The sequence below is a fragment of the Acidobacteriota bacterium genome (genome assembly GCA_038040445.1).
GTDB lineage: Bacteria > Acidobacteriota > Blastocatellia > UBA7656 > UBA7656 > Onstottus_A > Onstottus_A frigus.
The window spans coordinates 115,343-155,766 of record JBBPIG010000016.1 but is presented as its reverse complement, the minus strand read 5'-3'; the positions used below and the strand labels follow the sequence as shown (position 1 = coordinate 155,766).

Sequence of the window (40,424 nt, the reverse complement as noted above, 5' to 3'; positions counted from 1 at the left end):
GGATGACCCACTGCTAGTTGTTCCTGCCGTGCAGGCCGCAGTCAAGGCCTTGGATCGCGATCTTCCAATTTACGACATCAAAACTATGGATCGGCGGCTGGACGAGTCGACGGCGCAGCGACGGCTCATTCTTCTGGTGTTAGGAGTCTTCGCCATTATCGCCGTCGTTCTCGCGATGGGTGGAACTTACAGTGTGATGAGTTACTCCGCATCTCAACGCACCCGCGAGATGGGGATTCGAATGGCTCTTGGTGCCGGACGAAGTGATATTTTCAGATTGGTCATAAGAAGTGGCCTAATGCTGACAGCGATCGGAGTAGGGATTGGCGTGGCCTGTTCGATTGCGTTGACGCGCTTGATGTCTAGCTTGCTCTTCGATCTAGAACCGACGGACGCTGGAACGCTTTGCGTCACCGCGTTATCGCTGGCGACGGTTGCAGTGCTCGCATGTCTTCTGCCGACGTACAGGGCCACAAAGGTCGATCCGGTCGTTGCACTCAGATGCGAATAGCCGGTCCGTCGTTCAAGGCGCCGGCCCAGGACCTGAGGCCACAATCCTGGAGCCTTAGTGCGAGAGTAAAGCTATGGCGATCGAGTGTCCGCTCATCTCACACAAAGAACATTGGAGTCCTGGAAAGCCGAATTGCAAGCCACGGTGCCTGCAAGTGTTTGGTTAGGCGCGAGAACTCTTCCCGACAGGCTCGCCGTGCTCGAAACGTGGCGACAATGAAGGAGCTTTCGGAAGATCCGGTCACTAGAGGTTCAGGTCGGCAAAGATAGCAGCGTGATCGGAAGCAGCGTGGATCTCCTTCTTCATTTCGTCGTAATGTGGGAACAGCGTTCCGTTCTTGCCTCCCCAGACCCCTTTTCTCAAGATGCCGCCGGTCTCGACCCGCTGAAACAGCGCAGGCGAGAGCAGAATGTAATCGATCTTATTGGACGCGGGCTATTGGCGAAGGATATGGGATAGCGCTTGGATACGAAGACCTGATAGATCACGAGCCGCCGAGCCGAAGCCTTTGCTCTTGAGATCATTCACCAGGAGCAGGAGGATCATTCCTCTCAAGTCAGATCATACATCATGCCGTTGTTTAGGCAGCGCGGTTACATGCCCGCCACTTTTTAATCTCCAAATACTTCATTATCAACTGCCACTGAAGCGGTGAGAGCTGTATCGTCTCGGTCACGCGCGTCTCCATTCCCATTCGCGTGTCACGCAGCGGGTACGGGACCTGACGCTTCCAGTTTCTTCTTTCTCCGATCAACGGCAAGAGTAAGGCCTTCGAGAGTTCGCCACCAAGGAGCAGGAGGTCTCCCTTCTCTGCAAAGACGACTTTCGTCAACGGTGAAGTATTTGTCTAGCCGGATGATGGCAAAGCCAATGCTGCCCGTGATGTGCTGCCCGTTCGCCATCACGAATTCGACATCCTTCTTTTCTCGATTGATGCCGATCTTCTCAAGCGTAGTGGCGGGTACCCAAGTGTATTCGCTGCCGGTATCAACCAGTTACTTTGGTCAACACCGCGGATTTCTCGCGATCTGCCACATTCTCAATCTTGCATCTGACAAGAAACGTTCCCATATGCCATCGCCCAGCCGTGTTCGGTGGTTGCGTTACGCGACCTTACTCGCAGCAGCAAGCCGATGATTCAGCACCCTCCAGAACGTGGCCACTGCCTTTGCCTTTTGGTCGAAGAAGTCCTCGAAGAACCCAGGTCTATTCAGCGCCGGCGGATACGAATACTGCTCTCCATCGTCGCCGAATTCCGTGACCCAGTCGGCTGGTTCCCGTGCATCGACCAGTCAAAACAGATCAGGGGGATATGAGAAAGGACGGCCAGCGTTGTTTATGATCCGGAGTTCATCGGCTTCGATGCCAATCACATCATAGAGCTGGCCGAACGTTAGGTCTCGATATCGCGTATTTGGTTTCTTCAGCTTGACGATCATTGGCGACACAATCGCAGATGCTCGGTTCAACCCCGACAACTAACGCGCTCGAGGGATTCCGAGTCGACGCCTCATCTCGTCACTGGAAATACCGCCTTCTTTCCGCTGGCGTTTTCGGGATCGCTCAATGATTCTCATGAACTTAGGGTTTGTGGCTTAGTGAGACGGTCTCCAGGTCTGCGTTTTCAAGCGGCATCAAGGCGGCAACGGGCTTGCCGTCGATCGTTACGACGACGGCTTCTTCAGACTCAGCGGCATAGTCGGCGAGGCTCCTTTTCGCATCTTCGATTCTTATTACCTTCATAGTCCTCCCCGCCGATGTAAACGCGTCCCCGAGCCTTAATCCCGACCGCCGCTCCAGCTAGACCCCCAGCAGAATTAACTCGCCAACCCACGCCGGAAAGTACCAGTAAGCGTCGCCGTAGTTGTCCTATTCAAAGTCTCGTTCACACCTATCAAGAACCTACCGTCCGGTGACGGCGCCGGAAGCATGACCCCCAAACCCCCTAGCTTCTTCTGATAAGCAGTCGCATCTGTTCCTCGGACGCGAAGATGAAACAGGTTTGTGCCCGACGGAATACGCTCGATCGTGAAAGCATCGTTCTCGCCCAAAACACGAATCAACTCGTCGGAGCTGCGAATCGCCTGAGTGAAGCGTTCCGAAAAACCCGAGAGGTAGTGAAGCGCCACAGCCGCAAAGGGCCATGCGTGGCTCAGTCCTCCACCGAACATTCGGCGCGTGTGATACATTCCATCCATCAAGTCGCGAGGGCCCGCGAGAATCGCGCCCGATGCAGCGTTGAAATACTTGTACAGAGACACATACACAGTGTCGAACGGCTGCGTGTACTCGGCGACGTCTTTTCCCGCATATGCCGCCTCCAGGAACAAACGCGCACCGTCGAGATGAAGCCGGATGCCTTCACGCCGCGCAAGCGCTATGACTTTCTTCAGCTCCGCGGGATCGAAAACCGTCCCTTGCTTGCGGCGCACAGGTGATTCAATGGAGATGACCGAGACTCGCGATGCAACTCGCCCGGTTCGGGTCTGATCGAGGAGTTGCTGGACTTCATCAGCAGTGAAGCTCGCACGGCCTGGCGCCAACGGCATCAGCGTGATGTTGCTGAGCGTTTGTACGCAGTCGCCGCTGTCCTGATATAGATGGCTCTCGGCCTGAACGATGGCGCGGCTTGAGCCGCCGGCGAGCGCCCTTACGGCGAGGTGGTTCGCGAGCGTTCCTGTCGGCATGAACACCGCGCGCTCTTTGCCAAGGATGCGGGCGAACTGTTTCTCTAATTCGTCGACTACGCCGTCAAGGATATACGAGTCTGGAACAATACCCTTATTCTCGGCGAGGTGTGCGAGGAAGCGCGAATACTGCGTCGTAGTGAGACCGAGACCGTCCCCGCTCAAGCGTATGACCCGGTCATCAGGGTCCTGACCCGCGTCACCACGTACGCGCTGAGCAGCCCTGAATTCGAACCCGGGTGAAACGGCTCCGAGCGCGCCTGCTACGCCTCCGAGTTCGATGAATCGCCGCCGGTTCAATGTCGTCATAACAACAACTCGTAGTCCGTGGTCCGTGGTCCGTGGTCCGTAGTCCGTTGCCGAATTACGGCTGCCTGCGTTGTTCTCCTCGCTGGCGACCGAGATGTACCCGTTGACGTTAGTTCTTTCTACGTACCTGTCATGAAAGTACCGGCAAAGCCAAGGCAGCCTTTTGCTCATTCTGCCGAGCATGCGGCACGTAGCCTTCGGGTAAGTCGCCGTTGTCTTCTCGAAGGTACTGCAAGTAGTGCGGCTTCAGCCCAGCAATCAGCTCTTTGCGCGACTTCACTTTGATGGGCTTGCCGGTGTAGATCTTGCCCAGTCGTCCCATCATCTTCTCGGACATCGCGCTCGAGAACATCAACAGCGGCCATTTGAAGTTCGGGCCGTTCAGCTTTCTTAGCTTGTACATCCACAGTGCGATCGCGCCGACTCGCCAAGCCGTGGGAGCCCACCAACTGTACTGACCCGGCCGGAGGTTCATCTTCCAACACTTCATCATCAACTGCCACTGAAGCGGCGAGAGCTGTTGAGTCTCGGTCACACCCTTCTTCATTTCCATCCGCGTATCATGCAACGGCGTGAAGATCGACGGGATGAAGAATGCGAACAGGCCGCGGCGCTCCACTTCGTAGATCAGATCGAGCGTGGCCTTCGTGTCTTCGTCGGTCTCGCCGGGATTGCCAATGATCAAGGTCATCGCCGGGAACCAGTTGTTCGCGTTCAGGGTGGTCAAGCCTTGAATCACCACGCTCGACCAGTCGTCAATCGAGAACGGAACGCCCTTGCTCGGCATGATCATCTTCGCCATTCGCAGCGATGCGGTCTCCAGACCTATCAGCGGCACCAGAGCTTTCTTCTGCGGATGCGAGCTGAGATAAGGCAGGTGAATCGGGCTCTTCGGCAGCAAGATGTCCGAGAGCTTTTTGATCAGAAGCGGATCGACGACGGCCGGAGCCATCGTGCAGTGGCTGAGCACGTGCTGCTCGACTCCCGGCGTGTCCACGATATCAGAGTAGAGTGAAAGAAGCGCTTCGCGATTTGGGAAGTAGAACGGGGTGTCGGTGTGCACCTGACCCCAGATGAACATGTCCTCGGTGGCGAGCGAAATCTGCTTGTTGCCTTCGCGAATGTTGGCGCGCACGGCTTTCATGATTTGTTCTTTCGGAAGATCGATCTGAGGGTTCAAGTCCGGCAGGCAAAACTGGCAACGGCGGCCGCAGCCCGTGGTCATCTCGACGACGCCGAAGGTGGTTCGCTTGTCGGGAAAGAGAATGCTGTTGCGGTCTGTCGGGTGTTTGACTTCGATCTCGCGCGGCAGGTCTTCGCCGGCAATGGCTTTGCGAAACAGATCGAGGGTGTCGAGAGACTCGCTGCGCCCTTCAACAATGCAGTCGATTCCGAGCTCTTCATAGAGATCGGTCTGAATGATCTGCCAACCGCCCGAGCCGCCTACGATCACTTTGAAGCTGTTTCGATACGGATTGGTCTTGATCTTTTCGAACATCAACCGCGAGTAGTGAGAGTTGATAGGCATCTTCGACGTGCCGAAGATCGAAGTGTACACGCCGGCTGCGAACGTCACGCCCAATGGGTTGTGAGTCGAGACAGCAACAACGCGAGTCTTTGGCCCTACGAACTTATGAAGATCATCTGGATAGCAAGCGACGATGTCATCAGGGGAATACTCACGCAGGAGCGATGCCTCAAGCACCCGGCAGCCCGCGGGCATGTAGCGAGCCGAGCTGTCGTCGTTGTACTCGACGTTGCGCCAGTTGGGATACTTGCGATTCAGCACGCCTTCCATCCATATCGGCATGGAAGCCATACCCATCTGAATGAAGTAGCCCGCGTGATCGATCGTCTCGGTGAGCGGCGCGGTGAGAACTATCAGCTTGCCGCCGTCGGCGGGAGCATGATGTAGATCGCCGTTCGACTTTGCTTTTGATGGCTGAGTACCGTTCGTCTGCACTTGTGTGAACCCCATAGTCTAGTTTTGCCTGTCCTTTTCCGCGCCCAACCTGACTGAGCGACGGGTTGATATGAAGAGCAGCGTTGTGGCTGCTTGTACAACGGGCTTATTTTATACGAAGCTGGGAGTTCTTACTACTGCAAATTGGAGCTGACGTTTCGCACGCCAGTCACGCTCCATGTGCCGGCCATGTAGCGGCCTCTTATCGATAGCCAATGCACCGCAAACTCAACCTGGCCGCGTAGCGGTTTCCTAAGGGTGAGCTGCACAAAGCTGTGGAGCTGAACAGGCTCACCGTGTCGTCTATCGGTGGGAAGCCGCTAAGCGGCTTGCCTTGAGCTTACGGCTGTGTGGTATACAACTGGACGATAAGAAAGGGGAGTCAATGAAAGCCATTCGAGTTCACGAGTTCGGCGGGCCTGAGGTGATGCAGCTTGAAGACGTACCCGATTTGCTACCGGGTCCGGGACAAGTGGTCGTGCGAGTTCATGCCGTTGGCGTTAACCCGGTCGATGTGTACATAAGGTCCGGACAGCACGTCGTAAAGCCTTCCTTGCCTTACACTCCCGGAATGGATGCAGCAGGCGTGGTCGAGTCGATCGGCGAAGGTGTGACGTGCGTGGCAGCAAGCGACAGCGTCTACGTCGCGGGAACAGTCGGCGGAGCGTACGCGCAGCAGGCTCTGTGTCACGAAGCTCAGGTGCACCGTTTGCCGTCCCAAGTGACGTTCGAGCAGGGAGCAGCGGTCGGTGTTCCTTATGCTACGGCTTATCGCGGTCTTTTTCAGCGCGCCGGGGCCCGCGCGGGCGAGATTGTGTTGGTGCACGGTGCGACCGGAGGAGTCGGCATTGCCGCCGTTCAGTTGGCTCGCGCTGCAGGGCTCAGTGTTATTGCAACAGGCGGAAGCGAAAAAGGACGAGCCAATGTCTCGCAACAGGGTGCGCATCAAGTGCTCGATCATCACGCGCCGGATTATCTGAATCAGGTCCTCGCGTTGACTGGCGGGAATGGGGTGAATCTTATCCTGGAGATGTTGGCGAACGTGAACCTGGCTAGCGACCTCGGCGTTCTTGCGAGGCACGGCCGCGTTGTGGTGATTGGCAGTCGCGGACCGATCGAGATAGATCCTCGCGCGGCGATGACTCGCGACTTGAGCATCCTGGGAATGTCGCTCATCAACACGTCTGATCAAGATCGAGCGAGTATTCATGCAGCTCTTGTCGCCGGACTTGAGAACAGTACGTTGCGGCCGATTGTTGGGAAAGAGATGCCGCTTGCGGACGCGGCGCGCGCTCACGAACTTGTGCTACAGCCTGGAGCGTTTGGGAAGATAGTGTTGATTCCGTGAGAAGGTGAGACTTGGCAATAGAGACTTTTCTAAGACGACGCGTGGTGTGTGCGTGCGATGTGATACTCAAGCTTGGGGTCGGGAAGGGTGGCTTGCCCCCGCGTGGTAGATGCCAGTCTTGGGAAACAGCTGGGGCAAGCCACCCTTCCCGACCGCGAGCCTGAGTATGGTACTTCTCGCCTTGGGAAACAGCTGGGGCAAGCCACTTCCCGACCGCGAGCCTGAGCGGCGAGTATCTTGTTTCAGTCGACCCAATCAGCGATGAACACGTTGGTGTCGCCTTGCGTCTTGTCATTTCTGTTGGACGCAAACACAAGCTTCTTTCCATCCGGGCTGAACATCGGGAACCCATCAAACGTCGGGTTGAAGGTAATGCGTTCGAGACCGCTCCCGTCGACATTTATCCCGTAGAGATCGAAGTCGCGGCCTCTCGGATCGGCCATATTCGACGCGAAAATGATTCGCTTGCCGTTAGGAAAGAAGTACGGCGCAAAGTTGGCTTTGCCGTTGTTGGTCACCTGGCGTTTACCGCTGCCGTCAGCTTTCATCACCCAGATTTCAAGCGCCGTCGGACGAATCAAGTTGTCTTTTAGAAGAGCGAGGTAGTCGGCCTTTTCTTTTTCGGTCTTCGGATGATTAGCGCGAAAGACGATCCATTGACTGTCGTATGACCAGAACGGACCGCCGTCGTAACCGATCTCGCTGGTCAGGCGCTTCACGTTCTTTCCATCCAGGTCCATCGTGTAGATGTCCAGATCGCCGTCGCGCATCGAGGTGAACGCCACCTTCTTTCCGTTCGGAGAGATCACCGATTCAGCGTCGTAGCCGGGAGCCTTCGTAACCTGTTTAAGATCGGACCCGTCGGGCGCGGCGCTGAATACGTCGAAGCCTGGATAGATTGCCCACACATATCCTTTCGAGAAGTCCGGTTTCGGAGGACAGTCGGGGCTTGCGAGATGGGTTGATGAATAGGTGATCCGCTTGCCGTTCGTAAAGAAATAGGAGCAGGTGGTGCGGCCTTTACCGGTCGAGACCATTCGCACATCGGAGCCGTCGATGTTCATCGTGTAGATCTGATCGCAACCACGGCCGTCGCGAGTCGATTGGAAGATCAACTTCTTGCCGTCGGCTGAGAAATAAGCTTCTGCGTTCTCGCCGCCGAAGCTTAGCTGGCGAATGTTGCGCAGGTGCCTCTCGTCCGGCAGCCGAAGAGGATCATCCGCGGCAGTAGAAGCAAAGAAGCCGAACGACGAAAACATGGCGACCACCAGTATCAAAGCGATTAGAGCAATTCTCATCCTTCCTCCTGAGTCAGTATTCTGTCTTCTGCGCCCTGCCTTCATTTTCAACCGCGAACAGACGCGCCGCCAGCTTGATAGCTTCAACCATGCTGCCGTGATCGGCAAGCCCGCGGCCCGCGATGTCAAATGCGGTGCCGTGATCGACCGATGTTCGAATGATCGGCAGCCCGAGCGTCACGTTAACCGCGCGCCCGAATGCGAGGCATTTGACGGCGATCAATCCCTGATCGTGATAACACGCGGCTACGGCGTCAAACTCGCCACGCCACGCTCGCACGAACAGGGTATCGGCTGGCCACGGCCCCGACACGTCGATGTCGTACTTAGTCCGGCACTCTTCGATCGCCGGAGCGATTTCGCGAGCTTCTTCGACGCCGAACAACCCGTGCTCGCCGGCGTGAGGGTTGAGTCCCGCCACGGCTATCCGAGGCCGTGCGATTCCAAACCTTCGCAGCTCACGGTCAGCCAGTTCGATCGCGCTCTCGACTCGCTCTTTTGTGATTGATTTGATCGCATCCGCGAGGCTGCAGTGGATGGTCAACAGAAAGACTCTTAGATCACCGGCGAAGAAGCACATCAGCGACTGATCCGCTCCGCACAGCGCGGTGATCATCTCGGTGTGACCTGGGAATGGAGAACCGGCAAGCTTGATTGATTCTTTGTTGATCGGGGCGGTGGTCATCGCGTCGAGCTTGCCCGCGAGGCAGAGTCTTACGCAGGCTTCGATTGCCGCAATCGCGGCGCGTCCCGATGCCGCGGACAAAGCTCCCCACTGCGATGTCTCGTTTGGGTTGCCGGTATCGAAAACGACCGGCTGGTCGAAGGTGCAGGAAGCGAGCTGCTCCTCGGTAACGGTGTCGAACTCGGAAGCCAACCCAAGTTCATGCGCTTGCCGGCGAAGCTGATCGGCGTTGCCGATAACAACGGGCGAGCAAGCTGCGCGCACGTCCCCTTCTGCAACGGCCTTGAGAACTATCTCGGGGCCGATGCCGGCCGGGTCTCCAATGGTGATTCCGACACGCGGTTTGTTGGGACTGCCAGGTGCTCGCGTCACAGGGTCCATCGCTGCGAGGTGAGGATGAAGCGGGAACTGGGCGGCCGGTTTACTCCTCCGGCCCCTCGTCTATGTGCTCCCCAATATGGTCCTCGCTGTCGCCGTTGCCTTCGGCATCTTCAGTTTTGTACATGTATTTGATGTTATGTTTCAGCACGAGCAGGTTGGGCCCTTCGGTGCGATGCAGCTTAATACAGCCTCGGTCATACCACTCGATGCTTCCCCTAAGCTCTTCGCCATCCTGAAGCACAATTACCATTAGCGTCCTGTTGTCCATCTGCTTCTTGTAGTAGAAGCTCTCGGCGTGAGTCTGTTCGGGTGGCACGCGTTTGCGATTCGGGTCAGACTGGTTGTTGCGGCGATGCTGAGAATCGCGCTCCGAGCGCTCTCTCACTTCCGCAAGTGTCGGTCTTATTAATTTCCTGTTCACCACACATCCTCCAAAACGATGAGTTGAAGTTTCCAAACGGTTACCGAGCGCCGCACGGGCTCCTTGCTGTTTCGATCGGGTCCGAACCGCAGAGCCGAACGCGCTAGCTTCGTGTTAGCGTCGACGCTGATCCCCGGTAGTTTTCAGCTAGTAATGTCGTGGGTGGTTGTCCACCGTTCAGAATGGGTTCATAGTAGCTCATGCTCTCTTATTTGACAAGGCCAAACTGCGACAGTGACAGTCCAAAACTGCGGCAGTCCAGAACTCCGGCGGTTGGTTAAGGAAACGCCTCAAATCAAGTGATGGGCTAGAGTGAGAAGGACGCGCTCCCCTGCAGAAGAGCGCGTCCTACGAAGCGGCAGGTCTACTTCTTCTTTTTCAGGATGACAACCACATCTTCGCCAACGAGCGGCGAGCCGCCGCCGCACGAAGCTTTCAGATTGGCTGTAAGGTGCAGAACGAGAACTTGCTTGTCGCTCACCGACCCAAGAGCGGCGACAATTGCTTGCGTGTCGAACTTCAAGGTCAAGTCGAGGAAGCCGTCAGGCCCGTCGGTTGTGCAATCAAGCCTGTCAAGTCTTCCGCTAAACGGGGTAAAGGGTGTTGCCACATCCTCGAATGCGAGTTTCTTCGGCGCAACTCCTTCGAGTAGGATTGTTGACAGATCAATGCAGTTGACATCGAAGGAGCTTGTGCCCAGTATCGCCGCAGGCAATAAGCCTTGAGAACCGATGTTCAAGGGATTGGGACATGACGTTGGATGAATGTCCAGAGCTATTGTGATTGCGGTCGGTCTTCCTACCGCATCAATCTCCGCATCTCTGGAGCAGAACACTCCCTCACCAACACAATCATTGATAAACCCGACCGGCTCAGGTGTAATCTCCGTGCTCTTATTGCTATACACCGCAATATAGCGGAAGGTGCCTGCAAACGCCCATAAAGAGGCATTGTCGTCCGACTCGTCACCTAGGGGCGCGCCGGAGTCAACCCACCCCTCTTGATAGACTCTTGTGAGAGTGCCCAGAGTCCACCCGCTGGGGAACGGCGCATTCGGGTCATTGGACCCCCATACTGTGAATTCCAGAGACTCGTAGGGAACTGGGGTGTGATCGACGGCGGGGAATATTAACGCAGTATTTGACGGAGAGCCTAGATCCCAGATAACTGGAGTGGTGTCCAGAATCTGAACCCACCGGTGGTCTAAGGCGTTGGCCGCCGTGACGTCGAGCGTCGCGTCGACGATCTCGCCCAATGTGTTGGCGGGGGATGAGCCACTCGCAGCGGGCGGGCCTGAAACATACGCGCCCAAGGTATAAGGTGAGGGAACAGTTGTTGGAACACTAAGGGCGGCTATCTGAGCCAACGTGAGACTAAGTAATGGCGTGTGCGACGCGAGCGCCTTTCCATAGTGCTCAGACAAAGGGTTGAGCATTTGCGGTAAAGTGAGTGCCGCGCTCATAAACGCACCTAGAACCGCAATGCGAAGCATCGACTTTAGTTCGCGGCTTTGTTTTCTCTCAGAGCTTTTCATTCTTACCTACCTCCTACCCGAATAGGGCAAGTTCGGAACTTTGTGGTTAGAGCCTTATCTGTCGCGATCGTGTCCCGGGTTTAACCGGGTGGGCGGAACTCCGCGAACAGGGGCTAAGGCTCGTGCGGATTTGGGTTAGTTAGATCAACGAATGCCATGTCCTTAAGGAAGCATTCCAGTGCAGTCAAGAAGAAGAAGGGATGAATTCCCCATTGCTCGAATGCAAGTCCCATTGGGATTTTACGTCGTCTGCCTAAGTATCGAATTGCAAATTCTATTTCTGACCGCCATAGATTGCTAAAAAGAACCCTTCTTCAGATCCCTACTGGCCTCTCAGTGAAATTACTAGTACGATGTGAAACCACGCAAAACTCTTCAAAGAGGCATAATCCAGCCTACCACGGTGTATAGGCGCATTCAACCTCGACCTGCGTACTACCGTAGGTTGCTGCCAAGCCGTCAGCGTTTGGTATAGAATAAAGATGTTGTTTTGGCTGTCGAATGGTTAGTGGAGGAAAAGGCTATCAGTACCATCGAAGGGAATCTACAAGGACTCAAACACAATCAGATTCAGCGCCTTGAAAAACTTTACAACAGGCGCATCCCGCCGCGTCAGATTGTCTCGCAGGAATTTGCGCGCCAACTGTCGGAAGCATCGCACGAGATTCGCCGGCAGATCGGGGTGCTCGTTAACCGAAATGGCTACGTCGAGCACGTGATCGTCGGTAATGCCCGCGGAATCGTATTGCCGGATCTGAAGCGCACCCGCATGGGCGCCGACCGCTTTCGCGGATTACGCTGTGTTCACACCCATCTGGCAGGCGAGGGGCTGACGCAAGACGACTTGACCGACCTCGCGTTGCTCAGGCTCGACCTGATGGCCTCAATCGACGTGCGCAGTGATGGTATGCCCGGGCTGGTTCGCGCGGCGCACTTGTTGCCAGCCAACGGGCGCGACTCGCGAAGTGCGACCAACGAGGTTGACGATGCGCTTTCCGATGCAGGGCAGCCCGCGATGTGGGTCTTTCTGGAGCCTCAAGTGCCCAGCCAGCTCGACATCGACTTCATCGACTTGATCGAGTCGCTAGAGGAAGAACTGGCTCGCGCGCGTCACGTTCGCAATCCGCGCGATCAGAGAGACCGGGCCATTCTCGTGGGCGTGACCACCGGAAGCGCCGCGTCCGCGCAAGAGTCCCTCGACGAGCTTCGCGAGCTTGCGCGTTCCGCGAGCGTGGTCGTGCTTGACTCGATTATCCAGCGGCGGCAGAAGCTCGATCCTCGATCGCTGGTCGGCCGCGGCAAGCTCGACGAATTGATCATTCGCAGTCTTCAGCTCGGCGCCGATGTCATTATCTTCGATCAGAACCTGACGCCGGCGCAGGTTCGGGTCATCAACGAAGCGACCGACCTCAAGATCATCGATCGCACTCAGCTCATACTGGACATCTTCGCCCAGCGCGCGCAGAGCCGCGAAGGAAAGATTCAGGTCGAGCTTGCGCAGTTGAAATATATGCTCCCGCGCCTCACCGGTTCGGGAATTGAAATGTCGCGGCTGATGGGCGGTATCGGCGGGCGCGGCCCCGGCGAAACAAAACTCGAGGTGGACCGGCGCCGCGTGCGTGATCGAATACACCTTCTTGAAAAACAGATCGAGGACATTCGCACCAGCCGGCGAGTGCAGCGCACACGGCGAGTGCGGCGCGACTTGCCGATAATCTCGATCGTCGGCTACACGAATGCCGGGAAATCGACTCTGCTGAACTCGCTCACCTCGTCGGCGGTCGGCGCGGAGGACCGGATGTTTGCAACGCTGGACCCGACCAGCCGCCGCTTGCGCCTGCCGCGCGATCAAGAGGTCATCATCAACGACACGGTCGGGTTCATTCGCGATCTGCCGCCCGATTTGATAACGGCGTTTCGCGCGACACTCGAAGAGATGGAAGGCTCGGATGTGCTGATTCATCTGGTGGACGCAAGCAGTCCGCAGCTCGACAGTCACATTGCATCGGTCGAGAAGATTCTCAACGAGCTGAACCTGTCAGGAATCACGCGGTTGCTCGTCTTCAACAAGTCTGATTTATTGGGCGAGAGCGAGATATCAAACCTGCGAGAGGCGTTTTCCGCGGTTATGGTCTCGGCGTTGGATCGCAACACGCTCGTACCGATGGTCGAGAAAATCGGAGAATTGCTTGAAAGCGCGATAGCTGCTCGAAGGCCAGTTCGCGACAGCAGCCGTCACGGCGCAATTGCCATCACGTAGATTTGATCAACAGCCAGGAGGAACATAATGAGCGGTCTTTATGATAAGAGCACAGGCACTGAGCGCGAACAGTTTCGCGAGGAGTTCACGGCGCAGCAGACTCAGATTGAGTCCCAGCGCCGTTCGAAATCGAGATGGGGGATGGGAATCCTAGTGGGAGTGCTACTGCTATTTCTGATCGTCGGCGGGGGAGCGTGCGGCACTTACAACTCGCTGAACGGGAAACGCGAAGTCGTGAGGCAGAGATGGTCGAACGTCGATACCAATCTCGAGCGACGCGCGGATTTGATTCCCAACCTGGTGAACACGGTGAAGGGCTACACCAAACACGAAGACAAAGTCTTTAGCGAAATCGCTCAGGCGCGATCGCGACTGATCAATCCTCAGGCGACACCTGAAGAGAAAATCGCTGCGAACGCAGAAATGGGCAGCGCACTCAGCCGGTTGCTGGTCATCACCGAGAACTATCCTGACTTGAAGGCGAGCGAGCAGTACAAGAACCTTATGACCCAGCTCGAAGGCACGGAGAATCGCATCGGCGTTGCCCGGCAGGACTACAACCAGGTGGTGGCGGATTACAACACCACGCGGGGGAATTTTCCGGGCGTGATCTTTGCGAATTTGTTCGGCTTTCAACGGGAGCAAGAGTTCAAGGCTGAACCCGCAAAACGCGAGGTCCCCGAGGTGAAGTTTTGAGTGACCGAACCGCCCTTGTCGTGTTATCGTAGGCTAGTTCGACCACGTAAGAGTTCCTGGGTAGGGCTCATAGCCTTTAGATCATGAGTCGAGCAGCATTAACAGGAGCTACGTATGAGCAACGATGAGATGACCGCCAAGTCTACGATCGACACCCTTCTAGCGCGATTAGACGAGTGGGGCGCGCGCTTCACAAACGGATTGTCGGGGATCAGAGCAGGCCAGGACGAGTTGCGCAAGGGCCAGGAAGAACTCCGCGCTGATTTCAATGCCGGTCTTCGCCGCGTCGAACGCAAGATCGAGATTCTCAACGACAACTTGCTCACGATCAACGCGGACATCCGCGATTTGGAAGTGCGGCTTGAGAAACTCGAATCCGCGTCTCTAGTTAAGAGTTGAGTCACACGCTCTGCGGCGCGGTCGAGCAATAATCGAGACAATCAAACAGTCGATCACGCTCACCTCAGAGTCATTATGCCTGTGCGCGTCGAGAAGAACGGGCCGGTTACCACTGTCGTTCTGAGCCGGCCCCAAGTCCGCAACGCCGTCGATCGCGAAACCGCGCAAGCGCTCGCTGACGCTTTCCGCGATTTTGATCGAGACGCCGACGCCGATGTGGGAGTGCTCTACGGCGACAACGGAACCTTCTGCGCAGGCGCTGACCTGAAAGCGATCGCCGCGGGCAATCACAATCGGACGGAGCCGACAGGCGATGGTCCGATGGGGCCTTCCCGAATGCTTTTGAGCAAACCGGTGATCGCAGCGATATCGGGATTTGCTGTGGCCGGCGGGCTGGAGCTTGCGCTGTGGTGCGATTTGAGGGTGATGGAAGACGACGCGGTGCTCGGCGTGTTTTGCCGGCGCTGGGGAGTCCCGCTGATTGACGGCGGCACTGTGCGTTTACCGAGATTGATAGGGCTGAGCCGCGCACTTGATTTGATACTGACCGGCCGCCCGGTTAGCGCGGCCGAAGCGCTGAGCATCGGACTTGTTCATCGAGTTGTGCCGGGAGGGACATCGCGCCGGGCGGCTGAAGAGCTGGCTCGCGAGTTGGCCGAATTTCCGCAAGTCTGCATGCGAGGCGACAGGATGTCAGCCTACCAGCAAATCGGATTGAGCCTCGAAGAAGCGATGGCGAATGAATTCGATCACGGCGTTGCTGCATTGAAGGAAGAGACTTCTGCAGGCGCAAAACGGTTCGCGAGCGGGGCCGGACGTCACGGAGCCTTTGAGGAAAGTTCGTAGTCCCGCATTCATGCGGAAGTTTGTACTTGATCGGTCAGACGCCCACGATGACAAACTTCCGCATGAATGCGGGACTACGAACTTTTCAGAGAGCCTCATTCAACGAGCCTGTCCGGTAGCCTTCAAGATCGAGCGTGACGTACTTGAAGCCAACCGCCTTGAGCGCGGCCGACATCCGGCGCGCCATCTCAGGATCAAGCGCGCGCGTCATTTCTTCTTCCGCAACTTCTATTCGGGCAACGTCGCCGTGGTGTCGCACGCGCACTTGCCGAAAACCCAGTTGCTTCAAGGCCATTTCTGCTTTGTCTACCATTGAAAGCTTCTCGATTGTGACAATTTGACCGTAAGGCACTCGCGACGATAGGCACGCGGATGCGGGCTCGTTCCACGTCGGCAGTCCCGCTCGGCGCGACAACTCGCGGATCTCCGCCTTGGTCATGCCACATTCCAACAGCGGCGAACGTACTCCCAACTCTCGCGCGGCTTGCCTGCCCGGCCTGTAGTCCCCGACGTCATCGGCATTGGTACCATCGCATATCACTGAAACTCCACGGTCGCGCGCCATCTGATCCAGCTTCGTGTAGAGCTCCGACTTGCAGTAGTAGCATCGGTTCGAGGGATTGCTGATGTAGTTTGGGTCGTCGAACTCTGCGGTGAGAATGATCTCGTGACGAACTCCGAACCTCGCCGTGATCTGATTGGCGAGTTCCCGCTGGAAAGTAGGATACGATGCGCTGTCGCCGGTGACTGCCAGCGCGCGTTCGCCGAGTTCTTCACTGGCGACATAAGCCAGGTAAGCGCTATCGACTCCACCTGAAAACGCGACGATGACAGAGCCGAAGCTTTGCAGAAGTTCCTTCAGCTTCCGTTCCTTTGACGCGATGCCGACTGATTCGTGAGCTTCGCGTAGACCTGCTTGAGTGATCACGGGTCAATGGTACAGGCCGGAGATGGCCGGGGCAACCGGACTCCCTCAGGCGAAGAACCTGGGAGCGCAGGCATCCCTGCCTGCCTCTTTCTCCTGCAACGACATGCAGGCAGGGATGCCGGCGCTCCAGGTGGATCAGTTCGAAAAGGTCTTCCGTGGCTGATGCGCCGTTATGTATTCGTGAGCGAATGTCTTCAGCACGGGGCTCGTGAGACCGATCTTTGTCGCTTCATCGAGCGCCTTGTCCTCGGCCCAGCCCTGGTCGATGACTCTATAGATCATCCAAAACGCGCCGACTCGATTTGCGCTGCCGCAGTGGATCAACATCGGTTGGTTGTCTTTGTCTTTCACCGCCTTGATGAACTCCCCAACCTGTTCAGGCTTGGGCGCACTCGACACGATAGGTATGTTGACGTATCGCATCCCTGCTTTCTCGATCGCCTCTTGCTCGTGTTTTAGATCGATGCCTTCGGAAGCTGTGCGAAGGTTGAGCACCGAGCGATAGCCGTTAGCCGCGAGCTTAGCGAAAGCCCCATCGGTGGGTTGGCCGCCGGTGGCAATGCGTTCATCAACGCAGACTATATGCGGCACGTCGTCTTTTAGTGCCTGTTGAATCTTGTCGAGCTTCGATCTCTCCTGTTGAACCGTTGCCGCCGAAACCGCTCCGAGCGAACTCATAGCCACAATCACAAGTAAGAACCTCTTCATCTCGCACCCCCTTTTGTGTCTGAAAACATCGCGAGCCCCAGACAGCTATTGCCCACTACTGCCCTGAGCTCGCCGCACTCTGATATAATCTCGCGAGCGAGGCCATTCCATCAATGCCGTTACACAAGACCGAGGCCTTTGTGCTGCGAACGTACGCGCTCAAGGAAGCAGATAAGATCTGTGTGTTCTTGACGAAGGACCAGGGCAAGGTTCGGGGCGTGGCGCACGGCGCGAGAAAAATCAGAAGCCGCTTCGGCTCTTCGCTCGAACCGCTCACCGAAGTGGCGTTGACTTACTTTCAAAAAGAGGGATTTGAGCTAGTCAGCGTTTCCACGTGTGACATCCTGCGTTCTCATTTCGAGAGGGGCGCGCGCGATGTCGAGACCGCGAGTGCATTCTCGTATCTGGCTGAACTGCTCACTGAGTTTCTGCCGGAGCATGAGCCTAACGAGCGGCTTTACAGATTGGTCCTCGCAACGCTCGAGGCAATAGAGAAAGAAGAACGCGATCTTTCGCAGATACTGAGGTACTTTGAGTCGTGGCTGCTCCGGCTTGTGGGGTTCTTCCCGGACACTTCGCATTGCGCTGTCTGCGACGAAACGATCTCAGCGGATGAGTCTGTCTTTCTGACGGGAGAGGGAGCGCCCCGCTGCCTGGCTTGCAGTGGAGCCAGGGGCTTTTCGGTCGACGTGCATCTGCGAAGCACGATCCTCGAGATGTTTCGCAGTCATCCCACCGCGTTCGCCCGCAAACAAATAAGACCCGAACACTTGATCAAGATCGGCGAGATCAACTATCAGATCATCCGTCACGCTCTCGAGCGCGACCTCAAGTCAAGATCTTTGCTGAAACAAACCAGCACGGCTTAAGAAGTGGACTCTAGTCTCTTCGCCGCGCTTACCTCGATCGACATGTACCGAAGCCCACAGACGAAAGTCGATGGCCGCTTTAGGTCCGCGCTACCTACTGTCCGCCGACGAACTCCTTGACAATGTTGAACAGCGCGGTCATAGCGATGTGATTGTAAAACCGGCTGACGGTGTGCATGCGCCCGGTGCGTTCCCTGCGTTCCCACAAAGTCGCCGTGCCTGACGCAGCCGCGGCGCCCAACAGGAACGACGCGTTGAACTGGTGACACGCGCAGTGATCGCCTTGCGTAATGAACACGCGAGTGACTGCGTATCCCATCTTCGCACCCGCGCCCGTTTTTCCCGACCGGTGATAGCGCGGATCTTGTCTGAATATCGAGGCGAAGAGAGCTTTCTCGAAGAAGGATGCCGTGGTGCCGAAAGCGTAGCTGCGCGCTGCACGGGTCATCGAATCGGCGAGGTAGTTCTCAACCGTGTCTTTCTTGAAGTCGTCATTATCCTGCAACTCTTTCCACATTCCATTGAATACGGCTGAACCGTAGGTGCCCACCGACAGGAATCGGGAGCGGAACCAGGATTCGAATTTCTCTCCGGCTGTCATCGGCGCGGTGCTGACAACGCCCGACTGGGCCTGCGGCGGCGCTGGCAATGGCAATGGTCTGGCCGCGGCATCGACGGATGCAGCCAGTCGCGCGACGCGGCGAGGTCTGGTCGTGGGTTCGGGGGCTGGCTCGACCGGTGCGTTCCCCACGCCTTCGAACGCGACATACAACACACTTTGCGTCTTTGCTTCGGCGGCAACTGGAGTCCCTCCACTTCGGCTTTCTGTGGCGCCAGCCGTGGAAGATGCTTCTCGATTCGTACCCTTCTCCGAATCAAATGGACGGTCAGCCGCAGCCGCCTTGGGCGCGGTCAGCGAAAAGATACTGGCTATCAGAAGCGCGACAATGGATGACCGCGCGGTAGAACGCTGAATCAGGCTTAACATGTTGCACCTCTGCAAATTGGTTTTGCGCATCTTGGCGCAGATACTAGCACAATGCGCAATCTGGAATCGAGAGGAAACTGAGCCGCGCGGGCGACCCGCTCAATCGCATCGTCATATGGGACTTCGAAATATGGGACTTCGAAGAGATTTCTCCTATCTCGGAGCGAGCTTTCTTTCTCAACCAGGCTCTTCAGGCTCTGTGCGAGGCTCAGGCCACGGTCGGAGACACGCAGGCGGCAAAGCGCTCAGCCAGAGGCCTCACCCAATGGCATGAGCAGTTGCATGCGATTGTCGGCATCGCAGTCGTGCGCGCAAAGGCGGGAGACACTTAGTCCGCGCGAGAGTGCTTTGATGCAGCGCTGGAAATAGTTCCACCCGACTTGGCTAATCGGTTGCGGAGAATTTCAGCCAGGATGAGTGGCTCGCTTGGGCGAAGGCTCATAGGCGATCAATTAGGAGACGCGGGGCCGATTCTCGAGCCTGGCAGCAGTGAGGAATTTGCTGGCACAATCATCACGCTACGGAGATCGGCCGAGTAATCGAAGCTAGCGTCCCTGAAGAAGAGATCATTCATTACCGTCAGAGAACCTGCGAGAGCGCCGACGATTGAAGAACAGGATACCACCGCCACTTTTGAGCGATGCCCACGGACACCTTGCACACTGTGGTCGCGAACGCGAATTGAGCCTTGCTGAGATGGAGTATGATGACGGCGGATCAGGCCTCTCATTCGATCGAGAACAGGAGCAATCACCTTGGACATCTATCCCGGCACTATTCACCTCGGCGCTTACCTGACGATTGAGCAGCAGAAATCTCTGGTGCAGAGATGCATCGAGATAGGGAACCAACCGGCTGGCTTCTACACTCCCGCTGTTCGGGGCGGAGCTTACATGTCAATCAAGATGGTCTGTCTCGGGAGGCACTGGAACGCGAAGACCTACAAGTACGAAGGGGTTCGGTCCGATCATGACGGGCTTCCGGTTCAGGAGCTTCCCGAAGACCTGAAGGATCTTGCGCTGAGAGCGGCGGCTGAAGCGGGAATGACGATCGAGCCGGACATTTGTCTCATCAATTGCTATCGGGAGCATGGACGCCTCGGGCTTCATCAGGACAAGGACGAGCGGCCCGAAACGATCGAGACGGGTATTCCCGTTGTTTCTCTTTCCCTCGGCGATTCTGCGCAGTTCATGATCGGCGGAACAAAGCGCAAAGATCCAGTGAAGACGATCATCCTCGAGTCCGGCGACGCGCTTGTGATGGGCGGTCCGAGCAGGCTGCGGTATCACGGAGTCTCCGGCATACTTGCCGGCACTGCGCCGGAGACTCTCGGCATTCAAGGCAGATTCAATCTCAACTTTCGGCAATATTGATCGAAGGAAACGGACTGAATTGACGAGTGCCTGAAATCCGGAATGACTGGCGCTCCTGTGTTGAATCCGATCAGTGTCTAAGCCTCGGGCTACTCACTGGGCCGTTCCCGGTTGAGTTGCCGGGTCGTTTTCTGATATGAGACTCTCCGAATTCTACAGCGCTGTTATTACAACACGATGGCCCTTAGAGCATTGAAATTCGTCGCCGGACCTGGCGGTGTGGATCCGGTTCGCAGCGAGCTGAGTGACGAACTGATCCGCTCATTCCCCGAGTTCAGATTGCAGTCCCCGCCCACGGCTTACGTCGTGTTGAACGGCGAGCTGCCGGGGCTCCTCAGATTTGAAGACCTGGTAATCGATCGCGGACGAAAGCATGAAGCCAAACCGCTCGCGAAGCTATTGCTTGGGCACATCAAGATTCCGTTCATCAACGGAAGCTATTAGTCATCTGGTCAACTCGTAAGGAGCGTACGGACGCTTCTCGAGAATGCATTCAATAAGGACGATCACAACATTTACATCATTGGAACGAGTGAGAAGATTCTGGACGAACTATGGGGCAAGGCGGGATCGAGCCAACCGAGCGAACGAACGAGTCTAAAAACCGGCGCGGGCAAACCCACTTCTAAACCCAGGTTCGACGGAATGCTCTCGAGCCAACTGCTCTTGCAGCTTCTTCCTCGCCGCGAGATACCCGATGATTTCGTGCGGACCTTCGTGGGCGCATCCGCGGAAGTCCAGTTGGTCCGCCAACTGGTGATGCGCGCGGCCGCCAACGATGATCCGGTGCTGGTGCTCGGCGATACCGGCACCGGAAAAGAAGTCATCGCTCGCTCGATCCATAAGTACAGCGCTCGCGCCTCAGAAAAGTTCGTGCCAGTCAACTGCGGAGCGATTCCTGGCGAGCTACTCGAATCGGAGCTTTTCGGCCACAAGCGATACACATTTACCGACGCCAAGTTTGATAAGAAAGGCCTGTGGGAGATAACCGGCAACGGGACGCTTTTCCTTGACGAAGTCGGCGACCTTGCTTTGGTCCATCAAGTGAAGATTCTTCGCGCGCTTGAAGAGAACAGGATCAGACCGATCGGCGAAGCTAAGGAGATAGAGGTCAGCGCGCGAATCATCGCGGCGACAAATCGAGACTTGTTCTCGATGGTCAAAGCGGGGCAGTTTCGCGAAGACTTGTATTATCGCCTTCGAGCGTTCCTCCTTCGAGCGCCGGCGCTTTGCGATCATCCCGAAGACATCCCGATCCTGGCTCGATCCTTCTGGAAGAAGATCGCTCGTGATGAACGCGCCGTGTTGCCAGATGACATACTCGCTGAGTTGCGCTCGCGCGCGTGGCCCGGGAACGCCCGGGAGCTGAAGGCAGTATTGATGAGCTTGCACGCGTTGTTTGGAAACGAAGGACTGGACGCGGCCCGATTGCGAGCGGTATTCCAGATTCAAGGCCAGGCGTCTCAGGAGTCTCCAGACGCGGTCGCACAAAAGGAGATCATCACGCATCGGGTCGACTGCCTTCGTCATCTGCGCCGGCTCGACGAAGTTCTACGGGCGTGCACCGTCTCAGTGAGTCCGCTGGTCGCAGGCAACCTGACGGACTCTGCGAATGCGGTCCCTGTGCGGGCATCGCTTCGGGTGCGGCTTGGAGAGCTGGAGGTGCTGTGTTTGAACCCATTGCTGTTCCACAGCAAGGTTACGTTCGATGTGGTGGACGGACTCAAAGAAAAGCTTTTGTATTTCTACGGTCTGCTTGAAGGTGATGGAAAGGTTGCGATCAGTTATTGGAAGAGCGAAGTAACGCGCGAGTTGAAGCTGTCGCTTACGGCCATCTTTCAAGAGAGCGAACGGCTGGAAGCGAATGTTTGATTCGAGTGTCAGATCTAGCCCCTTGCCGGTAGTCGATGGCGGTCGTCGAATTTCGGAAGAAAACTATTGACTTAAACATTGATATGCATAGAATAGCTGGCACCGCCTTGCCCCTTTATTGGCTGTGTCATTTTTCTGCACGGTACAACTTGTCCCCACTTGAATAAGCCAGAGTTGTTTGGGCCCTCCCGTAATCGCGGCATCTAGAACTCCCTTTGAGCGGCAACCATAGCCCGCCAGGGGAATGCGCCTTGCCAATCCAGTCGTCGGGATCATTAAGCACGTCGTCGTAAGGAGTATGCGGCTTGAATGATCCAAGTCCCTTTCTATGACTCAGCCCTGTGTTTTGAAGGAGAGACTGTGAGAAAGAAAGAAAGTTCTACTGCGGCGCGCCGGAATCCCGAGCCGGCGGCGCGCCGGCTTCATCTAGTGGGAAGTGCGGATCGGGAAACATACTCAACTGAATTCGATGAGATCGAAACGGCGAGCGGGGAATCCGTACCGGAAAACAAGGAAGAACAGCTAGAGAACGAGGCGCCCGCCGAGCTGACTGCTAAGGAAATCGACAGCTCCGAGGACCTCGTAGGCGTTTATCTTCGGGAAATGGGCGTGACTCCTATGCTGACCCGCGAAGGCGAAGGCGCACTGGCGGTCCGGATCGAGCGTGGCTGTCGCCGGACTGCAAAGGCCGTCTCGCGCCTTCCCATATGCATCGAGGAGATCATTGCCATCCGTGAGCGGTTGAAACGGGGCGAGCTGCACATCCGCGAGGTGATCAACTTTCGCGACCAGGAGGACATAACTGAAGCGGGCATACACGAGTGCCTGCTCTCTACGCTCGACGCCATCGCCGGGATAGCCGCCGAGTACAAGTCGGCGCTCAGGCTCCACGCGCGAATTCAGAACGAGCCGAAGAGTTCAAAGAAGCTTCGACGGCTGCGGCGCAAGCTCGCGCTCCAGCGAGTGCAGTTGAGCCGCCGGTGCCGCGGGCTCGATCTCACTGCGACCCAACGTGAACACTTGGCCGGACTGATTCGCGACGCGGTTGGCTATGCTCGCACCGCGAAAGCTGCGATTGAAAGCGCGCGCGGTGCGCTCGAACGGAAAAGGAGACCGCGTGCCAATGAGTTCGAGCTCAAGCGCGAATTTCGGAAGGCCAATCGGAATCTGATGGAGTTGGAAGGTCGCTGGCGCGTCAGCGCGACCGAGCTTGAGCGCGCGCTGGCACGAATGAGCGCGGGGGACGTCGAAGCGAGCCTCGCAAGAGACGAAATGGTGAGATCGAATCTCCGACTGGTGGTCTCGATAGCCAAGAAGTACACCAACCGCGGGCTGCAATTCCTCGATTTGATTCAGGAAGGTAACGTTGGTCTGATGCGGGCGGTCGATAAGTTTGATTGGCGGCGTGGTTGCAAATTCTCGACCTACGGCACGTGGTGGATTCGACAGGCGATCACCCGCGCAATAATGGAACAGGCACACACGATTCGCATCCCTGTTCATATGGTGGAGACGATCAATAAGCAGGTCCAGGCTAGCCGAGCGCTCGAGCAAGAGCTGGGGCACGCGCCGACGGCGGAGGACATCTCCAAGCGGCTGGACGTGCCCGAAGCGCGAGTGCGCAAGGTGCTCGAGGTGGTGCAGGAGCCAATCTCACTGGAGACGCCGGTGGGCCCTGACGAGGATGTCAGTCTTGGTGAGTTGATCGAAGACAAATCGGTCGCCGGCTTCAGCGCTGAATTGATAAATTCAGATCTGCGCGACGCCATTAACGAGGCGTTCAAGCACCTGACGCCGCGCGAAGAGAAGGTCTTAAAGATGCGCTTCGGGCTGGGTCACGCCGGCCGCGAGCACACGCTTGACGAGGTAGGCAGTCACTTCGGCGTCACCAGAGAGCGGGTGCGCCAGATCGAAGCGAAAGCGCTGTTCAAGCTTCAACATCCGTCGAGATCCAGCAAGCTAAAGACCTTTGCCGGTCCGAACCTGGGCCCGCCCCAGCTTACATTCAAGGGCCAACCGCCTAATCGCTTTCCTAATTCGGCTAACATGAGGAGCGCGTAGTCGAACAAATCCCTCGATGCTGGTCGTCGTAGTCCTCCGCGTCCTCAGCGGTTAAGATCAGGATCTAACCGCAAGGACGCAGAGGAACGCAGAGGCCGGAAGCGCGGATGAGGCGAAGAAGCTCCTACAGTCGGGGTCGTTCAACTTTGCGTTGTTGACACCTGACTTGAGCGCTGGCTTCTTTGCGTCAGCCTTGAATTGAACCCGGGGTTCGCATGATTCAATGATCAATCATTGACATTGGGATCACTCCGCCCGTTGTTTGATTGTGGGCCGGGCGATGCCCCCGTTGGTGCCCGTGAAGACGCCGCCACTAATTCCTCGCATAGATGCGATTGATCGTCTCCAACTGCTACAATACGCCTTCCCGAGCGTTGCTGTTGAAGCCAGCTAGAAGAACAATGATCAAGGACCTGTCGACTCTTCACGAACCGATCACAAGCCTTTTCAAGCTTCCGAACTCAAGAGATGAATGGATGGCTTACCGCTTGAGCGACGAGCAAGTCGCGTCCTATCGACGGGACGGATACGTCGCAGGCATCCGCATGGTGACCGATGAACAGGTCGAAATCCTTCGAGACGAACTTGTTGCGCTCGCCGATCCCTCGAACGGCGCGAATTCCTTGTTCTACGAATATCACTCAAACGAGTCGCCGGATCCGGCGACAGTTCTCTTTCACGCGTTGGGTGCGTGGCGCATCTCGGCGCCCTTTCACGACCTGTTGTGGAACCCGGCGCTCACAGTGCCTGCGTCGCAGTTGCTTGAAGGGCCGGTTCGTTTCTGGCACGATCAGCTATTCTGCAAACCACCGCTTCATGGCGGCCGGGTCGCATGGCATCAGGATTATTCGTACTGGACCCGGACCGAGCCCATGGCGCACCTTTCATGTTGGATCGGACTGGACGACTCGACCCGTGACAACGGCTGCCTTCATTACGTTCCAGGGAGTCAACGCTGGAGCCTGCTGCCAATCACGGGACTTACGGGCGACATGGCAGCGATCGAAGCCGTATTGACTGAGGAACAGAGAGCGCGTTTCAAGCCGGCCTCGATCGAGTTGAAAAAGGGAGAAGCGTCGTTTCATCACCCGCTGAATTAAGAAATGAAAGTCTCACTGTTCATTACCTGTTTGATAGACCAATTCTTTCCCGAAGTCGGATTGAGCACGGTGAGTGTGCTTCGGAGGCTGGGCGCGCAAGTCGACTTTCCGGCCGCGCAGACTTGCTGCGGGCAGCCGGCGTTTAACAGCGGTTTCAAAACAGAAGCGCGCGATCTTGCGAAGCGGTTCATTGCAATCTTTGAGAATAGCGAGTATGTGGTGACGCCGTCGGGGTCCTGCGCGAGCATGGTGAAGGTCTTCTATCCGGAGCTGTTCAGAAAAGATCCGGAATGGCGCACGCGCGCCGAGGAACTTGCCTCGCGGACATTCGAGTTCACCCAATTCCTCGTCAACGTCGTTGGTGTCGAGGACGTAGGCGCTGCTTATGAAGGCAAGGTTGCGCTGCATCAGTCGTGTCATTTACTTCGCGAATTGAATGTGCGGACCGAGACACAGCGTCTGCTCAACTCAGTCCGAGGGATCGAGCTGGTCGAGCTCGAAGGCGCGGAAGTCTGCTGCGGGTTCGGCGGACTGTTCTCGATCAAGTATCCGCACATCTCGGGCGCCATACTTCAAGACAAGATTGAGAGCGTCGAAAAGAGCGGCGCCGACGTGGTAGTTGCGAGCGACGTTGGTTGCCTGATGCACATAGCCGGAGGACTGAGCAGGCAGGGCAGCGCTACAAGAACGATGCACATAGCCGAACTGCTGGCCAAGGGAAGGGAAACGTGATGCGTGAGCCGTAATGCTGGAAACGTGATACGTGATGCGTGATGCGTGAAGCGTGAAGCGTGATGCGTGACCGGACGAGGGGGAAGTGCGCGTTTATCAGCATCATCCGGTCACGCATCACGGATCACGAATCACGCATCACGGATCACGAATCATTGCCTATGAACGTACAAACTGAATCATTCATTCGCGACTCGACTGCCGCTGTACAAAACAAATCTCTGCAAGCGCGGCTGCGAGTGCTCACCAGCTTTACGGTCAGACGCGACGCCGCGTTTGCACAACTGAAGGACGGCGAAGCTCTGCGCGACCGCGCGCGTGAGATCAAAGAACAGACAATCAGCAATCTCGACACCTATCTTATCGAGCTCGAAAAAAACGTTGTAAGACTTGGCGGGACCGTTCACTGGGCGCGAACCGGCGAAGAGGCTTGCGCGATCGTGTTGGAGTTGGCGCGCAAGAACAACGTGAGCCTAGTCGTAAAAAGTAAATCGATGGTGACCGAGGAGGTCGAGCTTAACGACGCGCTCGAGCATGCCGGTATCGAAGCAGTAGAGACAGATTTGGGGGAGTACATAGTTCAGCTCGCACACGAGAAGCCTTCACATATCCTCGCTCCCGCGGTTCATAAATCGAAGGGAGACATCTCAGAACTGTTCGCCGACAAGCTTGGCGTTGCAAACCTGAAAGAAGCTGAAGAGATGACCGTCGTCGCGCGGAAGCGGCTGCGAGAGAAGTTTTGTACCGCTGATATGGGAATCACCGGCGCTAACTTTGCAGTTGCCGAGACGGGCACAATTGTTTTGGTCGAGAACGAGGGCAACATCAGGCTGAGCACTACGCTGCCACGGATTCACGTAGCGCTGGTAGGAATAGAAAAGGTGGTTCCGTCGCTGGACGACCTGGCGGTGTTTCTCAAAATACTCGCTCGCAGCGCCAGCGGCCAGAAGATGTCCAGCTACGTTTCGTTTATCAACGGCGCGCGGAAAGCGGACGAAGCCGACGGCGCGGAGGAGTTTCATCTGATCCTTCTTGACAACGGGCGGACGCGAATTCTGGCGGACGAGGAAATGCGCGAGTCGCTGTATTGCTTGCGCTGCGGGGCGTGCTTGAACGTGTGCCCGGTATATCAGAAGATCGGCGGACACGCTTACGGGTCGGTCTATTCCGGACCGATTGGCTCGATCTTGACGCCCGCGTTTGCCGGACTCGAAAAGGCGAAGGACCTGCCATTCGCATCAACGCTGTGCGGCGCCTGCCGCGAAATCTGTCCTGTGAGAATCGACATCCCGCGAATCTTGTTGAAGCTGCGAAGCGACTGGTCCGAAGGGAGGCACGATTCTGCTGGACCTTCGCTGCCAGAGAAGCTGGCGATCAAGCTGTGGGCTTTCGCTATGCGTCACGTTTTCATCTACAACCTAGCGTTCAGGGTGCCGGCGTTTCTCCAGGGACCACTGCTGGAGGATGGCAAGTTCAAAGGGCTGCCGTCGGTCCTGGATGGCTGGACACAGAATAGAGACTTTCCTGCGCTCGCCAGGAAGTCCTTTCGCTCGATGTGGCACGACGCTGAGTAGCGCAGGCTTCAGCCTTCGTTTACATTCGCGATGAGGTGTTCAGTGATTGCGACAAGCGCAAGAGAAGAAATACTCGGGGACATAAGACGCGCGCTCGAGACAGAAGTGACGTCAGCCCCCTCGCCCGCTGAGACTGTTGCCGCGCAGCGGCGGCAGCTTGACCAGTCGGTCTTTGCGATCAAGAAAGACTGCGAGCAGAGGCGCGACGACTTGATCAAGCAGTTTGCGACTGAACTGCTGGCAGTTGGAGGACGCTTCTACGCGGCGCCGACGGGTGAGGCTGCATTCCAATACGTTGAACAGCTCGCTTCGGATCGGCGAGCAAAAACCATCATCGGCTGGGATACCCAGCTTATTGACGGCATTGATTTGACGGAGAGACTCGGAGCAACCGGCATCTCGTTCTTGACCGAGAGGACCGACCGCGAGTTTATGCGAACCGCCGTCGAGGCCGACATCGGCGTGTCGGCTATCGATTACGCGCTCGCGGAAACCGGTACATTGGTTTTGGTGGCGCGCAAAGGACAAGCTCGCTCGGTCTCGCTGCTGCCGCCTATTCATATAGCCGTTATGAAGCCGGAGCAAGTCATCCCGGGCTTGTGCGAACTGTTTCCTCTTCTGCGCGGCGAGACTGAGGCGGGAGGCAGAGTTTTGACCAGCGCGATTACGTTTATAACGGGTCCTAGTCGCACCGCGGATATCGAGCTGACCCTGGTGGTCGGAGTGCACGGACCGCAGCAGTTGCATGTCGTGTTGTTAGAGAACTGATTTCATGAATGACCTTTTCCCGCAAAGCTATGAGGGCTTTCTAAGACTGGCGGGCGAGGGCACCGTCATTCCCGTAGTCAAGCGAGTGATGGCGGACCTTCTAACGCCGGTGGCTGCGTACTTGAAGATCGAACGGCTCAGTCCCTACTCGTTCCTGCTGGAGTCGGTAGAGGGCGGAGAGAAGGTTGCACGTTACTCGTTTCTCGGCTTCGATCCGGAGATCATAGTCCGCAGCCGCGCGAACACGGTAACGATCGAGAGCGAGTCTGGCACGGAAACGACTGATCAACCGATGCTCAGCGTGCTTCGCCGCCTCTCGGGGCGGCACCTCCCGGTTCGGTTTCCCGACTTGCCGCCGTTCGTATGCGGCGCTGTCGGCTACTTGAGTTACGATGCGGCGCGCTGGTTCGAAAAGATTCCCGACTCTCACCCGGACAACACCGGGATCGATGACGCGGTGATGATGTTTTTCTCGCGGCTGTTAGTCTTCGACCATGTGCGACATCAGATCCACATTATCGCGAATGTGTTCACCGACGGCAGAACGGAGGACCTGGAGACGGAGTATCGCAAAGCGATCGACGACATCGACGCCGTAGAAGCTCGCCTCGAAGATCCGATCGAGCCGCTTCCGCGCCGGAAAGCTTCGGGCGATACGCGGGTGCGCTCAAACATGGCGAAAGGAACATTCGAGGAGGCAGTAGCGACCGCCAAGGAGTACATCGCCGCGGGCGACATTTTTCAGGTGGTGCTCTCGCAGCGATTCGAGGTCGGAATAAGCGCGCATCCGTTCGAAGTCTACCGCGCTCTGCGCGTCGTGAATCCTTCGCCTTATATGTTCTTCCTCAAGACGGGAGACCAGTCGATCATTGGCGCTTCGCCTGAGATGCTGGTGCGTGCTACGGGCCGGCGAATCGAGTATCGCCCGATTGCGGGAACAAGACCGCGTGGCGCGACGGACACCGAAGACCTGTTGCTCGGCGAAGAGATGCGCGCCGATGAAAAGGAAGTGGCCGAACATGTAATGCTGGTAGATCTGGGACGCAATGATCTGGGGCGCGTCGCAGACTACGGCTCGGTTGAGGTCACCGATTTAATGATCGTCGAACGTTACTCGCATGTGATGCATCTGGTCTCTGCGATCAAGGCTCGGCTGCGGCCGGGAATGGATCGCTTTGACGCGCTGGCCGCGTGCTTCCCGGCGGGCACGGTGAGTGGCGCGCCGAAGATTCGGGCGATGGAGATCATCGATGAGCTTGAGCCGACTCGCCGGGGAGTCTATGCGGGTTCGGTGATGTACCTCGACTATTCGGGAAATCTTGACTCGTGCATTGCTATTCGCACAATCGTCACTAAAGACGGGCGCGCTTACTTTCAAGCGGGAGCCGGGATCGTTGCGGACTCGGTGCCCGAGAGCGAATACGTTGAAACGGTCAACAAAGCCCGAGCGATGCTGCAGGCGATTGAGATGGCGGAGAAGCAGTAGCTACTTCGCACAGGGATCGTTGTTGACCCTCGATTGAGAGTGGACGCTCCGAGAACTTCTTCGAAGCAAAAAAAGGCGGGCTGGGCCGCACGGCCCAACCCGTAATTCGAGAACAACTCACCACAGGTGGATTTAGAACTCCACGCGCATCGAGAGTTGAATCCACCTGCTGCCCGAAGTCCGGTTTGCCGGAACGAACTGGCTGGTGATTACTCCGAAGCTTGTGGGCGCAGTCAACGACAAGCCTGGGTTTGTGAAGTCCACCTTGTTGAGGATGTTGAAGAAGTCTGCCGAAAAGACAACATTCACCTTTTCAGTTATGTTCGTCTTCTTCCCGATGGAAGTGTCCAGATTCCATCTCCCCATTCCTCGCAGCGGGTTGGCGCGGCCAGCACGACCGTCGGTGCTGATGTTCACCCTGCGGAACTGGTTGTACACTTCTTCGGGGTTCCCAAACAGATTAAGGCCCGATCCCCCCGTACCCGGATTGCCGGTCACGCCAATGTTGTTTGTCCCCGGAATGCCTCGATTGACACTGTTCCCAAACGTGCCCGGGTTCACCTTAGAAAGCGCGCCGGAGGCGAATCCGAGGAAGCGGCTGCCGCCCCACACAAACGCGTTTTCGGTGACAGTAAGCGGGTCGCCGCTCTGAGCGGTGAATATCCCCGAGAGGTACCAGCCTTCTAACACCTTGTTCAGCGGCGTGAACGAGCTGCGGAAATGTCTGCCCCCGAAGGGTAGGTCATACAGCCAACTCGTGTTGAACAGATGGGTGATGTCGAAGGCTGATGGTCCGTACTCAGCGTTCAGATCGAAGCTGTTGGGCATCACGTTCGCCGCGTTCTGGATGGCGCCGAGTTGATCCAGCGACCTCGAGAATGTGTAGTTCACGGTGAACAGCAAGCCCTGCGACAGGCGCTTGTGCAGTGTCACGAACAGGCCGTTGTAGTTCGACAACCCCGTGCTTGCGCGCAGGAAGAGCGTTTGGGCAACGTAGTTGTTGAAGGGCTGCTGTCCGTTCCGCAGCCGGCGTACGTCGATGGTCTGAAAAATGCTGCTTATGTTCCCGCTGATGAAGTTCGCCTGCTGGGAGGTCGCCAAAGCCCGTGTGCCTCCGGCCGTGGCTCCCAACGCGGGATACAGATTCTCAAACCACGGTTGGACTGTCACATTGGCCGGCAACACTCCAGTTCGCAGCTGGTTTGCCACCGCATCAAACGCCTGAGCAAACGTCTGGTTCGACGCTGTGTCCAGAAACATATACGGCACCTGGCCAAAGCTCATGCTCTGGGGGAGCTTCCTTGCGAAACGGCCGACATATCCGGCTTCAAGCAACATATTTCCCTTGAGCTCACGCTGCCAGGTGAGGTCGATTGCGTGATTCTCGCCAACCTCGATCGTCGGGTCCACCTGGAACGAAAGAATCTCGGGATCCAGAATCAAGTCGCCAGCAGCAGTGAATGGAGGCCCAACGGCTCCGGGCCTGATGCCCCAGAACGGGGAGATCGGCATTCCCAACGTCGGGACCGTCGGTATCGGAATCTTGCCGTCCACGCCGACGCGAAACCCGCTCAAAGCCGGATTCGTGCTGGTTCCATTGCAGCCCGCGCCTCCACTACCAGTGGAATTGCATAGCGGGGCGCTGACGTTGAGCGTCTGAGCGAAGGCCACACCAAGCGTGGGGATGATCACGCTCTGCACTGTGTTCTGCCGATCGAAGACAAGACTGTAGCCTCCGCGAATCACTGTCTTGCGATCCCCGAAGAGCGCGTTCAGGTACTTGTTCTTGAAGGATGGGTTCCAGGCGGCAGCCACGCGCGGCCCTATGTTATTCCAGTCGGTGTCGAATACGCCGCTACGACCCGATTCCTTGATGGGTTGGAAGGCGATCGGCGGATTGAAGATCTTGCCGGCCCGGGCTGCTTGCTCCTTGGCCCGCAGATACTCCCTGGCCGTCTGCACCTTCAGAGTCTGGCCATCAATCTGAACGCTCTGACGCCCAAGTTTCTCCGTTGGCGGCGTCTGCCATCCGTAGTTTAGACCGAAGGTGAGCGTCAGCGACGGGCGGATTCGCCAAACGTCCTGGAAATAAAACTCCGGCGCCCACAAAGTAGTGTCCGCCTCCAGCAGTTGACCGAACGGTAGAGGTTTCAATTCGCCGTCACGAACCGCGAGCACGCTGACGTTGTCAATGATCCCTGTAGCCGAAGCAAAGAACCGGTTGAAGTTCGAAACGTCGGCGGCAGTCAGACAGTTTTTGGTGATCGTAGCACTACAAGTCGGAGGCCGGCTTGTGGCCGGAATCGAAACACTCCCAAGATCGGAATCTAACTGCGCGACCAGCGCTCCCAGAGCACCCAGCACCTTATCGTCGCGGAGGTGCCTGGTAGGCAGGTAGCGAAGGTGGCTACCGAACTGGAAAGTGTGATCGCCCTTGACCCAGGTCATGTCCGCGTTGTACTGGAAATTCTTGTTGTCGTTTGCCTGCTTGCGGGCCACCTGGGTGTCAACGTCGATGGGCTCCGAAAGAAGGCTGTTGAACCCGCCCCGAGCTCCCAGATCGAGAGCAATGTGCGACTGCCCATCGGTGATGCCACTCTCCGTTCCAGGGATGCTCAATATCCCAGCAGATGCATCTGGCCGGGTCACGTCTTGTGCCGTTCGAATCCTAACCCAACCGAAACGGAACTCGCCCGTCAGGTTGGGGGTGAAAGTCCCGATCACGCCGGCGCTGATCATGTTCTGCCTGTTGGGAGACTTCCCCAGGCTCTCGAGATTTCCGCCGACGATAGAGGCCGGAGTCGCCAGTCCGTTCAACTCTCCGAAGTAGCGAAATGCCGCGTCGAACCGCCAGTTGCTGGAGATGTTGTAGTCCACACGGGCATTGTAATAATCATTGGTGAGTGGGTTGCCGACGTTGCCCCGGAAGCCGATGGTGTTCAACCCATCTCCCTGCGTTGGGTCGTTACCCTCAGGCAGCTTGGAGAACAGCGATGAGATGGTGGGGCTCAGCCCAAGTCCGCGCGGATCGCAAGGCTGATTACCGGCAGCGCCGCAGAGAGCCGAATTGGCAAGATTGTAAGAGACGATGCTGCCCGAGGCATCACGGAACCGCAGGATGCCCGCGCGCAAAGTAGGGGTCGGCACGACGCGTACAATCGGCGTGCTCCGCGGGAAGCGCCGTCCCTCATAGTTGAGGAACACGAATGCCTTATCCTCCCACGGGTAGATGGGACCGCCGAATCGGAACCCGAAGCGGTTGTCTTTTAATTCAGCCTTACGCACCACCTCGGTGCCGTCGGCTCTCCTCCCCAGGCGTTTACTGGTCCAGTCGTGGGCGTTGAGGTTATCATTCTGGTGATACCAGTACGCCGCGCCGTGATAGTCGTTGGTGCCGTGCCGACTGATCACCGAGACCTGGCCTCCCGCGCCGCGACCAAAAGCGGCGGTCGGGTTGGCGACGCCGACTCGAAACTCCTCTATACCGTCGATCGGTAGTCGTGCGTAGGTCCCGAGCCCTCCGACCGATTGGTTGGTGATGTCGATACCGTCCAGAAGGAAAGTACTCTGATCGGCTCGCGACCCAGCTACCGAGCCGTCGGGCGTCACAAGGGGTTGCACCGTGAGCAGCTCGTTTGCCGTGCGCGTTAGAGCCGGAAAGCGCGGCATTATTGCTCCCGAAATCACATTGCCTACAGTGGAATCGGTTTTCTGCAAATCCCCACCCGCGCCGGCGCTGACCTGGACGATTTCCTTCACCTCGCCGACCTCGAGCACCGCATCGAAATCGTAGGACTTCGAGACTTCAACTTTCACAGAGGCAAAGCTTGTCGTGCGGAATCCCAGTTTAGTTACGGTCATGCTATAGACCCCGGGTGCAACCGTAGCAAAAACGTATTTCCCGGTGTCGTCTGTGGTCTGTTTCAGGCGCTGATTGGTGGTGGGGTCAGACAGTTCGACTTCCACTCCGGGCAGCACCGCTTTGTTGGGGTCAGTTACAGTTCCCGAGATCCTGGACGTGGTCGCTGTCTGCGACAGCGCGATCCTGGTGGGCGTCAAAAGGATCAGAAGCGCTACTAGCGAAATCGTCAGCTTCAGCAAGCCTCTCGCGCGTTGTCTTGATGCAGACGTGCAGGGAGCGCCACGCAGCAATGAGAATGCAGAGTCCTTCATTAAATTCTCCTCCTTCGGTGTCGTCATCTGATGTGACTTCGGCGAGCCTCGCGGAACGAAAGGTCCACCGAAGCAGTTATTGTCGAGGTCCTGGTTTGCGCCTTGAACTGGAGCACGTATCGCTTATGATACCTGCCGGCCGTTGCTAATTCAGACGAATCGGAGAATAAGTGCAATGAGGGAAGCGTGATTTTGGCAAAACGCGTGCCAACATGCAAGGGGAGTTCGACGCTGGTTGCTTCTCAGTACTTAGGTTATCGCCGAGCGCGCAGCGGTGAATACTATCTCCAACAAATTGGATGTCTCTACGAAAAAATGGAAATCGCGGCGATAGGCTCGAACTCGCATCCGGCGAAAGTAAAGTTTGGACAAGCGGCAAAACCACTGCGGAACTGGACCCTTGGGTCCAACTCCGCCTATTGAAGTTGGGTGGCTCGGATCGTTCCGAATTCAGAGCGTCTCGCTTGAGAACTCTCAACTCAAACACCACCTCGGCCGTCCCTAGGAATCAAAAGGACATTAGAAGGTAAGCTTCAAGCCCATCCGCATGAATCTACCTCGACCGTTAAGCAGGTAGTATTTGCTCTGCGACGCCCCGGCGGTCGTGGGCACCGAGCGGCCGGGGACGCCGGCGAATTGAGGAACAGCGGTTCGTGCTGCCCATATCTGACGAGAACGCATTTTTTACTTCGCAAAGTACCCACGCTTCGTTCTCACCTTAGCCCCCGGTAAGGCAACCGCGATGTTGATCTTCCTCCACTTTCCATCCGTGCGCACCAGTTCCGGAGTGTAGGCCATGCTGTAGAGCGAATGCAGCTCAGCCGCGACTTGTTGGTACACTCCTTCCAGGTCTTCCGCTCGTTCTGCTTTGAACATCGCTGCGCCTGTCTGTTCCGCCAGCGCCGCGAGTTGCTTGCGCGCGGTGACGTAGGCTGCGTGGCCATTCCGCCCGCTCATTCCTACCGTTTCATATTCGGTATCAAGGTAGATGGGATAGATAGTGGTGTCGGCTTCCTCGATGCGCGTGAGCAGTTCGTCGAAGCCATGCTTAGGATCAAACTCGGAGTCATTGGGATGGTCCAGCGAGTTGTCTACGCCATCGGTCAGCACGACGATCGCTTTCCGCGTAGCGTTTGCTTCGTCCAACAGATCGAGCGTGGCCCACATCGCGTCGTAGTAAGCCGTGCCTGAGTGGCGGTTCTTGATGTCGTCGATGCGGTCCTTGAGCAGCCGATGGTCGGTCGTGAAATTCGATATGACGAAAAACCGCCTGGTGAACCCCGCAACCGCTATGCGGTCGGTTGGCTTGAGTGAGTCGACAAACTTCTGCGCGGCTTTCTTCATAGTCTTAATCTTATGTTCGGTGCTGCCGCTGAGGTCGAGGAGCAAGACGATATTCAAAGGAGCGGTGACGGGCTCGAAGTAAGAGACGACTTGCTTAACATCGTCTTCGTAGACAACGAAGTCCTCCTTCCTTAGGGCGGGCAACGTCTTGCCGCTAACATCTGTGACTTTCACGTTCAGGTTGACGAGGCGCGCTTCGAGCTTGAGCAGCTCCTCACCCGAATGGATTCCATCACGGTCTGACGATGAGCGTGGTTCAACGGTCGGGTTCAATTTCGAACCGGGTGTTTTCGCGAGGCTATTGATTGGACCGGTCTTATCCAGATTATCGGCCGTTCTGCTTAGCATGGCGATGCGAGACGCAACGTCCGGCAGAACGCTGATGTTTCCCAGCGAACTTCGAACTATAACCGTCGAACCGCCCTGACCAGCTCTGGCGTCGAGCACATGAGCGTCCGTCCGCCCAAAGATCTTCAAAGGCACTCTTGATTCGATCGCGCCTCTAATTGCGCGAAGCGAAAGATCGCAGTTTGAACCTTCCGGCAAATGAAGGGTGATTGCCCCGGATTCAGTATGAACGGAGAGTCCGGCGAGCTCGCCCATAATAGTGACGTTGCCTCTGATGCTTCGGACGGCGAGGTGCATCGAGCCTGGCACATAAAGGGTAAGCCTGACTGGATGCCCACCGCCTTTGAGTCTTACGGCGACTCTCAAATGGTCCGGCGCGGGCGCGCCAAACGAGACCTCCGAGTTCAGCGCATCGCCATCGCTGTTCGCACGCGAGGCAATCACCCTGACCGTGGATTCCGCCCAGGTCTGTGCCTCGGTAATACCATCCGGGTTCTCGACGGTTATCGTAGTGAGGCGTTGGGAAAACTCGCGCTCGAGCCTTCCGTCGGAGGATGCCAGCGCGGGAACAGAGAAGAGAGAGATTCCAATCAAGATAAGGTGGAGCACTCGAGCAGCCATCGATAAGAGCCTCCCGTTAGCCTCGGATGATGATATGTCTATTATACGGGCGGGCCGGCCGAGCAGGTGCATCTCCAATTTCAAATTTCAAATTTTCTTCAATTTTCAATTTTCAATTTGCGTCATCCTGAGTCAGCCTTCGGACTGTGACTCCCCGGTCTTCGACTTCGTCTCGGGTTTGTATCCGTCCTGGCTAGTCCAGCTTGCTATCTTGTTGCCGTCGTACTGGACGATCACGCTGCCGTTATGATTCGAGTGCCACGTGTTATACCACTGTCCAACTGAGCGTTCCTGCATGCCTGGAGGAGAGTGCACCCACGTTTCATTTACGTTGACGATCAGGTCCTCGCTGCTGCTTGTGTCGAAGCTCTCAACGCGAGCATCGTACTTGAGTTGCTGCTCGATGTCTTCGCTGATCCCGGTGGGATAGTTCGCGGCGGCGCCGGTATGATGCGAGTCGCCTCCGCAAGCGTATGTACAGAGCATCGCGCCCAGCGCGATTAGCAAAAGAGCAGGGCGCCGCCTGACTCTCAAACTAAAAGAACCGCCTGTTCGTTCGTTCATCGTCGCCTCTCGAGTTGAAGATAATGGATTTCACTGCTCAGCAGATGGTCATTATCATCATTGCCGCGGCCTCCGTCAAACCACCCTCTGCACGTTGATGCGACGGCGAGGGGAAGGCGCCCGGTCTTGGAACCGGAAGCCGGCTTGATAGTGGTTACACGCTGGCAACAAATCCGTGCGAGGTGGCAGGGAGGCGACGTCGTTGCGGGATTGCTACCTCAGTCAGTGGGTATCCACGCCAGGCGCCGGCAGAGGGTCAAAAGAAAAACTGGGCAGATCAAAAGAGAAGTCTTTCACGCCGATCGCAAAAATGTGGTAACATCGCGCGCATGAAACGCCAACCTTTGCTCGCTATGTTGATAGTTCTGGTATTGCTCGCATCGGTTACGATCGCCGCACAGCAAGGCGGGGGTCATTCGTTGTTTGGCGACTTCAAAATCGACGAGAGTCAGTGGAGCGGCTTAAAGCCGCAAACTTTCTTCATCCTTTTGTACACTCCCTCTGGCAACCTGCTTTCGCGTCAGACAGTCGGCAACAACGGGCGGTACCGCTTCAATGATGTTGTCAACGGGGAGTACGACATAGTGGTCGAGGTCGAGAACCAGGAAGCCGTTCGCGTTCGTATCGTGCTGATTGACCGGACAAGGACGGAAATCCGGCACGACCTTAACTTGGAATGGAAGCCAAGACCGGGCTCGCGAGACGAGGGTAGGGTTGGCAGCGTCTCGGCGGCAGACTACTACAAACGGCAGCCAGAGAATGAGGCTCGCTTTGGCAAGGCTCAGGAAGCGATCAAGAAGAAGGAGTACAAAGACGCCGTTGCTTTGCTGCGTCAGATCCTTACCGCTGACCCGAAGGACTTTGTTGCCTGGACTGAATTGGGGACGGTTCAGTTCAAACAAGGGGATGTCGCAGAAGCTGAGAAGTCATATTTGAGCGCCCTACAGGAAAAGCCTTCGTTCATACTGGCGTTGTTGAATCTCGGGAAGCTTCGTATAGCTGAAAAGAAATTCGACGACGCCATCGAAGTCTTAACTCGGGCTGTCGCGGCTCAGACGCAATCCTCCGATGCTAACTACTTCCTCGGCGAAGCGTATCTTCAGAACAAGAAGGGTTCGAAAGCGGTGACCTTTTTCGAAGCGGCGCTGCGGCTCGATCCAGTTGGGAAAGCTGAGGCCCATCTGCGCCTGGGCGCCCTCTACAAAGGAGCGGGGATGAAGGACAAGGCGGTGGCCGAGTATGAAAAATTCCTCGCCAAGAAACCGGACTATCCCGACAAGAAACAACTAGAGCAGTACATATCGGAGAATAAGAAACCCTAGCGGTGCCCTGACAACTGGAAGCTGTCTCAGAAGACCTCGAATGATGGCTCGCACATCGGAGCCTGTTCAGACAACCAGATCCCAAAGACGAGCGAGCGATCTATCCTCACAAAGAAAAAGCGGGCTGAAGCTTGCCTTCAGCCCGCGTCGGTGCGCTAAACAACTTGCGCGATCAGAAAATGTACTTCAAACCGATTTGCATGACTCGAGGTGATCCCTGGATGCTGGTGAACTTGCCCCAGTTGGCCGGAGGCGCGTCGGCAGCAAACGGGTCCACTTCGAGCGCGGTAGTCGAGGCCCCGGTCAGGCGTTGGGTGTTGGTCACGTTGAACACTTCCCAGCGCAACTGAAGCTGATGGGTTTCGCGGTACGGCATCTTGAACGATTTTCCAAGCCCCGCGTCCAGGTTGATGTATCCGGGGAATCGGAATATGTTGCGGTCGCCGACTTCGCCCGCACGGCCGTTCCGGAAACTGTTATAGGCCGCCAGAACGTCTTTGAAGTTATTGGGGTCTAACCCATCCTCCCCACGGGTGGGCGAGGTGGAAACCGGTCGCAGGCGCGTTCCGTTGACCGTGAAGTTCCAGTTGGTGGCCCATCCAACCCCGCCGCTGTCGAAAGCGTCGAACGGCAGACCGGAGTTGAATCGGAAGATGCCGCTCAACTGCCAGCCGCCCACGAAGGCGTCAACGAACCCCGGCGCCTTTCCGAGAAGCTTCCTGCCCCGCCCAACCGGCAGCGTCCAGATGGCATTGACGTTGGCGAGGTGCTTTATGTCAAAGTCCGACACCCCTCGGTTGGCCTTGGGAGTGATCGGATTCAGAATCAGGCCAGCGTTGTTGTTCGTTCCCGACGCAGTATCAAGAGCCTTAGACAGAGTGTAGTTGAAGTCAAACGTCAGGCTCTCTTTGTACCGTTGACGCACGCTGAACAGCAGGGCGTGGTAATCCGATTCAGCGTAGTTGCTGGTCGTAAACAGAGAGCCGTACTGGTTTTGTCTGAACGCGAACGGCCCGACCGTCGAGAGTTCGTCTAGAATGGTTTGAACGAAGGTCCAGTCCACGATGTCGAAGCCGCCGACTGCTTCTCTAGCCACCAGAGTATAAGCCGCCTGCGTAGGCGTCAGCGAAGGGTCTCCAATCACGGCGTCCCCGATACCTGGAAACAGGTTGTCAAAGAAGGGGATCGCCCCGATCTTGTTGATCGGTGTGTTGGCCAGGCGCGCATCCTGGAGCTTGCCTGCGGCCGTGTACCAGTCCATCCCCGATTTCTTGTCGACCAGATTGTTGAAGTGCATCGTGTCGATAACAGAGAGCAGCTTGCGCGCCTTGCGGCCGACATAAGACGCTTCGACGAACATTCCACCGGGCAGTTTGCGGCCGACCGACACGTCCCAGCTATAGTGCTCGGGCCAGACTAAGTTCGAGTCCAGCGAACTCTCAATTCGTGTCGAGCCATCCGGTGCCTTTTGCTGCGGGAACTTCAAAGCCGCCGCAGGCGGAATATTCGGCAATGCGCGGATATTCTGCGTGAAGCCCGTAAACAGCGGGGCCGGGCGAGTCGTGACGTTGTAGGTATTCGCCGATATGCTCGTGCTCGAAGAGAAGCCGAGCGTATTGGCGGTATCGAAATTAGTCGCCAGCGCCTGGCCGAGGAAGTCATTTAGCATGGCGAAACCACCGCGGATTACAAGGTCGCCATCACTGCCAAGAAGCTTGCGCTTCCAACCGCCACTGAAGTTCGGCGTCCAGGCGACGGCAACGCGCGGCTGGAAGTTGTTCTTGTCCCATTTATAGTAGTCGGGCTTGTTGTTTTTGGGTCCGGCCAGGTCAACGGTGATCAGTTCCTGTATCGGCGTGCCCGCTGCGGCGCCAGCGAGACGCCTCTGGAGAAACTCGCCCAGATTAACTGTCGGGGCGGCTTGGAAGCCATGCGTTTCATATATAGGCCGGCTCAAGCCGTAGCGCAGCCCAAGGGTCACCGTCAGGTTTGGCCGGAGCTTCCAGGAATCCTGGGCATAGAAGTCATACTCGTCGGTAGCGAAGGTGCGCACAAGCGGGCTTCCCGAATCGAGGATGCTCCCATCCAGATCGTAATCAATGTTGGAGGCGTACTGCGAGTAGCGCCCGATCACCGCAGCAAGTGCGTGCTTCAACGGTGACGTCCACGCCGACCCCCCGCGTGGGTTTAGCGGATTGGTAAGCACCGCTCCCGACAGGTCGTAGAAGAACCCGTTCGTGATGGCGGAGTCGAAG

The 40,424-nt window shown here is 56.9% G+C and carries 31 protein-coding genes (1 of these 31 cut by a window edge); 17 read left to right on the top strand and 14 right to left on the bottom strand.

Going from position 1 to position 40,424, the window contains the following annotated elements; translation table 11 throughout:
- Positions 1 to 511 (top strand): FtsX-like permease family protein (locus AABO57_17835; GenBank protein ID MEK6287608.1); only part of this gene is annotated, 511 nt, incomplete at its 5' end.
- Positions 512 to 2,092: 1,581 nt separating this feature from the next.
- On the opposite strand, the gene AABO57_17830 is transcribed toward AABO57_17835, so the two are convergent.
- From AABO57_17830 to AABO57_17820, 3 genes are all read right to left on the bottom strand, one after another.
- Positions 2,093 to 2,254, bottom strand: coding sequence for a hypothetical protein (locus tag AABO57_17830; protein ID MEK6287607.1), 162 nt, complete (start codon positions 2,252 to 2,254; stop codon positions 2,093 to 2,095).
- A 74-nt stretch (positions 2,255 to 2,328) separates the two neighbouring features.
- Positions 2,329 to 3,507, bottom strand: a complete 1,179-nt coding sequence (locus AABO57_17825) for an aminotransferase class I/II-fold pyridoxal phosphate-dependent enzyme (protein MEK6287606.1) — start codon at positions 3,505 to 3,507, stop codon at positions 2,329 to 2,331.
- Between the two features lie 130 nt (positions 3,508 to 3,637).
- Entirely contained in the window at positions 3,638 to 5,485 is a 1,848-nt protein-coding gene (locus AABO57_17820) for a radical SAM protein (protein MEK6287605.1), read from the bottom strand.
- A 370-nt stretch (positions 5,486 to 5,855) separates the two neighbouring features.
- Here AABO57_17820 and AABO57_17815 point away from each other — a divergent pair, with 370 nt between their 5' ends.
- Positions 5,856 to 6,818, top strand: coding sequence for an NADPH:quinone reductase (locus AABO57_17815; GenBank protein ID MEK6287604.1), 963 nt, complete (start codon positions 5,856 to 5,858; stop codon positions 6,816 to 6,818).
- 242 nt (positions 6,819 to 7,060) lie between these two features.
- On the opposite strand, the gene AABO57_17810 is transcribed toward AABO57_17815, so the two are convergent.
- From AABO57_17810 to AABO57_17795, 4 genes are all read right to left on the bottom strand, one after another.
- Entirely contained in the window at positions 7,061 to 8,116 is a 1,056-nt protein-coding gene (locus AABO57_17810; protein MEK6287603.1) for a hypothetical protein, read from the bottom strand.
- A gap of 13 nt (positions 8,117 to 8,129) precedes the next feature.
- On the bottom strand, positions 8,130 to 9,173 hold the full coding sequence (pdxA, locus tag AABO57_17805) for a 4-hydroxythreonine-4-phosphate dehydrogenase PdxA (GenBank protein MEK6287602.1): 1,044 nt from the start codon (positions 9,171 to 9,173) through the stop codon (positions 8,130 to 8,132).
- A gap of 49 nt (positions 9,174 to 9,222) precedes the next feature.
- On the bottom strand, positions 9,223 to 9,603 hold the full coding sequence (locus tag AABO57_17800; protein ID MEK6287601.1) for a hypothetical protein: 381 nt from the start codon (positions 9,601 to 9,603) through the stop codon (positions 9,223 to 9,225).
- Between the two features lie 364 nt (positions 9,604 to 9,967).
- A complete protein-coding gene (locus AABO57_17795) occupies positions 9,968 to 11,137 on the bottom strand; it encodes a hypothetical protein (protein MEK6287600.1) in 1,170 nt (389 codons plus the stop codon).
- 490 nt (positions 11,138 to 11,627) lie between these two features.
- On the opposite strand from AABO57_17795, the gene hflX reads away from it, so the two are divergent.
- The 4 genes from hflX to AABO57_17775 all read left to right on the top strand — a co-directional run bounded on the left by hflX (position 11,628) and on the right by AABO57_17775 (position 15,338).
- Complete coding sequence (hflX, locus tag AABO57_17790) at positions 11,628 to 13,397, top strand: GTPase HflX (GenBank protein MEK6287599.1); 1,770 nt, start codon at positions 11,628 to 11,630, stop codon at positions 13,395 to 13,397.
- Between the two features lie 141 nt (positions 13,398 to 13,538).
- Complete coding sequence (locus AABO57_17785; protein MEK6287598.1) at positions 13,539 to 14,093, top strand: LemA family protein; 555 nt, start codon at positions 13,539 to 13,541, stop codon at positions 14,091 to 14,093.
- A gap of 114 nt (positions 14,094 to 14,207) precedes the next feature.
- Positions 14,208 to 14,492 (top strand): hypothetical protein, encoded by a 285-nt coding sequence (locus AABO57_17780; GenBank protein ID MEK6287597.1) that lies wholly within the window; start codon positions 14,208 to 14,210, stop codon positions 14,490 to 14,492.
- A gap of 75 nt (positions 14,493 to 14,567) precedes the next feature.
- Entirely contained in the window at positions 14,568 to 15,338 is a 771-nt protein-coding gene (locus AABO57_17775) for a crotonase/enoyl-CoA hydratase family protein (GenBank protein ID MEK6287596.1), read from the top strand.
- Between the two features lie 85 nt (positions 15,339 to 15,423).
- Here AABO57_17775 and larE read toward each other — a convergent pair whose 3' ends face one another.
- Both larE and AABO57_17765 read right to left on the bottom strand, forming a co-directional pair.
- Positions 15,424 to 16,266: an ATP-dependent sacrificial sulfur transferase LarE gene (gene larE, locus AABO57_17770; protein ID MEK6287595.1), complete on the bottom strand. Its 843-nt coding sequence runs from the start codon at positions 16,264 to 16,266 to the stop codon at positions 15,424 to 15,426.
- A 135-nt stretch (positions 16,267 to 16,401) separates the two neighbouring features.
- Positions 16,402 to 16,974 carry a protein tyrosine phosphatase family protein gene (locus tag AABO57_17765; GenBank protein MEK6287594.1) on the bottom strand — a complete coding sequence of 191 codons (573 nt, stop codon included), beginning with the start codon at positions 16,972 to 16,974 and terminating at the stop codon, positions 16,402 to 16,404.
- 113 nt (positions 16,975 to 17,087) lie between these two features.
- On the opposite strand from AABO57_17765, the gene recO reads away from it, so the two are divergent.
- Positions 17,088 to 17,843, top strand: a complete 756-nt coding sequence (gene recO, locus AABO57_17760) for a DNA repair protein RecO (GenBank protein MEK6287593.1) — start codon at positions 17,088 to 17,090, stop codon at positions 17,841 to 17,843.
- Between the two features lie 94 nt (positions 17,844 to 17,937).
- Here recO and AABO57_17755 read toward each other — a convergent pair whose 3' ends face one another.
- A complete protein-coding gene (locus tag AABO57_17755; protein ID MEK6287592.1) occupies positions 17,938 to 18,831 on the bottom strand; it encodes a hypothetical protein in 894 nt (297 codons plus the stop codon).
- 755 nt (positions 18,832 to 19,586) lie between these two features.
- On the opposite strand from AABO57_17755, the gene AABO57_17750 reads away from it, so the two are divergent.
- The 9 genes from AABO57_17750 (at position 19,587) to trpE (ending at position 29,797) form a co-directional block, all read left to right on the top strand.
- A complete protein-coding gene (locus tag AABO57_17750) occupies positions 19,587 to 20,204 on the top strand; it encodes an alpha-ketoglutarate-dependent dioxygenase AlkB (GenBank protein ID MEK6287591.1) in 618 nt (205 codons plus the stop codon).
- Between the two features lie 177 nt (positions 20,205 to 20,381).
- Positions 20,382 to 20,648: a hypothetical protein gene (locus tag AABO57_17745; GenBank protein ID MEK6287590.1), complete on the top strand. Its 267-nt coding sequence runs from the start codon at positions 20,382 to 20,384 to the stop codon at positions 20,646 to 20,648.
- Positions 20,649 to 20,849: 201 nt separating this feature from the next.
- Positions 20,850 to 22,076 (top strand): sigma 54-interacting transcriptional regulator, encoded by a 1,227-nt coding sequence (locus AABO57_17740; protein MEK6287589.1) that lies wholly within the window; start codon positions 20,850 to 20,852, stop codon positions 22,074 to 22,076.
- A 360-nt stretch (positions 22,077 to 22,436) separates the two neighbouring features.
- Positions 22,437 to 24,137 (top strand): sigma-70 family RNA polymerase sigma factor, encoded by a 1,701-nt coding sequence (locus AABO57_17735; GenBank protein ID MEK6287588.1) that lies wholly within the window; start codon positions 22,437 to 22,439, stop codon positions 24,135 to 24,137.
- Between the two features lie 401 nt (positions 24,138 to 24,538).
- On the top strand, positions 24,539 to 25,237 hold the full coding sequence (locus AABO57_17730; protein ID MEK6287587.1) for a phytanoyl-CoA dioxygenase family protein: 699 nt from the start codon (positions 24,539 to 24,541) through the stop codon (positions 25,235 to 25,237).
- 3 nt (positions 25,238 to 25,240) lie between these two features.
- The gene (locus tag AABO57_17725; GenBank protein ID MEK6287586.1) at positions 25,241 to 25,969 is read left to right on the top strand and encodes a (Fe-S)-binding protein; all 729 of its coding nucleotides are present in this window, start codon (positions 25,241 to 25,243) and stop codon (positions 25,967 to 25,969) included.
- A gap of 161 nt (positions 25,970 to 26,130) precedes the next feature.
- Entirely contained in the window at positions 26,131 to 27,543 is a 1,413-nt protein-coding gene (locus AABO57_17720) for a LutB/LldF family L-lactate oxidation iron-sulfur protein (GenBank protein ID MEK6287585.1), read from the top strand.
- Positions 27,544 to 27,585: 42 nt separating this feature from the next.
- On the top strand, positions 27,586 to 28,311 hold the full coding sequence (locus AABO57_17715; GenBank protein ID MEK6287584.1) for a lactate utilization protein: 726 nt from the start codon (positions 27,586 to 27,588) through the stop codon (positions 28,309 to 28,311).
- Between the two features lie 4 nt (positions 28,312 to 28,315).
- A complete protein-coding gene (gene trpE / locus AABO57_17710) occupies positions 28,316 to 29,797 on the top strand; it encodes an anthranilate synthase component I (protein ID MEK6287583.1) in 1,482 nt (493 codons plus the stop codon).
- 132 nt (positions 29,798 to 29,929) lie between these two features.
- Here the strand turns inward: trpE and AABO57_17705 are convergent, their stop codons facing one another.
- From AABO57_17705 to AABO57_17695, 3 genes are all read right to left on the bottom strand, one after another.
- Positions 29,930 to 33,970: a carboxypeptidase-like regulatory domain-containing protein gene (locus tag AABO57_17705; protein MEK6287582.1), complete on the bottom strand. Its 4,041-nt coding sequence runs from the start codon at positions 33,968 to 33,970 to the stop codon at positions 29,930 to 29,932.
- A gap of 684 nt (positions 33,971 to 34,654) precedes the next feature.
- On the bottom strand, positions 34,655 to 36,283 hold the full coding sequence (locus AABO57_17700) for a VWA domain-containing protein (protein MEK6287581.1): 1,629 nt from the start codon (positions 36,281 to 36,283) through the stop codon (positions 34,655 to 34,657).
- A gap of 132 nt (positions 36,284 to 36,415) precedes the next feature.
- Positions 36,416 to 36,847, bottom strand: coding sequence for a hypothetical protein (locus tag AABO57_17695; protein MEK6287580.1), 432 nt, complete (start codon positions 36,845 to 36,847; stop codon positions 36,416 to 36,418).
- Between the two features lie 329 nt (positions 36,848 to 37,176).
- Between AABO57_17695 and AABO57_17690 the strand changes: the two genes are divergently transcribed.
- Positions 37,177 to 38,169, top strand: a complete 993-nt coding sequence (locus AABO57_17690) for a tetratricopeptide repeat protein (protein ID MEK6287579.1) — start codon at positions 37,177 to 37,179, stop codon at positions 38,167 to 38,169.
- Positions 38,170 to 38,341: 172 nt separating this feature from the next.
- On the opposite strand, the gene AABO57_17685 is transcribed toward AABO57_17690, so the two are convergent.
- Positions 38,342 to 40,424 carry the 3' portion of a TonB-dependent receptor gene (locus AABO57_17685; GenBank protein ID MEK6287578.1) on the bottom strand. 1,676 nt of this gene lie beyond the right edge of the window, so only the last 2,083 of its 3,759 coding nucleotides appear in the window; the start codon falls outside the window, past its right edge; it ends in the stop codon at positions 38,342 to 38,344.

Excerpts from the sequence above, each read along its gene's own strand:
- AABO57_17830 (MEK6287607.1), bottom strand. The coding sequence starts at position 2,254 with ATGAAGGTAATAAGAATCGAAGATGCGAAAAGGAGCCTCGCCGACTAT.
- AABO57_17825 (MEK6287606.1), bottom strand. The coding sequence starts at position 3,507 with ATGACGACATTGAACCGGCGGCGATTCATCGAACTCGGAGGCGTAGCA.
- AABO57_17820 (MEK6287605.1), bottom strand. The coding sequence starts at position 5,485 with ATGGGGTTCACACAAGTGCAGACGAACGGTACTCAGCCATCAAAAGCA.
- AABO57_17815 (MEK6287604.1), top strand. The coding sequence starts at position 5,856 with ATGAAAGCCATTCGAGTTCACGAGTTCGGCGGGCCTGAGGTGATGCAG.
- AABO57_17810 (MEK6287603.1), bottom strand. The coding sequence starts at position 8,116 with ATGAGAATTGCTCTAATCGCTTTGATACTGGTGGTCGCCATGTTTTCG.
- AABO57_17795 (MEK6287600.1), bottom strand. The coding sequence starts at position 11,137 with ATGAAAAGCTCTGAGAGAAAACAAAGCCGCGAACTAAAGTCGATGCTT.
- AABO57_17785 (MEK6287598.1), top strand. The coding sequence starts at position 13,539 with ATGGGAATCCTAGTGGGAGTGCTACTGCTATTTCTGATCGTCGGCGGG.
- AABO57_17780 (MEK6287597.1), top strand. The coding sequence starts at position 14,208 with ATGAGCAACGATGAGATGACCGCCAAGTCTACGATCGACACCCTTCTA.
- AABO57_17775 (MEK6287596.1), top strand. The coding sequence starts at position 14,568 with ATGCCTGTGCGCGTCGAGAAGAACGGGCCGGTTACCACTGTCGTTCTG.
- AABO57_17765 (MEK6287594.1), bottom strand. The coding sequence starts at position 16,974 with ATGAAGAGGTTCTTACTTGTGATTGTGGCTATGAGTTCGCTCGGAGCG.
- recO (MEK6287593.1), top strand. The coding sequence starts at position 17,088 with ATGCCGTTACACAAGACCGAGGCCTTTGTGCTGCGAACGTACGCGCTC.
- AABO57_17755 (MEK6287592.1), bottom strand. The coding sequence starts at position 18,831 with ATGTTAAGCCTGATTCAGCGTTCTACCGCGCGGTCATCCATTGTCGCG.
- AABO57_17745 (MEK6287590.1), top strand. The coding sequence starts at position 20,382 with ATGGCCCTTAGAGCATTGAAATTCGTCGCCGGACCTGGCGGTGTGGAT.
- AABO57_17740 (MEK6287589.1), top strand. The coding sequence starts at position 20,850 with ATGCTCTCGAGCCAACTGCTCTTGCAGCTTCTTCCTCGCCGCGAGATA.
- AABO57_17730 (MEK6287587.1), top strand. The coding sequence starts at position 24,539 with ATGATCAAGGACCTGTCGACTCTTCACGAACCGATCACAAGCCTTTTC.
- AABO57_17725 (MEK6287586.1), top strand. The coding sequence starts at position 25,241 with ATGAAAGTCTCACTGTTCATTACCTGTTTGATAGACCAATTCTTTCCC.
- AABO57_17720 (MEK6287585.1), top strand. The coding sequence starts at position 26,131 with ATGAACGTACAAACTGAATCATTCATTCGCGACTCGACTGCCGCTGTA.
- trpE (MEK6287583.1), top strand. The coding sequence starts at position 28,316 with ATGAATGACCTTTTCCCGCAAAGCTATGAGGGCTTTCTAAGACTGGCG.
- AABO57_17705 (MEK6287582.1), bottom strand. The coding sequence starts at position 33,970 with ATGAAGGACTCTGCATTCTCATTGCTGCGTGGCGCTCCCTGCACGTCT.
- AABO57_17700 (MEK6287581.1), bottom strand. The coding sequence starts at position 36,283 with ATGGCTGCTCGAGTGCTCCACCTTATCTTGATTGGAATCTCTCTCTTC.
- AABO57_17695 (MEK6287580.1), bottom strand. The coding sequence starts at position 36,847 with ATGAACGAACGAACAGGCGGTTCTTTTAGTTTGAGAGTCAGGCGGCGC.
- AABO57_17690 (MEK6287579.1), top strand. The coding sequence starts at position 37,177 with ATGAAACGCCAACCTTTGCTCGCTATGTTGATAGTTCTGGTATTGCTC.